The 56,797-nt window shown below is 35.9% G+C and carries 61 protein-coding genes, 20 tRNA genes, 2 rRNA genes, 1 pseudogene and 5 riboswitches (2 of these 89 running past the window's edge); of the genes and pseudogenes, 18 read left to right on the top strand and 66 right to left on the bottom strand.

From position 1 onward, the window contains the following. Positions 1-421 carry the 3' portion of a hypothetical protein gene (locus AC3EMB_RS04220; protein ID WP_000642361.1) on the top strand. The gene continues 20 nt to the left of window position 1, outside the view, so only the last 421 of its 441 coding nucleotides appear in the window; its start codon lies beyond the left edge, outside the window; it ends in the stop codon at positions 419-421. 69 nt (positions 422-490) lie between these two features. On the opposite strand, the gene AC3EMB_RS04215 is transcribed toward AC3EMB_RS04220, so the two are convergent. The 14 genes and pseudogenes from AC3EMB_RS04215 to AC3EMB_RS04150 all read right to left on the bottom strand — a co-directional run bounded on the left by AC3EMB_RS04215 (position 491) and on the right by AC3EMB_RS04150 (position 11,813). Continuing rightward, on the bottom strand, positions 491-1,255 hold the full coding sequence (locus AC3EMB_RS04215) for a sulfite exporter TauE/SafE family protein (protein ID WP_000060742.1): 765 nt from the start codon (positions 1,253-1,255) through the stop codon (positions 491-493). Between the two features lie 33 nt (positions 1,256-1,288). Beyond that, positions 1,289-1,768 carry a DsrE/DsrF/DrsH-like family protein gene (locus tag AC3EMB_RS04210; RefSeq protein WP_044783307.1) on the bottom strand — a complete coding sequence of 160 codons (480 nt, stop codon included), beginning with the start codon at positions 1,766-1,768 and terminating at the stop codon, positions 1,289-1,291. 69 nt (positions 1,769-1,837) lie between these two features. Next, positions 1,838-2,134 (bottom strand): rhodanese-like domain-containing protein, encoded by a 297-nt coding sequence (locus AC3EMB_RS04205; RefSeq protein ID WP_053565191.1) that lies wholly within the window; start codon positions 2,132-2,134, stop codon positions 1,838-1,840. A gap of 14 nt (positions 2,135-2,148) precedes the next feature. Next, positions 2,149-2,508: a rhodanese-like domain-containing protein gene (locus AC3EMB_RS04200; RefSeq protein WP_064532576.1), complete on the bottom strand. Its 360-nt coding sequence runs from the start codon at positions 2,506-2,508 to the stop codon at positions 2,149-2,151. 37 nt (positions 2,509-2,545) lie between these two features. Next, the gene (locus AC3EMB_RS04195) at positions 2,546-2,776 is read right to left on the bottom strand and encodes a sulfurtransferase TusA family protein (protein WP_053565193.1); all 231 of its coding nucleotides are present in this window, start codon (positions 2,774-2,776) and stop codon (positions 2,546-2,548) included. A gap of 22 nt (positions 2,777-2,798) precedes the next feature. Then, on the bottom strand, positions 2,799-3,935 hold the full coding sequence (locus tag AC3EMB_RS04190) for an MBL fold metallo-hydrolase (RefSeq protein WP_488517490.1): 1,137 nt from the start codon (positions 3,933-3,935) through the stop codon (positions 2,799-2,801). Positions 3,936-3,973: 38 nt separating this feature from the next. Beyond that, the gene (locus tag AC3EMB_RS04185) at positions 3,974-4,534 is read right to left on the bottom strand and encodes a sulfurtransferase TusA family protein (RefSeq protein ID WP_254489141.1); all 561 of its coding nucleotides are present in this window, start codon (positions 4,532-4,534) and stop codon (positions 3,974-3,976) included. Between the two features lie 88 nt (positions 4,535-4,622). Beyond that, a complete protein-coding gene (locus AC3EMB_RS04180; RefSeq protein ID WP_000456206.1) occupies positions 4,623-4,886 on the bottom strand; it encodes a metal-sensitive transcriptional regulator in 264 nt (87 codons plus the stop codon). Between the two features lie 184 nt (positions 4,887-5,070). Beyond that, the gene (gene cdr / locus AC3EMB_RS04175; RefSeq protein WP_488517489.1) at positions 5,071-6,735 is read right to left on the bottom strand and encodes a CoA-disulfide reductase; all 1,665 of its coding nucleotides are present in this window, start codon (positions 6,733-6,735) and stop codon (positions 5,071-5,073) included. A 364-nt stretch (positions 6,736-7,099) separates the two neighbouring features. Further along, the gene (locus AC3EMB_RS04170) at positions 7,100-8,068 is read right to left on the bottom strand and encodes a trypsin-like serine peptidase (RefSeq protein ID WP_488517488.1); all 969 of its coding nucleotides are present in this window, start codon (positions 8,066-8,068) and stop codon (positions 7,100-7,102) included. Between the two features lie 174 nt (positions 8,069-8,242). Next, positions 8,243-8,698: pseudogene (locus AC3EMB_RS04165) on the bottom strand (neutral/alkaline non-lysosomal ceramidase N-terminal domain-containing protein); the annotation flags it as partial. A 519-nt stretch (positions 8,699-9,217) separates the two neighbouring features. Then, positions 9,218-10,123 (bottom strand): DUF4435 domain-containing protein, encoded by a 906-nt coding sequence (locus AC3EMB_RS04160; protein ID WP_488517487.1) that lies wholly within the window; start codon positions 10,121-10,123, stop codon positions 9,218-9,220. After that, complete coding sequence (locus tag AC3EMB_RS04155) at positions 10,123-11,490, bottom strand: AAA family ATPase (protein WP_488517486.1); 1,368 nt, start codon at positions 11,488-11,490, stop codon at positions 10,123-10,125. Before AC3EMB_RS04155 ends, AC3EMB_RS04160 begins: the two co-directional genes overlap by 1 nt. 197 nt (positions 11,491-11,687) lie before the next feature. Beyond that, on the bottom strand, positions 11,688-11,813 hold the full coding sequence (locus AC3EMB_RS04150) for a hypothetical protein (protein ID WP_488517485.1): 126 nt from the start codon (positions 11,811-11,813) through the stop codon (positions 11,688-11,690). Between the two features lie 447 nt (positions 11,814-12,260). On the opposite strand from AC3EMB_RS04150, the gene AC3EMB_RS04145 reads away from it, so the two are divergent. Continuing rightward, positions 12,261-13,859: a restriction endonuclease gene (locus AC3EMB_RS04145; RefSeq protein ID WP_488517484.1), complete on the top strand. Its 1,599-nt coding sequence runs from the start codon at positions 12,261-12,263 to the stop codon at positions 13,857-13,859. A gap of 56 nt (positions 13,860-13,915) precedes the next feature. Here AC3EMB_RS04145 and AC3EMB_RS04140 read toward each other — a convergent pair whose 3' ends face one another. The 3 genes from AC3EMB_RS04140 to AC3EMB_RS04130 all read right to left on the bottom strand — a co-directional run bounded on the left by AC3EMB_RS04140 (position 13,916) and on the right by AC3EMB_RS04130 (position 16,666). Then, a complete protein-coding gene (locus tag AC3EMB_RS04140; RefSeq protein ID WP_488517483.1) occupies positions 13,916-14,416 on the bottom strand; it encodes a hypothetical protein in 501 nt (166 codons plus the stop codon). A 162-nt stretch (positions 14,417-14,578) separates the two neighbouring features. Continuing rightward, a complete protein-coding gene (gene spoVR, locus AC3EMB_RS04135) occupies positions 14,579-15,991 on the bottom strand; it encodes a stage V sporulation protein SpoVR (protein ID WP_001202719.1) in 1,413 nt (470 codons plus the stop codon). A 114-nt stretch (positions 15,992-16,105) separates the two neighbouring features. Further along, entirely contained in the window at positions 16,106-16,666 is a 561-nt protein-coding gene (locus AC3EMB_RS04130) for a nitroreductase family protein (protein ID WP_000214819.1), read from the bottom strand. A gap of 238 nt (positions 16,667-16,904) precedes the next feature. Between AC3EMB_RS04130 and AC3EMB_RS04125 the strand changes: the two genes are divergently transcribed. From AC3EMB_RS04125 to AC3EMB_RS04085, 9 genes are all read left to right on the top strand, one after another. Then, positions 16,905-17,501: a hypothetical protein gene (locus AC3EMB_RS04125; RefSeq protein WP_488517482.1), complete on the top strand. Its 597-nt coding sequence runs from the start codon at positions 16,905-16,907 to the stop codon at positions 17,499-17,501. 125 nt (positions 17,502-17,626) lie between these two features. Continuing rightward, positions 17,627-19,144, top strand: coding sequence for a spore germination protein (locus AC3EMB_RS04120; RefSeq protein ID WP_488517481.1), 1,518 nt, complete (start codon positions 17,627-17,629; stop codon positions 19,142-19,144). Continuing rightward, positions 19,141-20,223 carry a Ger(x)C family spore germination protein gene (locus tag AC3EMB_RS04115; RefSeq protein WP_488517480.1) on the top strand — a complete coding sequence of 361 codons (1,083 nt, stop codon included), beginning with the start codon at positions 19,141-19,143 and terminating at the stop codon, positions 20,221-20,223. The genes AC3EMB_RS04120 and AC3EMB_RS04115 overlap by 4 nt, the downstream gene beginning before the upstream one ends. Positions 20,224-20,239: 16 nt before the next feature. Further along, positions 20,240-21,349, top strand: a complete 1,110-nt coding sequence (locus tag AC3EMB_RS04110; RefSeq protein ID WP_001095035.1) for a GerAB/ArcD/ProY family transporter — start codon at positions 20,240-20,242, stop codon at positions 21,347-21,349. A gap of 45 nt (positions 21,350-21,394) precedes the next feature. Next, positions 21,395-21,907: a PCYCGC domain-containing protein gene (locus AC3EMB_RS04105; protein ID WP_488517479.1), complete on the top strand. Its 513-nt coding sequence runs from the start codon at positions 21,395-21,397 to the stop codon at positions 21,905-21,907. A gap of 120 nt (positions 21,908-22,027) precedes the next feature. Continuing rightward, positions 22,028-22,276 carry a YhdB family protein gene (locus AC3EMB_RS04100; protein WP_001195459.1) on the top strand — a complete coding sequence of 83 codons (249 nt, stop codon included), beginning with the start codon at positions 22,028-22,030 and terminating at the stop codon, positions 22,274-22,276. A gap of 165 nt (positions 22,277-22,441) precedes the next feature. Next, a complete protein-coding gene (locus AC3EMB_RS04095; RefSeq protein ID WP_000532261.1) occupies positions 22,442-22,861 on the top strand; it encodes a disulfide formation protein C in 420 nt (139 codons plus the stop codon). Positions 22,862-22,873: 12 nt separating this feature from the next. Then, the gene (locus AC3EMB_RS04090) at positions 22,874-23,329 is read left to right on the top strand and encodes a thioredoxin family protein (RefSeq protein ID WP_016082775.1); all 456 of its coding nucleotides are present in this window, start codon (positions 22,874-22,876) and stop codon (positions 23,327-23,329) included. A gap of 72 nt (positions 23,330-23,401) precedes the next feature. Beyond that, on the top strand, positions 23,402-23,617 hold the full coding sequence (locus AC3EMB_RS04085; RefSeq protein WP_001115481.1) for a DUF1540 domain-containing protein: 216 nt from the start codon (positions 23,402-23,404) through the stop codon (positions 23,615-23,617). A gap of 33 nt (positions 23,618-23,650) precedes the next feature. Here AC3EMB_RS04085 and AC3EMB_RS04080 read toward each other — a convergent pair whose 3' ends face one another. From AC3EMB_RS04080 to AC3EMB_RS04070, 3 genes are all read right to left on the bottom strand, one after another. Beyond that, the gene (locus AC3EMB_RS04080; RefSeq protein ID WP_488517478.1) at positions 23,651-23,902 is read right to left on the bottom strand and encodes a hypothetical protein; all 252 of its coding nucleotides are present in this window, start codon (positions 23,900-23,902) and stop codon (positions 23,651-23,653) included. A 103-nt stretch (positions 23,903-24,005) separates the two neighbouring features. Then, a complete protein-coding gene (locus tag AC3EMB_RS04075) occupies positions 24,006-24,767 on the bottom strand; it encodes a L,D-transpeptidase (RefSeq protein ID WP_144465729.1) in 762 nt (253 codons plus the stop codon). Positions 24,768-24,833: 66 nt separating this feature from the next. Next, the gene (locus AC3EMB_RS04070; RefSeq protein ID WP_053565202.1) at positions 24,834-25,700 is read right to left on the bottom strand and encodes an SDR family oxidoreductase; all 867 of its coding nucleotides are present in this window, start codon (positions 25,698-25,700) and stop codon (positions 24,834-24,836) included. 201 nt (positions 25,701-25,901) lie between these two features. On the opposite strand from AC3EMB_RS04070, the gene AC3EMB_RS04065 reads away from it, so the two are divergent. From AC3EMB_RS04065 to AC3EMB_RS04050, 4 genes are all read left to right on the top strand, one after another. Beyond that, complete coding sequence (locus tag AC3EMB_RS04065; RefSeq protein WP_000482715.1) at positions 25,902-27,203, top strand: NCS2 family permease; 1,302 nt, start codon at positions 25,902-25,904, stop codon at positions 27,201-27,203. Positions 27,204-27,291: 88 nt separating this feature from the next. Continuing rightward, positions 27,292-27,397: riboswitch (SAM riboswitch) on the top strand. Positions 27,398-27,485: 88 nt separating this feature from the next. Then, positions 27,486-28,598 carry a sugar ABC transporter substrate-binding protein gene (locus tag AC3EMB_RS04060; protein WP_016082779.1) on the top strand — a complete coding sequence of 371 codons (1,113 nt, stop codon included), beginning with the start codon at positions 27,486-27,488 and terminating at the stop codon, positions 28,596-28,598. After that, positions 28,595-30,082, top strand: coding sequence for a sugar ABC transporter ATP-binding protein (locus AC3EMB_RS04055; RefSeq protein WP_144465730.1), 1,488 nt, complete (start codon positions 28,595-28,597; stop codon positions 30,080-30,082). Before AC3EMB_RS04060 ends, AC3EMB_RS04055 begins: the two co-directional genes overlap by 4 nt. After that, positions 30,066-31,061, top strand: coding sequence for an ABC transporter permease (locus AC3EMB_RS04050; protein ID WP_001054980.1), 996 nt, complete (start codon positions 30,066-30,068; stop codon positions 31,059-31,061). Before AC3EMB_RS04055 ends, AC3EMB_RS04050 begins: the two co-directional genes overlap by 17 nt. 103 nt (positions 31,062-31,164) lie before the next feature. Here the strand turns inward: AC3EMB_RS04050 and AC3EMB_RS04045 are convergent, their stop codons facing one another. The 3 genes from AC3EMB_RS04045 to AC3EMB_RS04035 all read right to left on the bottom strand — a co-directional run bounded on the left by AC3EMB_RS04045 (position 31,165) and on the right by AC3EMB_RS04035 (position 32,939). Then, positions 31,165-31,368 (bottom strand): hypothetical protein, encoded by a 204-nt coding sequence (locus AC3EMB_RS04045; RefSeq protein WP_095691386.1) that lies wholly within the window; start codon positions 31,366-31,368, stop codon positions 31,165-31,167. Between the two features lie 126 nt (positions 31,369-31,494). Next, on the bottom strand, positions 31,495-32,349 hold the full coding sequence (locus tag AC3EMB_RS04040; protein ID WP_000892676.1) for a patatin-like phospholipase family protein: 855 nt from the start codon (positions 32,347-32,349) through the stop codon (positions 31,495-31,497). A gap of 128 nt (positions 32,350-32,477) precedes the next feature. Further along, positions 32,478-32,939, bottom strand: a complete 462-nt coding sequence (locus AC3EMB_RS04035; protein WP_144465731.1) for a MarR family transcriptional regulator — start codon at positions 32,937-32,939, stop codon at positions 32,478-32,480. Positions 32,940-33,079: 140 nt separating this feature from the next. Here AC3EMB_RS04035 and AC3EMB_RS04030 point away from each other — a divergent pair, with 140 nt between their 5' ends. Next, positions 33,080-34,261, top strand: a complete 1,182-nt coding sequence (locus tag AC3EMB_RS04030; RefSeq protein ID WP_144465732.1) for an MFS transporter — start codon at positions 33,080-33,082, stop codon at positions 34,259-34,261. A gap of 24 nt (positions 34,262-34,285) precedes the next feature. Here the strand turns inward: AC3EMB_RS04030 and kdpDN are convergent, their stop codons facing one another. The 19 genes from kdpDN to tenA all read right to left on the bottom strand — a co-directional run bounded on the left by kdpDN (position 34,286) and on the right by tenA (position 49,260). Continuing rightward, the gene (gene kdpDN, locus AC3EMB_RS04025; RefSeq protein ID WP_095691389.1) at positions 34,286-35,440 is read right to left on the bottom strand and encodes a KdpD-like non-kinase potassium sensor; all 1,155 of its coding nucleotides are present in this window, start codon (positions 35,438-35,440) and stop codon (positions 34,286-34,288) included. A 56-nt stretch (positions 35,441-35,496) separates the two neighbouring features. Further along, entirely contained in the window at positions 35,497-36,078 is a 582-nt protein-coding gene (gene kdpC, locus AC3EMB_RS04020; protein ID WP_000412606.1) for a K(+)-transporting ATPase subunit C, read from the bottom strand. Positions 36,079-36,094: 16 nt separating this feature from the next. Further along, positions 36,095-38,185 (bottom strand): potassium-transporting ATPase subunit KdpB, encoded by a 2,091-nt coding sequence (gene kdpB / locus AC3EMB_RS04015; RefSeq protein ID WP_488517477.1) that lies wholly within the window; start codon positions 38,183-38,185, stop codon positions 36,095-36,097. A 13-nt stretch (positions 38,186-38,198) separates the two neighbouring features. Further along, positions 38,199-39,866, bottom strand: coding sequence for a potassium-transporting ATPase subunit KdpA (kdpA, locus tag AC3EMB_RS04010; RefSeq protein ID WP_000638330.1), 1,668 nt, complete (start codon positions 39,864-39,866; stop codon positions 38,199-38,201). 19 nt (positions 39,867-39,885) lie between these two features. Next, positions 39,886-39,963 (bottom strand): K(+)-transporting ATPase subunit F, encoded by a 78-nt coding sequence (gene kdpF / locus AC3EMB_RS04005; protein WP_223153441.1) that lies wholly within the window; start codon positions 39,961-39,963, stop codon positions 39,886-39,888. Continuing rightward, positions 39,963-40,067, bottom strand: coding sequence for a SipW-dependent-type signal peptide-containing protein (locus AC3EMB_RS04000; RefSeq protein ID WP_000887894.1), 105 nt, complete (start codon positions 40,065-40,067; stop codon positions 39,963-39,965). Before AC3EMB_RS04000 ends, kdpF begins: the two co-directional genes overlap by 1 nt. Positions 40,068-40,165: 98 nt before the next feature. Next, a riboswitch (cyclic di-AMP (ydaO/yuaA leader) is annotated at positions 40,166-40,311 on the bottom strand. A 134-nt stretch (positions 40,312-40,445) separates the two neighbouring features. Beyond that, positions 40,446-40,568 (bottom strand): hypothetical protein, encoded by a 123-nt coding sequence (locus AC3EMB_RS03995; RefSeq protein ID WP_254915307.1) that lies wholly within the window; start codon positions 40,566-40,568, stop codon positions 40,446-40,448. Positions 40,569-40,571: 3 nt separating this feature from the next. Then, positions 40,572-40,805: a hypothetical protein gene (locus tag AC3EMB_RS03990; protein WP_002025339.1), complete on the bottom strand. Its 234-nt coding sequence runs from the start codon at positions 40,803-40,805 to the stop codon at positions 40,572-40,574. Between the two features lie 13 nt (positions 40,806-40,818). Then, the gene (locus tag AC3EMB_RS03985; RefSeq protein WP_000424087.1) at positions 40,819-41,205 is read right to left on the bottom strand and encodes a hypothetical protein; all 387 of its coding nucleotides are present in this window, start codon (positions 41,203-41,205) and stop codon (positions 40,819-40,821) included. 93 nt (positions 41,206-41,298) lie between these two features. After that, a riboswitch (cyclic di-AMP (ydaO/yuaA leader) is annotated at positions 41,299-41,446 on the bottom strand. Positions 41,447-41,531: 85 nt separating this feature from the next. Beyond that, positions 41,532-42,344 carry a bifunctional hydroxymethylpyrimidine kinase/phosphomethylpyrimidine kinase gene (gene thiD, locus AC3EMB_RS03980; protein WP_029441655.1) on the bottom strand — a complete coding sequence of 271 codons (813 nt, stop codon included), beginning with the start codon at positions 42,342-42,344 and terminating at the stop codon, positions 41,532-41,534. A 15-nt stretch (positions 42,345-42,359) separates the two neighbouring features. Beyond that, positions 42,360-43,379: a thiazole biosynthesis adenylyltransferase ThiF gene (locus AC3EMB_RS03975; protein WP_488517476.1), complete on the bottom strand. Its 1,020-nt coding sequence runs from the start codon at positions 43,377-43,379 to the stop codon at positions 42,360-42,362. Further along, positions 43,372-44,142, bottom strand: a complete 771-nt coding sequence (gene thiG / locus AC3EMB_RS03970) for a thiazole synthase (RefSeq protein WP_488517475.1) — start codon at positions 44,140-44,142, stop codon at positions 43,372-43,374. The genes AC3EMB_RS03975 and thiG overlap by 8 nt, the downstream gene beginning before the upstream one ends. A 2-nt stretch (positions 44,143-44,144) precedes the next feature. After that, positions 44,145-44,348: a sulfur carrier protein ThiS gene (gene thiS / locus AC3EMB_RS03965; RefSeq protein WP_001049502.1), complete on the bottom strand. Its 204-nt coding sequence runs from the start codon at positions 44,346-44,348 to the stop codon at positions 44,145-44,147. Positions 44,349-44,363: 15 nt separating this feature from the next. Then, entirely contained in the window at positions 44,364-45,473 is a 1,110-nt protein-coding gene (gene thiO / locus AC3EMB_RS03960; RefSeq protein ID WP_488517474.1) for a glycine oxidase ThiO, read from the bottom strand. Next, positions 45,466-46,086 carry a thiazole tautomerase TenI gene (tenI, locus tag AC3EMB_RS03955; protein WP_098679311.1) on the bottom strand — a complete coding sequence of 207 codons (621 nt, stop codon included), beginning with the start codon at positions 46,084-46,086 and terminating at the stop codon, positions 45,466-45,468. Before tenI ends, thiO begins: the two co-directional genes overlap by 8 nt. Before the next feature lie 10 nt (positions 46,087-46,096). After that, positions 46,097-47,098 carry an ABC transporter substrate-binding protein gene (locus AC3EMB_RS03950; RefSeq protein ID WP_000670422.1) on the bottom strand — a complete coding sequence of 334 codons (1,002 nt, stop codon included), beginning with the start codon at positions 47,096-47,098 and terminating at the stop codon, positions 46,097-46,099. Next, positions 47,095-47,847, bottom strand: coding sequence for an ABC transporter permease (locus AC3EMB_RS03945; RefSeq protein ID WP_488517771.1), 753 nt, complete (start codon positions 47,845-47,847; stop codon positions 47,095-47,097). Before AC3EMB_RS03945 ends, AC3EMB_RS03950 begins: the two co-directional genes overlap by 4 nt. Next, positions 47,847-48,596: an ABC transporter ATP-binding protein gene (locus tag AC3EMB_RS03940; RefSeq protein ID WP_001256790.1), complete on the bottom strand. Its 750-nt coding sequence runs from the start codon at positions 48,594-48,596 to the stop codon at positions 47,847-47,849. Before AC3EMB_RS03940 ends, AC3EMB_RS03945 begins: the two co-directional genes overlap by 1 nt. Next, the gene (tenA, locus tag AC3EMB_RS03935) at positions 48,565-49,260 is read right to left on the bottom strand and encodes a thiaminase II (RefSeq protein ID WP_000666826.1); all 696 of its coding nucleotides are present in this window, start codon (positions 49,258-49,260) and stop codon (positions 48,565-48,567) included. The genes AC3EMB_RS03940 and tenA overlap by 32 nt, the downstream gene beginning before the upstream one ends. Positions 49,261-49,345: 85 nt before the next feature. Next, a riboswitch (TPP riboswitch) is annotated at positions 49,346-49,449 on the bottom strand. A gap of 60 nt (positions 49,450-49,509) precedes the next feature. Further along, a riboswitch (TPP riboswitch) is annotated at positions 49,510-49,621 on the bottom strand. Between the two features lie 269 nt (positions 49,622-49,890). Between tenA and AC3EMB_RS03930 the strand changes: the two genes are divergently transcribed. Then, positions 49,891-51,045 carry an SH3 domain-containing protein gene (locus tag AC3EMB_RS03930; protein ID WP_001056045.1) on the top strand — a complete coding sequence of 385 codons (1,155 nt, stop codon included), beginning with the start codon at positions 49,891-49,893 and terminating at the stop codon, positions 51,043-51,045. Positions 51,046-51,050: 5 nt separating this feature from the next. Next, the gene (locus AC3EMB_RS03925; RefSeq protein ID WP_001137818.1) at positions 51,051-51,389 is read left to right on the top strand and encodes a hypothetical protein; all 339 of its coding nucleotides are present in this window, start codon (positions 51,051-51,053) and stop codon (positions 51,387-51,389) included. A 240-nt stretch (positions 51,390-51,629) separates the two neighbouring features. Here AC3EMB_RS03925 and AC3EMB_RS03920 read toward each other — a convergent pair whose 3' ends face one another. The 24 genes from AC3EMB_RS03920 to AC3EMB_RS03805 form a co-directional block, all read right to left on the bottom strand. Then, complete coding sequence (locus AC3EMB_RS03920) at positions 51,630-52,781, bottom strand: DUF3965 domain-containing protein (RefSeq protein WP_000648915.1); 1,152 nt, start codon at positions 52,779-52,781, stop codon at positions 51,630-51,632. Between the two features lie 321 nt (positions 52,782-53,102). Further along, a complete protein-coding gene (locus tag AC3EMB_RS03915) occupies positions 53,103-53,522 on the bottom strand; it encodes a CBS domain-containing protein (protein ID WP_000199012.1) in 420 nt (139 codons plus the stop codon). A gap of 129 nt (positions 53,523-53,651) precedes the next feature. Next, a tRNA-Glu gene (locus tag AC3EMB_RS03910) sits at positions 53,652-53,723 on the bottom strand. Between the two features lies 1 nt (position 53,724). Then, positions 53,725-53,799, bottom strand: a tRNA-Asn gene (locus AC3EMB_RS03905). 8 nt (positions 53,800-53,807) lie between these two features. After that, positions 53,808-53,884, bottom strand: a tRNA-Ile gene (locus tag AC3EMB_RS03900). 10 nt (positions 53,885-53,894) lie between these two features. Beyond that, a tRNA-Trp gene (locus tag AC3EMB_RS03895) sits at positions 53,895-53,965 on the bottom strand. Between the two features lie 6 nt (positions 53,966-53,971). After that, a tRNA-Thr gene (locus tag AC3EMB_RS03890) sits at positions 53,972-54,044 on the bottom strand. A 9-nt stretch (positions 54,045-54,053) separates the two neighbouring features. After that, a tRNA-Phe gene (locus AC3EMB_RS03885) sits at positions 54,054-54,129 on the bottom strand. Positions 54,130-54,137: 8 nt separating this feature from the next. Then, a tRNA-Asp gene (locus AC3EMB_RS03880) sits at positions 54,138-54,213 on the bottom strand. Positions 54,214-54,216: 3 nt separating this feature from the next. Next, positions 54,217-54,293 (bottom strand) — tRNA-Met (locus AC3EMB_RS03875). A 19-nt stretch (positions 54,294-54,312) separates the two neighbouring features. Continuing rightward, positions 54,313-54,405, bottom strand: a tRNA-Ser gene (locus AC3EMB_RS03870). A gap of 54 nt (positions 54,406-54,459) precedes the next feature. Then, a tRNA-Ser gene (locus AC3EMB_RS03865) sits at positions 54,460-54,552 on the bottom strand. Positions 54,553-54,572: 20 nt separating this feature from the next. Then, positions 54,573-54,645 (bottom strand) — tRNA-Ala (locus tag AC3EMB_RS03860). A gap of 15 nt (positions 54,646-54,660) precedes the next feature. Continuing rightward, positions 54,661-54,734 (bottom strand) — tRNA-Pro (locus AC3EMB_RS03855). Positions 54,735-54,744: 10 nt separating this feature from the next. Then, positions 54,745-54,818: transfer RNA gene (locus AC3EMB_RS03850), tRNA-Arg, on the bottom strand. Positions 54,819-54,821: 3 nt separating this feature from the next. Then, positions 54,822-54,910, bottom strand: a tRNA-Leu gene (locus AC3EMB_RS03845). A gap of 16 nt (positions 54,911-54,926) precedes the next feature. Then, positions 54,927-55,001: transfer RNA gene (locus tag AC3EMB_RS03840), tRNA-Gly, on the bottom strand. A 29-nt stretch (positions 55,002-55,030) separates the two neighbouring features. After that, positions 55,031-55,111, bottom strand: a tRNA-Leu gene (locus AC3EMB_RS03835). A 15-nt stretch (positions 55,112-55,126) separates the two neighbouring features. Next, positions 55,127-55,202: transfer RNA gene (locus tag AC3EMB_RS03830), tRNA-Lys, on the bottom strand. Between the two features lie 4 nt (positions 55,203-55,206). Then, a tRNA-Gln gene (locus tag AC3EMB_RS03825) sits at positions 55,207-55,281 on the bottom strand. An 11-nt stretch (positions 55,282-55,292) separates the two neighbouring features. Next, positions 55,293-55,376 (bottom strand) — tRNA-Tyr (locus AC3EMB_RS03820). Between the two features lie 8 nt (positions 55,377-55,384). Next, positions 55,385-55,460 (bottom strand) — tRNA-Val (locus AC3EMB_RS03815). A 5-nt stretch (positions 55,461-55,465) separates the two neighbouring features. After that, positions 55,466-55,581, bottom strand: a 5S ribosomal RNA gene (rrf, locus tag AC3EMB_RS03810). A gap of 101 nt (positions 55,582-55,682) precedes the next feature. Continuing rightward, positions 55,683-56,797: ribosomal RNA gene (locus AC3EMB_RS03805) — 23S ribosomal RNA — on the bottom strand; it runs 1,807 nt beyond the window's last position.

Genomic DNA, 56,797 nt, shown 5'->3' with positions numbered 1-56,797 from the left:
TAACATCTCAGATTTTAAAGACTACTTAAAATCCAACGATATATACATGGAAGAAAATATAGATGAAAATGATGGATCTGTTCATTTTTCAGTAGGATTAGAGACAGAAGCTGGCGCAAAAATTCAACTTATCGCTGCTTTCCAAAACGAACATCCTACGGTAGATATATACTGCTTCAATGTTGCTCACGTGCCTGATGCAACATCAACAAATGATATTTTACATGTTATTAATGAATTAAACACATCTTATCGCTTTGCAAAATTCACATTAAACAAGCAAAATGCAATTGATATTTCAGCATCTCTTGCATTCTCAGAACCAAACTTTAATCCAGCACTTGTCTTTGAACATACGAGAATGCTATATAAATTAGCAAATGACGAATATAAAAACTTAATGAAAGTTATTTGGGCATAAAGTAAAACTATAATCCGTTAGGTTTACGGGCAATAAATAAAAGGATGGGCTGTAAGCAGCACCATCCTTTTATTTTGATATCATATCGATCCACATTTTAACAGCAGTGCCTACAATTAAAGTGGACAATACATATTGCAGTACTTTTTGATTTAGCCTCTTCCCGACTCGTGCTCCAAGTGGCGCAGCAAATATACTGGCAACCGCAATAATTAGAGCTGGAATGATAACTACTTGCCCAGTAATCACTTTTCCTGTAGTAATCCCTATTGAGGAAATAAACGTAATAGCGATAGATGTCGCGATCGTCATGCGCAGTGGTAATTTTAAAATAACTAGCATAATGGGAACTAAAAGGAACGAACCTCCAGCTCCTATAATGCCTGAAGCTCCCCCTACAACGAACGCTAACAAGCTTGCTAACCATTTATTATACTTCACATCTCCACTATTATTTTGTTTCGGTACAAACATCATAATAGCTGCAATTGTAGCTAATGCTGCATAAACAACATTGACTGTATGTTCCTCTAATATGTTAGCACCGAAACTCCCTATGAAGCTTCCTATTAATATACTAGCTCCCATATACATAACTAACGTTTTATTCATGTCATTACTTTTCCGGTATGCCCACGCGCCTGCAAAAGTTGCAAAGAATACTTGTACCGCTGTAATACCGCTCACTTCATGTGACGTATAGCCAGTAAATCCTAGCAATACTGGAATGTATAAGATCATCGGATAATTAATAATCGCGCCACCAATCCCAACCATTCCTGATATAAATGATCCTATAAACCCAATTATAAAAAGTAATACGACTAAGCTCATCTTACATCCCCCGCCTTCTAAAAAGAAGGTGATTTAAATGAATAAGTTTACATTCCCATCCGAAGCATCTGCTAAATATGCCCCTACACCTGCAAACTCTACCCCTTCCATAATCTCTTCCTCTTTTAACCCTAATAAATCTACTGTCATTTGACAAGCTACAAGTTTAATTCCTTGTTCTTTCGCCAAATCAATTAAATCTGGCAAAGGCATTGCGTTATGTTTTTTCATAATGCCTTTAATCATCTTCGGCCCCATGCCAGCAAAATTCATTTTGGATAATCCCATCTTATCAGCACCGCGTGGCATCATTTTTCCAAATAATTTTTCTATAAATGTTTTCTTTACATTCACATGTTCATCTTTCCTTAAAGCATTTAATCCCCAGAAAGTATGAAAAATAGTTACCTCTTGATCATACGCCGCTGCGCCATTTGCAATAATATAAGCAGCCATCGCTTTATCGTAATCTCCGCTAAATAACACGATTGTCGTTTTCTTCTGTTGTTCCATATTGTTCTCCCTCCAATTACCTATAGGGGTATTTGTTTGTTTATAAAAAGGCCCAAATCACTTACTTCACTATATGACTTTACCTTCCCACGCTAACATACCACCTACCATATTGATTGCTTGAAAACCGTAGCTCTCTAGAAACTTAACTGCTCTTCCACTTCTTCCGCCAGAGCGACAAACGATAATATACTCTTTCTTTTTATCCAACTCATGCATTCGAAACTCTAATAGCCTTAGCGGAATATTACATGCTTCTGGAATTCTTCCTTCTGCTACTTCTTCTACTTCACGGACATCTACGATATTTACTGCTTCTTTACGTAACAATTTTTCTTCTAATTCTTTTGCTGTCATTTCTTTCATTTTAAAGTCCCTCCTCACAAAGCATTCATACCACCTGAAACGTTTATTACTTGCTGAAACCCTAGTTTTTTCAACATCTTTGCAGCTTGCTTACTTCTCATTCCACTTTGGCAAATAACGATTACTTCCATATTTTTATCTAACTGACCTGCTCTACTAGCTAACTCATTTAACGGGATATTCTGAAATCCTTTCATATGATTTCCTCTATATTCACCTACTGTACGAACATCGATAAGTTGTTTCCCCTTTTTTTCCACTATATTCTTTAATTCTTTTCCACTGATATTTTGCACACCTTTCACTGGTAAAAAGCGCGAAATAACAAACCATGCAGCAAGTACAATGAAAAGCGTACTTACTATTGTGTTCATATAACCACCCTCTCTGCATTTATAACAACATTTTTTCCTACGCCTTCTTAATCCAAAATTTCAGCACATCAGCTTCTTCTACATGCTTTACGATGTTATGACCACCTTTATTTGCCCACGCTGGAATATCCTTAACTGATCCTTTATCCGTTACATGTACTTCTAACACTTCTCCAGTTTGCAAAGTATCCATCGCTTTCTTCGTTCTTACAATCGGCATTGGACATGCTAAACCCTTCGCATCTAATACTTGTTTTATATTCATCATCAATTCCTCCAATTTGTTATTTTTATAATGACTCATGCACTGCACAACGATTTGGGCCAATCTCCATTTCACGCTCTTCTTCCACACTCGGATGAATTTTCCCCATATTCGTTTGACGAATTTCTTCATATGCATTTGGCTGAGGTGGTAAATTCTCTGTCACAGTTTTACGAAACTCCACTTCATCAGCAATATTTAATCCTACATTCTCTTTAAATAGATCTTGTAAGCTCGCACTCACAACGCCTCTTTCATCCATTTCACTTATTTTTGAATAATGAGCTGGTAAAACAATTAAATCTTGAGACAGTTCCTTATACAGTGTATATAACGTATTTCTTAAATCACTCACCCAATCTTCAGCCTTACCAGCAAGATCAGGACGCCCAATTGAATCTACAAATAAAATATCGCCTGATAATAAATAAGAATCATCTACAATAAATGACGTACTTCCAATCGTATGCCCTGGTGAGTATAATGCATCAATTACAATTTTAGTACCCCCCACCGTAATAACAGATCCTTCAACAAGCGGTTCGTATGAGAAAACGACTTCCTCTGCATCTTTTGGCGGTAACCAATACGTACCACCTACCTTTTCTGCTAACTTACGCCCACCAGAAATATGGTCTGCATGTAAATGTGTATCCATTACATTCGTAATCGTAACGCCATGCTCTTTCGCAAACTCTTCATATGCCTCGGCTGTCCTTACCGCATCAATAACTGCTGCTTCACCGTTAGAAACAACCATATAAGATAAACAGCCTTTTCCAAGACGATTAAATTGATATATACTTCCTCCCCCCTGTACATCCCCTACTTTTAACGGCTTCACATATTCACTCCAAGCTTTCATGCCACCAGCTAAATAATAAATATTTTGTAATCCAACCTCTGTTAATTGCTCTGCCACAAATATAGAAGACCCTTCTTTTGCACATACTACTAAAACATCTTTATCTTTAGGTAATTCACTTACAATATGATCTACACCATCTAACAAGTCAAAGTAAGGTCTATTAATAGAAGAAACTTGTTTCCCTTCAATTTTCCAATCTTCATAATCCGCCTCATTACGAACATCTAAAATGAATAACTCTCCGAATAAAACTTTCTCTGCCACATCTTTTGCTTGTAACGGTTTAACATTCATTTAATTACCCCCATAGGTATATTTTCGTTCAAAAAAATTTACTTCTCTATATTCCCTTGCCACTCTACCATACCTGGAATGACATTTTTCACACTTAAATAACCTTTCTCACTCAACATTTGGCAAGCTATATCACTGCGATTACCAGTTCGGCAAACAACATAAATTTGTTTGGTCTTATCTAATACTGCACGATCTAGTTCACCTAATGGCACCGAAATGGCGGATGGAATATGGCCAAAAGCAAATTCCGCTGCTTCGCGAACATCTAATACAATGCTCTCTTCTCCATGAGACAATATAGACTGTAATTCTGCATTCGTAATTGTATGAGGATATTTCACAACTTCATTCACTTCATGCTCGTTTGCTTTCCTAACATAATGCACCAATACATCCCCCTCTTGTTTCGTCCCGATATATTGATGTCCTACTTTACCCGCCCAACTTTTTATATCTACCGTAGATCCTTTATCTGTTGCCTTAACTTCAATCACTTGCCCTGGTGTTAACCCTTCTATTGCCTTCTTAGTTTTCACAATAGGCATCGGACAAGCCAAACCTTTACAATCTAAACTCATATCCACTTTTATACTCATAATCGATTCCTCCACAATTTATATACATATACCTGTAGGGGTATATTAAAACGTTTTTGAAAATCTGTCAACACTTACGTTTGACAGATTATCGGCTTTTTACAAGTAATTGAACAGCTTCTTTAATTAACTCTTCATTTGAACCATTACCACTTTCAAACTGTTCACGCAAACACTGCTCTAAATTCGTTCCAACAACGAGTCCAATTGTACGATCAAGTGCAGAACGAGATGCTGTTAACTGTGTAATAACTTCTCGGCAATCTTTTCCTTCTTCCATCATACGAAGCACACCACGAACTTGACCTTCAATACGTTTCAATCTATTTTTCATATCTTGATTATATTCCATTCTATAATCACCTCATTACCATTATGTCACCATTTATAACCTATGACAATATATTATACCCTATAGGGTATTTTGTAAACCCCTATTTTTAATTTTTGTCTTATATGTTCGCGAAACAAAAATTAAAACCTTAATCTATAGGTTTTCATCTTTCACTAAATCTTGAAGTAGAAGATGAAAAATATCAATATACAACACGTTCTGGCAATACTGTCCCATACAATTTAAAACCACCATCTACATTCTTTACCTTATATCCTTTTTCCATTAACATACGCGCTGCAACATACCCTCTCATACCAAGTTGGCAAGTGATATATATTTCTTTTTCCATTGGTACTTCATCCAATCGATCACGTAATTCATCTAACGGAATATTAATAGAGCCTTCAATCATTCCCTGTTTTAGTTCGTTAGGCTCTCGAACATCAATAAGGTACCCACCATTTTCAACAATGTGATCTATTTCATGCCATTGCACTGTGTCCACAAAACCATCTACTATATTACTTGCAGCATACCCCACCATGTTTACTGGATCTTTTGCAGAAGAATACGGCGGGGCATATGATAATTCTAAATCCGGTAAATCGATTACAGTTAAATTTGCCTTCATTGCCGTTGCAATAACATCGATACGCTTATCTACTCCATCACGCCCTAAAGCCTGTGCTCCGTAAATTTTTCCGCTTTCTTTATTAAAGATTAATTTTATTAGCACTGGCGTAGCATTCGGATAGTATCCCGCATGAGAATTTGCCTGTACATGTACTACCTCATAGGGTATATTTAATCGTTTTAATATTTTCTCATTTACTCCAGTCGAAGCAACTGTTAAATCAAAAACTTTAGCCACAGAAGTTCCCATCGTACCTTTATATAAAGACTCCGTATGACCATGAATAATATCTGCTAACATGCGACCTTGACGATTAGCTGGCCACGCTAAAGGAATCATCGTTTCTGTTTCTGTAACAAAATCTTTCACTTCAATCGCATCACCAATTGCATATACATATGGGTCAGATGTTTGAAATTTCTCATTTACCTTTATCGTTCCTCTAACTCCTAATGCTAATCCTGTATCTTTCGCTAAACTACTCTCTGGTTGTACACCAATTGCTAAAATAATCATATCTGTTTTTATAAGTGAGCCACTTTTTAAACGTACAACAGTCCCATTCTCTTCTAACGCATCTACACCATCTTCAAAAACAAGCTCAACATTGTGCACCTTCATATGCTCATGTACATATACTGCCATTTCATAATCGATTGGTGGCATCACTTGATTCGCCATCTCTACAAGAGTAACTTCAATCCCACGTTCTCTTAAATTCTCAACCATTTCCACTCCAATAAATCCACCACCAATAACCGTCGCATGACGTGGTTTCTTCTCATCAATATACGCTTTTATATGATCTGTATCAGGTACATTTCGTAACGTAAACAACGCCTTTGCTTCTTCAATGCCCGGAATAGGTGGAACAATTGGTTTCGCCCCTGGTGAAAGAATCAAAACATCATATTCCTCGTTATATGTTTTACCTGTAGTTACATTCTTTATAGTAATTGTTTTCTCTTCTTTATTAATCTTTACCACTTCACTCAATACACGTATATCTAAATTAAAACGCTTTGACATCCTTTCAACAGTTTGTACTAATAATTTTTGTCTTTCTGTAATGACACCGCCAATATAATATGGCAATCCACAGTTTGCAAATGAAATATATTCACCGCGCTCAACCATAATAATTTCATCTTCTTCACTTAAACGACGAAGCCTTGCAGCTACTGATGCGCCGCCAGCAACTCCGCCTACTACAACTATTTTTCTGGACATATTTTAAACCTCCATATTATTTAATTTTCTCATGTACCACAAAAACCTATACCTGTACGGGTATATGATAGAGTATAAAAAATTTAATTTCAATCAATATGTCTTTCTTTCACAAATTTGAAACAAAAAAAGAACTTAGATATTTCCAAGTTCTTTTTCATATAGCTCTGTTCTATAACTTTCTTTACTATTACATCAATACCTAAAGATGGTGTAGTATGAGGGCATACTTGTTTTAGATAACTGAACTACACCTACATTTAAATTTCCAAACTCAATAGTTTCACTTGAAGTTAAATATATTTCGCTTAAATTTCTTAAATACCAAAGTCTAAGAAAATGAATCCAAATGGATTTACTATATTTATTCAGACCATCTTTTAATATTATTAAACACATTGTCTGTTATCCGATTTCCAAAATTCATATTTTTATTCCCTCTTGTATGAATGGCTATTATTTTGATACCTGTATCAAAATAATGATATACAGGTGATCCACTTTGCCCTTCATAAGTATCAATCTTGTATGTTAGTCTGCTAGGATTAACACCTTCAATTGGACCATAATCTCTCCACATTGTGTAACGTTCATTTCCTATTTTATCAGCTGGATATCCAGGAATCACCGCAAGTAAACCTTTTGGTGATTCTACATAGGTAGTTCTATATCCAAACCAACCTGTATAATCTCCTGGAGACCCATTTAATTTAATCGTTCCATAATCATAATTTGAATTTTCGTTATCAGTCCATCCACTTACCGAGTAAAGTTTTGTTCCTTTATAAGGTAAATACGGTGCTTGTCCTCCATTACGTCCTGGAGTTACAATAACATTTGTTGCCCATCCACCAATTTCTTTATTGTAAATACAATGTCCAGCTGTCAGCACTGTATCTTTACTAATTAGTGCTCCTGTACATCCATAAATTTCTCCACTATTATACTGAGTTGCTATATGGACTACGGCACTATACGGATATGAAGTTGTATCATTAACCCGTATTCGATCATCTATTCCTACAACAGAATAGGTAAGAATGTTAGGTGAATAATTTAACTTCGTATTTTCTAAGAAGGCTCCCCAATCTTCCCTACCATGTTTACGCCCTTCAAATGAAGGCGAAACAAGATCTTCTCCCCTTCGATTATTACTATACAAAGATTGTTCTTGAAAAAGTACACGTTCTCCCTCATTTGAAACTGATGTCCACGGTACATCTTCTGCATACACCTTTTGATTCACCAAAAATACTATACAAAAAAAGATAAAAAGAACACCAAAACTATAAAGAGCCAACCTACATCTTATAGAAATAAAGCTATACACCATAACTTACCTCCTATACAAATGATAGCGAACAATTGAAGATCCCTTTATAAATTCTAGTTTTTCTTTTTTTAAAAGTCAACGTAATTAATAATGATAATCATTATTAATTACGTTGACTTAACAAAATCACACAATTAGTCACATTCTTTACTCTGCGTTCAAAATTCTGTCTCATTAAAGTTTCACCTTATTACATAAATCCATAACCTTCTTCACAATCAACTCCGCAGTATTCTCTCCCGGTGGCATTAACAAATTTGTAACTGTTCCATACACAATAGGACTTAATTCTACTTCATATTCGTCTTTTGTGGGTAAATAACCAAGATATCCGTTCATATATCCACCAAAGAAAGCTAATTCATTTTGAAGGATTTCTTTCATTTCTAGGGCAGTTTCTGAAAATGGTTCCATCGGTATGCCAGAGAAAATCCCATCATTAACTTGAAACAGTTGCACTTCTAAATCAATACTTAACCGCCGAATACCTTGCCTATATTTCTCTAAAACGATAGTAAGCCATTCGTCCGTATTCACGCCCCACTGCTTCTCAGCTAATCGAGCCATGCTTCGTATCTCATCAATTTCAGGAATATCATTCAACTTCATTTGCATCATACTCGAAACTGTCCCGTAAATACGTTCTTCAACATTATTTATGCCTGTCTCTCTATGATATCCGACAAAATCAATACCTACAGGCGGCGTAATATCAACCTTACATACCCCTATTTTGCTCATTTGGATCACTCCATTTCTCTATGTAACTCCCTTTTTTCAAGAATAGCATATTTTTCCTATTTTAAATAAAAAAGAACGGACACAGTATCCTATGTCCGTTCTTTAAATAATCGCCCTATTCTTTCATTACAAGCTCTTTATTTTAATAAGTTATTTATATAGATGCTATATCCCATTCACTCTCTCTTAATCCAAAGAGTATGTCACAACCAAAACCAAGTTTTATACTGTATCATTTCGTACCTTCTATTAGATCGCGGCATATTTTCATCAAAAAAACTTATGGATTAATTCTAGTTTTTGATGAATGTAGCAAATTCAATCACCTCATCAGATGTTACATTCATTTCACGAAGTAAATTTTGATGTCAATACGATGCATTTCCTTCTTATTACGATGGTACTTTTTCAACTAGTTGTTGCAATCCTACTTACCTGACTAGATAAATAATTCTCCAGTGCTTCCTTTAAAAAAACCAAACTCTCGATTGAACTTTCTCTCGCCCCTAAAGAATATATATCATCTAAATAATACTGCTTTTTCTTCCCGCAAAAACTAACTATATATTTAGCAAATATCGCTATAAATTGTTTTCCAGGTATTATCTCCCACAAATTATCATTATACAATTCAGCTTGTTTCAATTCAAATTGCTCAACCAGACCTAAAAACTCATCTAAAAGACCTTCTTGAATTGCCCCTTGAATTGCACTTTCTTTATATGCTTCAACTTTTGATTCTTCAAATTCCCAGGACTTATCTTTAATAAGTTGTTCGATAGAAAGTTTAGTATTCTGTACATTTAAATCCAACTTTTGAATCGCTAAAAAAAATGCATTTAGTGTCTGATACTCATTTTGAATATATTCTATTAAACTATGAAAATTTAACATTTCTCTACTTTTTTCTTCTCCACAGCTTAAACGCGAATTTAAGAAGAATATTCCACATAATTCATCAACTAAATAATTCTCAATAGAGTATCGTCTAAGATATAAAAAATTTTCATCCTGAATTATTTCTTTCTCTAACAACAAATCAAAATCTAAGTCTACAATAAAGAAACGAGGTATATCAGGGTTCTCCTTATGCATTTGGTAAAATTCCTTTACCTTATCCTTTCCACCAGACAAATATATATTTTCAAACCTAATCTTTTGATCCAATAATCTGTTCAACAAAACTTCGTACACATTTGCCCTAGCTGTATCTTCTACATAAATAATTACATCATTATAAACCGAAGAGAAAATTGATTTATTAAACGTTACCTCACTTGACCTTTCCAACTGTTCAATCGAATCATACATCATTAGGCGTGGTCGCCTCCCACAATCTTAACCTTGTCACGGTAAGAACCTACAATATCGGGAGAGTGGGTAGCAAAAATTATTTGTAATTTAGGAGCTACTTCTACAATATCTTTACTAAACCTTTCCTGCCATCGTATATGAAGAGATAGTTCTGGTTCATCCACAATAAATATCCCTTCTTTTCTATCTACTTTCAGCATTAAATATGCAAAAAATATTACAATCTGTTTTTCTCCTGAAGATAAATTTTCCAATGAAAGTCCTTTTTCTCCATGAGAAGTTTTAAACTTCAAAATTCCTTCTTTATCATCGAAAAACAATGTTTTTCCACTATCATTAAGATACTTGTTCACCATTTCAAAAAAAGTATCCATTGGTTGTTTTATTCGTGATTTATTTATATTTGTTTTCATAACAATTTCTTTCCAAGCAAACGTTCTTATTAATTGTGATGAATTAGCAATATAACTAAGTACATCTTTCATATTCTCTTGTGAAAGATCATTGTCCTTACTTTGCTCTATCCACTTTGTATATATTTCATGTACACCCTTTAATTTGGAGAAAAACTCATCTATTTCATTTTTTAACTTGTCAGAGAACATATCTAATTCTTCAAATGCCCTTTCAATCTCTTCTTTAGAATCAAACAAGCTAGAAATTTTTTTATTAGATTCGGATGAAATCAGTGGAGACGGTACAAATAAAAATGATGACTCAAACATCTGTTTTTGCATCTTTTTATTTAACGCTTCAAACCTTGTCATGATTTGCCTTTGTTTTTCTTTAACCAAAGAATTGACATACTTTAAAGAAGTATCAATATTCTTTGTAGCACTATTTCGTGAGGAACCATATATGGTGTCGCTTATATATGAACCTTTTTCACTAGTAAATTCATCAACCTTAAAAATGTCATCAATGTTTGAATCCCTAGATAAAGGTAAATAAACATTATTGAACTCTTTTTTGATAGCATCAAAAATATAATCATTATAAAAATTTATTTCTTCATCATAGAAAATTGATGATTCACGACCATACGCTCTTCTTTTAATGTCTGTCCTAAGATAATCAACATCTATATCCATTTGCTGATTATCCCATTCTAAGGAAAATTTATCAAAATCAATCTTCTCTAAGGATAATGTTTTCTCTTTTTTCTTTTTTAAATATACAAGTTTAACGCTTTCTAACTTATATTTTGCTAAAAAATCAAAATTACCTGAGATTATTGAGGATACAATGTTTAAAATTGTGGTTTTTCCACAACCATTTCTGCCAACTAAAAAAGTTATATCGTTATTAAATTCCACTCTTATATCTTTATATCCAAACAATTTATTTATCTGTAAGCATTGTATCATATATACTCTCCTTGCTAGATTTATATTATAAAAATATTATATTATGGAAATTCTTCTATTTTCAACAAATATATCTATAAGTCCTATATCAAAACAAAAAATACAGAATTACCCTCTGTATTTTAAACATACTTCCTATACACCAGCTTCCCATCATAAGAAAACACAACACTGTTTTTCTCCATATTAACCATTCTTCAATGTATCCAAACATTTTGATTTCCAGATAGTACAAGGTTAATACTTGTTTTCGAATGCTGAACTACAACTGCATTTACATTTAGTTTTATAAATTCAATTGCTTCACTTAAAATCAAATCCATTTCTTGTAAAACCCTTTGATATCCCAGAATTGCCCAACCTTTTTTCAAAATTATCATTTATACCTAAAAGTACAGCGTTTTCTCTTGCAACATCTTTAAACTATCTCCCTTCTACTCCTCAAACTCCAGCTATATTCTTGAATGAATAGAAATATTCTTTAAATAATGGTGCCCCCCTTTTTTTCCTACATATAATTTACAATTCTTATCTTTCTATTATCCCCTCGCCATGATTCATCATAATCTGCTTTTCTTCTTTCTTCTACACCCATACATCCTTTGAACAAGTTAATTTATTTTAAATTAATGAGAGCTTAATATATTATTAAATTACAAGTACCACATCTAGCATCTTTTTAACTTCCCACTCTCCATATCTTTACTCTCCCCTATTGTATAGGTAAAATATAGAAGAAGATATTCTGAACTTGTAAAGGGTGTGTATGCATGGCAAGTCGATACCATTACCAAAAAACTATTAGTAATGACTATTTAGGAAAAAACAAGCTAGTTAAAGCTGCATCTCCATGGGAATTGAATCTAAAAATACAAGAACAAGAACAAAAATGGTCTCAAGCTGAAGTGAAGCAACGTGAACGAGACAAGATTCAAGATATAAAAATGCAAGCAGAATTTGATACAATCGCTGCCCAAGATATAATCCGTGAATACGAAAACCTATTAAATGCTACCCTCGAAATTGATGATACCTTAAATTGGGAAGCCCAAAAGAAATATGACAGTTTTCCACCATTTGTATATGAACCTTTTACTACACAATCACCCATCTTAGATACTTTTAAACACACATATAAAGTTCCAGCCGAAGGAATATTAGAAAAATTCATCTCTCCCCTCAAACGTAAAAGAATTCAACTAGAAAATCAGGCAAATAACGCTTATGAACAAGCATTAGAAGAATATAATCAAACTTATGATACATACGAAAAACAGAAAGAAGATGCTCTCAAAAAACACCTTCAGCAAAAAGAAACATTTGAATTTGAACAACAACAATACAATGACAATATTACGAACTGGAAAAAGCAATTTGAATTAGGGGAACCTGAAGCAGTTGAGAAGTATGTAAATGTGGTATTAGAAAACTCTCTTTACCCTGATGGGATTGAGAAAGAGTATGATGTACAGTTTCGAAAAGATTTAAATACACTAGTTATATCATATAAACTACCTAACCCAACCTTACTTCCAAATATCACTGAGTATAAATATATTGCCACAAGAAAAGAAGTAAAATCAGTCGAAATGAAAAAGAAAGATTTCGAGGAATTTTATGAGTCTATAATATTTCAAATAACATTAAGAACAATTCACGAGATTTTTGAAGCTGTATATAACAACGATGTAAATATCGTTGTCTTTAATGGATGGATTAGTTATATAGACGAAGCAACTGGCAATGATTCTACTTCATGTATTATTTCCGTCCAAGCGTCTCGTGAAGAATTTGAACCTATAAAATTAGACAGAATAGACTATAAAAAATGTATTCAAAGTCTAAAAGGATTATTTGCAGGTAAGCTTACAACCTTATCTCCTGTTAAACCTATCATGACTCTACAAACAAATGATAAACGATTTGTGGAATCCAAAGAGGTTTTAGCTAACCTTACTTCTGCGGACAACTTAGCTACTATGCATTGGGAAGACTTTGAACATCTAGTAAGAGAATTGTTTGAAAGAATGTTTAATGAGGATGGTGCCGAAGTCAAAGTAACACAGGCTAGTCGTGATGGCGGAGTAGATGCTATTGCTTTTGATCCTGATCCAATTAAAGGTGGAAAGTTTATCATTCAAGCAAAACGATATAATATGACGGTTCCTGTATCCGCAGTACGTGATTTATATGGAACTATGCTTCACGAAGGAGCGACAAAGGGAATTTTAGTAACAACAAGTTCTTTCGGAAAAGACTCTGTCACATTTATAAAAGATAAGCCGATTACACTGATCGATGGTCAAAATCTCTTATACTTGTTTAATAAGTTTGGGTATTCGAATCTCAATATAACATTGAACAGATAAAAAAAGGGGGAAATTCCCCCTTTTTTTTATTTAAGGACTCTTACACTATCTATTTTTTAGTTACCATAAATCCATTTTTCAAATAGCCTTACAACTCCCCAGCTCATTAAAGGAACTCCTATAATATATTTATACGCTTCCCATGTACCCATTACCTGTAAGAGGCTATCACCACCTAATAAACAAATAACTACAAATAATGTAAAGGCTATGAAAAATACTACCCCAATCGCTGAAATAGTTGATGATACTACTCTAATTGGGCCGATATTTTTTGAAATAAATGTATAAAGAATAAATATCCCGTAAAATAACATAAATATTATTTCTGTACGGAATAGAGCAGAAAGTACGAATAAGATAACTGTCCACGTTCTAATTATAGTTTCAGAATCGTGGTTAGCATGAACACGACGTCTTCTACCTCTTTTATTCGTGTTCTTTATAAAACTTCTAAATTTAGGGATTTTAGTTTTTTTACCAGATCGTTGTCTCCTCCCTCCATCACCAACAAAACCACCATTATATCCATCTGTATACCAATCTTCTTCGCTCATTTTTTCCTCCACCTAAATTAACTCATTCTGATTATACACCTTATATAAAATACACTTTCCACATATTAAATTTCTACAGGATAATATTATCATGTTTTTTTGTGTTTCGATAACACTCTTCCTTTACGTAATAAAAAAGCCGCTGACTCCAGCGGCTTCCCCTCACACATACTTCCGGTGCACCATCTTCCCATCATAAGAAAACACAACGCCCTTACTCTCCACGATGGACTCCATATGCACCGTTCTTCCCCATAGCTGATGAAGATATGGCAATACTTTTTCTAAGTATTTTAAATCGAGCTCGATTCCTTCGTAACTATGTTTAATGTATAATTCTCCGTTCTTTAAGTAGTCTCCATCTTCTACTACTAAATACGGGAACCCACCATTTGTCCGCATATTTACGAGTTGATCACGCACATTTTCCCATTCTTTATCTATTACTTTATATTCTTTTCCTTGGCGCTGGAATAAGTACATATCTTCTCGCATAACAAGATCTTTATTTAAGTAGTTTCTTAGGAACGATACGTCCCATTCAATTTCGCGTACTTCAAACATTTTGTCACGGCCAGATCCTGGTTTTACGCCTCGTCGTTTCATTTCTTCTGTTGGATTGTTGTAACGTTCTTCAATATCTTCAAACATTTTAATACCGAGGTAGTATGGATTAATGCTTGTTTTTGATGGCTGTACAACACCTGCATTTAATTTCGCAAATTCAATTGCTTCATCAGAGGTTAAGTCCATTTCGCGAAGTATGCGTTGATGCCAGTAGGATGCCCAGCCTTCGTTCATGATTTTCGTTTCAAGCTGCGGCCAGAAATATAACATTTCTTCACGCATCATCGTTAATATATCACGCTGCCAATCTTCTAGTTCACGGCTATATTCTTCAATAAAGAGGAGCAAGTCTTTCTCTGGTTGCGGTGGGATCTTCTTCTTTTTGCGTATATTGGATCGTTCTCTCTTTTTGTTTCGATCATCTAAATTCCATAGATCATCGTATTGTGATACCTTTTTCTTTTCTACTTCTTCTAAATCATCAATACTCCACGCAAGTTTGGGACGCATGAGCGACGGGTCAATGTGCTCTTGAATGGCAAGTACGGCATCTAAAAATGTTTCTACTTCTTCTTTTCCGTACTTATGCTCATATGCTTTCACCCGTTCAGCTGTCGCTGACATACTTTCTACCATATCTCGCTTCGTATTTGAAAAACGAATATTATTTTTAAAGAAATCACAGTGCGCTAAAACGTGCGCTACAATTAATTTGTTTTGAATTAAAGAGTTCGTATCTAATAAAAAGGCGTAACATGGATCAGAGTTAATAACGAGTTCGTATATTTTACTAAGTCCTAAATCGTATTGTAATTTCATTCTGAAAAATTGTTTTCCAAAACTCCAATGTGAAAACCTTGTCGGCATCCCATATGCACCAAATGTATAAATAATTTCCGCTGGACATATTTCATAACGCATCGGATAAAAATCAAGCCCAAATCCAGTCGCAATTTCCGTAATTTCCGCAATCGCATATTGCAGTGCTTTATCGTCACTTGCTCTCATTATTTTCCCTCCTTACACTTTCCCTTAAGAAAGTGTATGATGAAAAACAAGCTTTCATGAGGATTGATTGCATAATAAAAAGACACCCCCGCAAAAACGAGAATGTCTCATCTATTAACCTTCAATAATCTCCATCTTCTCCGTAATCGGAGTACGAGCTTTTCCTTCTGGCGCTTTATCGAAATAGCCGATATGAAGAATTCCAACGATACGTTGTCCTCTTGTTAAACCGATTCCTTCTATAAATAATGGATTGTAGTTTAATCCGCCTGATTTCCAAACGCAACCTAATCCGCGTTCCCAAGCAAGAAGTTGGAAGTTTTGCATAAATGCACATGTTGCAGCGTAATCTTCATCACGTTGAATTTGACGCGGATCTTCATTTATATATACAACGATTTGTGCAGGCGTGCTTAAGAAACGATCTGATAAAATTTTACCGCGTTTCGCTCTTTCTTCTTCTGTGAAAGAGTTTAATACTGCATCTACTAATTTCTTGCGGCCTTCTCCGATGTATAGTTTACAATTCCATGGTTCACGGTGCTTATGATTTGGTGCCCATGTTGCATCGTTTAATAGTTCAATTAATAAATCTTTTTCTACTGCTTTGTCTGTAAATGTACGAACAGAGCGCCTTTCTTTAATCACATTAGCGATGGAAGTATATGTAGTCATATTTATCTCTCCCTTATTTTTATCTATATGTATAAGTTTATCGTCAGTATTGATATTGATTTTCAATTTCGATTATACCTTAGTTTTTTACTATTAATCAATGTTTTATGTTGGAAAACTTCTAAAAACATCATTCCATGCTGTGAATAAAAAAACTTAACTTGTTCACAAGTATTTCACATTTTATGGAAATGATATGTGTACAGTTTTCCACACTATCCATCTAGGAGGAGTTTACATGTACAAAAAAATCGCGGTAAGTATGACTATGGCAGCATTATTATGTGGGATATCCACCTTCCCTACGTCCGCTGCCACACCAAAAGAAGTAACAATGCATCACCATAAACCAATTTCAGAAGAAGAAATGCAGTCGCTAGAAAAACTCGGCTATAACAAACATGAAATTTGGAAAGCTGCTCATATTGCAAGAATTAGTAATAAAGAAATAAAAGATGTTTTAGCTTACTATAAGCAAAATAAATCTTGGGAGAAAACAGCCGAGCATTTCGGTGTAGATCCAAGTAAGCTGAAAAAACATCATATGAATAAAGAAACAAAACAAGCACTACTACAACAGTTGGCAACTATGCAAAAATCCACACCGGATCAGCTAAAGCAAAAAATGAAAGAATATAACATCAAATTGCGTCATCTTACTGTGTTAACAATCATCTCTCAAAAAAGCAATACCCCTCTTGATGATGTATTAAAAATGAAAAAAGATGGAATGGACATTAAACTAATTGCCGAAAAATTAAATGTAAAAAGAGAAGATATACGAGCGGAAATGTTGAAATTAGTGAAGTCTATTAAAGAAAAGAAAACAAATTAACACGCTAAAAAGGAAGAGGTATTCACTACTCTTCCTTTTCTTTATAAACTTTCAACTTTGAAGTATAAATTTCCGTCTTTCCCAAAAACTAACACAAGTAAATGACGTATGTTAGGGGTGAGAAAATGTTCGGTTTATCATCTAAGAAATCAAAAAAGACTAATACAAAAACACTTTGTTCTATTCCAGAATTTATACAAACCATGAAAGAATCAAGCGATTTTGTCTCTTATAACATACTTAAAGATGAAACGTTGTGCTTGTTTTATTATAAATCTGTCGTGGAAGCACTTATTATTAAACAATTCATTTTAACTCCTATAAAAAAGGAATCGGAACAAATTCAAAACATCTCTGATTTATGTAATATCATCTCTATTGAAGACATTATTACCTCCCCTTCTATTGATGATATTCGTGAAAAATTATTAGGTGGATATATTTTAATACGATTAAAAAACAATGCGAATCCTGATCAATATGCTTTAATTCGTGCCGAAAGTACTGTTTTAGGAAAACGATTATATAACGATACAGAAAATGAGTATAGTGTAATCGGGCCTAAAATCGGTTTCGTTGAAAATCTTGATACAAATATCCACTTATTGCGCCGAAATATCGTAACAGAGCAACTCATTTTTAAAGAAGTTACCGTCGGATCTATATCAAAAACGAAAGTAGCAGTTGCTTATATAGAAGGAATTACAAATGAACAATTCATCAACACCGCAATACAACGGCTAGAAGACATTGACTTTGATGTCCCATTTGATTCAACTATGATTGAGCAATTTATTAGTGATAATAGCAATTCACCTTTTCCTGTTCTATTACCTACAGAACGATTAGATCGAGCTGTATTTGCATTAATTAACGGGGAAGTTTTAATTTTAACAGATGGCTCTCCATATGCTTTATCAGGACCAACAACGTTACTGGATTTTTTCATTTCACCAGAAGATTATTATTTACCGTGGATGATTGGATCGTTCTTTCGTATTATTCGTTTTTTCGGAGCTATATTTTCTCTTTTTTCCTCCGCTATTTATACAGCGGCTTTAACATATCATTATCAAATGATTCCTGCCGATTTACTAGGTCCTATTATTTTCTCGAGAGCTAACGTACCTTTCCCTCCTATTCTAGAAGCACTCTTTTTAGAAATTACAATCGAATTACTTCGTGAAGCGGGAGCGCGTTTACCGACAAAAGTCGGACAAACGATTGGGATTGTTGGGGGGATTGTAATTGGCCAAGCATCTGTTGAAGCGGCTTTGACAAGTACAATTTTATTAATTGCAGTTGCTTTATCCGCTCTTGCATCTTTCACAACACCAACCGTAAAGATGTCTTCTACTATCCGGTTGTTACGCTTTCCTCTTATTCTTTTAGCCGGTGCATTCGGAGGATTAGGCCTTATTGTCGGATTTGTATTTATTTTAGCTCATTTAATTAAATTAAAATCACTTGGATCACCTTATTTATTACCTTTATATCCATTTCGTGGTTTAGGTACAGCAGAAGGTTTTCTTCGATTACCATTTAGTCAAACGGCACAAAGACCTTCTTTTCTTAGACCAAAATCAAAATGGCGCTATAATCCAAACAAATCGAAGCAAAAACGTGATGGTGAGAATGAATGAAAAAAGTTTTATTGCACCTTATCATTATCTTCTTCGTTTTACAAACTGGCTGTACACAAACGTATATAGTGGATGCACAGCGTATTATTCATATTGCTGGATTTGACATCACAAAAAACAAAAGATTCCAAGGAACTATCTTATTCCCTGAATACACACATGGTGTAAAATCTAAGCCAGAGACGCAATCAACATCTGCTCGTTCACTTGAAACAATCGCTTCACGATTAAATGCTAAATCTCCTCACAATGTCGTTGTAGGTCAAATGCGTGTTGTCCTATTTGGAAAAGCTCTAGGAGAACGCGGAATGGGAGAGATTATTACTAACTTACAACGTGACCCAAATATCGGACGCGATGTACAACTAGCAATTGTAGATGGATCGGCTGAAGAGCTTTTAAATTACGGAAAAAAAAATGGGTCTTTATATATTGCTGATTTACTCGAGCAAAATATAAGAAATGAGAACATTCCACAAACCGAATTAAACATTTTTTTATATAATTATTACTCTTCTGTATGTGATGCCTATGTTCCTTATATTAAAATGGACGATAATCATTCTGTCGCTGTCAAAGGACTTGCCTTTTTAAAAGGCGATAAAGTCGTCATGTATACGGATAAAAGACATTCTGTTTTAGCAAAATTACTTATTAACCCTACGAAAAATGGACGTTACGAAGCAGCGATAACAAAGGATAAACATAAAGGTATGGTTGTTATACAAAACTTAGCTGGGGAAAATAAGTATGATATAGATCAAACTGGCGACATACCAAAAGTAAAAATCCATTTAAAATTAAATGGATTAATTAAAAACTCTCCAAATTGGATTGATCTAAGAAAAAAAACAAATATCAACTATATAAAAAAACAAATTGAACGAAATGTTGAAAAAGACTGTGAAGATTTAATAAAACAATTTCAAGAAAAGAAAATTGATCCTTTAGGAATACGAGATGAAATTAGAAGCCATACGAGAAAATGGAATATAAAACAAATTCGAAATATGTATCAAAACGTAGCGGTGGATATAAATTTAGATCTTAATATTGTACAATCTGGAATCGGGGAATAGTGAGGTGAAATGAGCAATGAATACAATGAATAAAACAAAAACTGTCTCTCCATATTTTGCATTTATTTTATTGCATTCTCTCCAAATCGGAATAGGAATTCTCGGATATCAACGTGTAATTTTGAAAAATGCAGGTTATGATGCTTGGATTTCTCTTATTATTGCAGGTATTGCAACTCATATTGTACTGTTTTGTATGTTAAAAATGCTTGAAAAAGACGGAGATTTAATTAGCATTCATACAACAACCTTTGGAAAATGGATTGGCTCTATATTTTCTGTAATTTTCACTCTTTATTGCTTATTATTTTGCCTTACTGTTCTTCGTACATATATGGAAGTAATACAAGTTTGGATCTTTCCTACCATTAAGTTATGGAAACTTACGCTTATGTTTTTGTTAGTCACTTACTACATTATAAAAGGTGGCTTCCGTTCTGTGACAGGGATATGTTTTTGGGGTATTGTTCTTCCTATGTTCGTTGTATTCTTTTTAGTCTATCCGATGAAGTATGCACATTTTCGTAATATTTTACCTATTTTTACACATTCCCCTTTCGACATACTTGTGTCAGCAAAACAATCTGCATTAGAATTTCTCGGATTTGAAACAATTCTTATCTTCTATCCCTTTATTGAAAAAGGAAAATCTTTAAAAAGATGGGCTCACGCAGGGATTGTTTTTAGCACTCTAATTTATGTAGTTTTAGCTATTGTATCATTTATGTATTATAGTGAAGGACAATTGAATCACACTATTTGGCCTACTTTAACGATGTTAAAAATAATTAAAGTTCCTTTTATTCAGCGGTTCGAATATATTATTATTTTTGTTTGGTTTTTAATAATTTTGCCGAATCTTTGTTTAACTATTTGGTCATCATGTCAAACGATGAAGCGTTCCTTTCATATTTCATTTAAATTTACACTACCATTTTTTATTTTCATCGTTTTTACAGCTTCTTTATTTTTTAAAAATCGGGAAAGTATCAACGCATTAAATACTGTACTATCTCAAGCGGGATTGTATATTGTATACGCTTACATCCCACTTTTATTTCTATTCCATTCGCTAAGATGGCGCTTCAAAAATCAGTCGAAAAAATCTTCAACCGATACACCGTAATCTCTGATACAATTTGATTAATACATTTGTAAAGGGGACAAGCGAATGAAAAAGTATGTATTTTCTTTACTTGCAGTACTAAGCTTAATTCTTGCTGGATGCGGAAGTACTGGTACAAATGACCAAAAATCTTCTGAATCAAAAAAAGAAGAACATGACCACGCATCGCACACTCAGCAAGCTGACATTCAAGAGAAAACAAAAGGAGTCGACACACTTCCGACCTTCCTAGATAAGCTTGATCCACAAATGAAAGATATCTACACCGTCGCTGGACAAAATGCAGAGCTATTAGATTGGATTCCATGCTATTGTGGTTGCGGTGAAAGTGTAGGACATAAAAATAATAAAAACTGCTTTATTCGTGACATTAAAAAGAATGGTGAAGTTGTTTGGGACTCCCATGCAACGACTTGCGTCAATTGCCTAGAAATCGCAGTTGAATCTGCTTCCATGAAACAAAAAGGAAAATCAACGCTTGAAATTCGTAACTATATCGATAATAAATACAAAGAAGGCTATGGTAAACCAACACCTACGCCAATGCCAAAAGCTTAAAAAACGAGGAAACTCCTCGTTTTTTCTTTTCATTCACTTTTTTTCTTAACAAATTCTTTCAAGTGTATTTCTCCTTACTTATCACACACTATATATAACTCTCGGTAAGGAGGGTACACAGTGCAAACATATAACGACTATGATAAAGCTCTCTATTACACGTATTGCTGTAATTGGGATAAATTACTCGTTCTCATGGTTCAAACGAACGATCAATTATTTTCTAAGCGTATTGAGCATTTTTTACACGCTTATCAATACAGTAAAGAACTCCCAGAAGTTGATAAACAATTGCAGCTCCTATTTCAATATATTGACCACGCATCCCAAAAGTCGCATGTAGAAGAAGTAGAACAAATTCAAATGTAAACTATAGCGCTATTCTCTTCCGGAGAATGGCGCTTTTTTAAAATATTTATATCAATAAAAGTTTCTCCTTATAAAACTTTTATTGATAAACATATTTTTTCTTTCTTTTCCATACCACTTCATACTATAATTTAGTATGTAACTATTATAAGAGAGGTATAAAATATGGGACGAGAAAAAAAGCAAGAATATGCTTTACTTACCGCATGGGGAGCTTCTTTTATCGCTACACTAGGAAGTCTGTACTTTTCCGAAATCATGAAATTTGAGCCTTGTGTTCTTTGTTGGTATCAACGTATTTTTATGTATCCATTCGTTTTATGGCTCGGTATCGCTGTGGCAAAGAAAGACTATCGCATCGCAAATTATTCTTTACCAATCGCAACTATTGGTGCTTGTATTTCTTTATATCACTATGCAATTCAAAAAGTCGCAGCATTTTCAGCTGCTGGGGCAGCTTGTGGACGTGTACCATGTACGGGAGAATACATAAACTGGTTCGGCTTTGTGACAATCCCGTTTTTAGCACTTATCGGCTTTATTACAATCGCTGTTTGTAGCTTTATTGTCATCAAAAACAAATAAGGAGATGAAAGAATGAAAAAAATGCTTATATTTGGTGGTATTATTATCGCCTTGTTTGCGGCAATTTTCGCTGTAACACAAATGGAAGAAAAAAAAGCTTCAACTAGCCAAAAAATTGATAATGCTACTGGTAGTCAAACAGATGGTCCTGACTACTACACAAATAAAATCTCTCTTTCAGATCTTCAAAAGAATTTAAAAGAGAAAAAAGAAGAAACAGTATACTTTTATCAAACATCTTGCGTTCATTGCCAAAAATTATCTCCTGTCGTAGTGCCAATGGCTAAAGACTTGAACGTTGATATGAAAGTTATGGATATTGAAAAATTAGATGCTCCTTGGGATGAATATAAAATTCAAGGTACACCAACAATCATTCATTTTAAAGATGGCAAAGAAGTGAGCCGTATTAGTGGTGAACAGCCGAAAGACAAATTAAAAGAATGGCTTGAGCAAACGAAAAAGTAACGAGAAAAGGAAACTCCTTCTACACATGAAATGGGCGTAAAATCCCACACTAATGTATAAGGAGGGGGTTTTATGCCAGAAGTAAGATGTTCTGTTTCCAACTGTTCTTTTTGGGGACAAGGTAACTTTTGTCAAGCAAGTGCGATCATCGTTCAGCCTGATGCAGATGAAACTGGTCAAACTGAAAATGATTCATATACAGCTGCTGTTTTAACAAACGAGACGCTAGAAAGTTCTGTAGCAACGAGTGTAGAGACTTGTTGTCATACATTTAAGCCTAAATATTAAACATAAAAAGCATACGATTCATCGTATGCTTTTTTACATCCCTCTCCAAAAATCATGCATAATAAAAAAGTACAAAATAACGAGAACGGCCGTCCCGCATAGGGTAATGCGCCGATATATACTCTTCTCTCCTTCCCTCGCTTTCACAAACGCCCAAATAAATCCGAAGAATAATATTAAATCAACATATGGAACATAAAAAGAAAAGACGAGAAACGCATATAAATACACGATAAATAAACAGGTCGTTACTAAGAAAGCTTTAAACGCAAATTCACTTTTCATAATATAACCGCCCCCTATCTGTACTGTATTATATTCAGCAAAATACAATAGTTGCAGTTAAACTCCAAGTATAAATAAGCTACCGTCTATAATACGGTAGCCATTACGGAACATTGTATTTCCGTTTATATATATTACTTAAAATCGAAGAAGGAATTTGCTCGTAACGAATTTTCTCTCCTGTTTCATCTATAATATACGAATTGTTTCCTATATAATATATTCCATCTTTTCGTTTTGAGTACACCGGATATCTTTCATTTGGCAATACAGTTTTTACCTTCGTTAACTGTCCATTTGGTTCTTGCCAATATATATCCGCGCGGTCTACTAACGTAAGTATTCCAATTTGTTCTTTTTCTATTTTTCGACCATTCCAGCTCACAACGCGATAACCAAGCTTATTCGCTTCATATTCGGGGCTCGTATGAAAACGAGAAATGATTACTTTTGTTTGTAATTGTACCCGGTCATATAACCATTGTATATCCCTGTCATGCATGCGAATACAGCCATTTGATTCCCTACTTCCAATCGTCCATTCCCGGTTTGTCCCATGAATCGCATATTCATTCTTATCTAGCCCAAGCCATCTCGTACCAAGAGGGTTATTCGGTGCACCCCCAGCTATTTTTTTTCGATGGTATTCTTTATTTTTAAATTTCGTTATAATACAAAAATTACCTTCAGGCGTAGGTGTACGATCTCTTCCAGTCGTTACTGGAAATGTTTTTGTGTAATTTCCATTCTCAAAAAAAGACAACTGGTTTGTCGTAAGATTAACTAGTATTAAATGATCTGTATCAGCAAAAGCACTAACCGGTAGGAAGAAAAATAATAGTAAGACGAGACATACCCTTTTCACCTATATCCCCCCTAGCGCTCACCATAATAATTGTAATTAGCTTTACTTTGCTCTTATAAATGAAAACTATCCATTTACAATAACGCCCCCATTTACATGTATCATTTGTCCGGTAACATAAGAAGAATCACCAGACGCTAAATATACGTATGCCGGCGCTAACTCATATGGTTGACCAGGCCGTTGCATCGGGACATTGCTTCCAAACTGAGAGACTTTCTTCTCATCAAAGCTCGATGGAATAAGCGGTGTCCAAATCGGTCCCGGTGCAACACCATTTACACGAATCCCTTTTTGCACTAATGATTGAGAAAGTGATCTTGTAAACGCTACAATTGCTCCTTTCGTTGCGGAATAATCAATTAAAGTTTCATTTCCTTCGTATGCAACGATAGACGCGGTATTTATAATGACATCCCCTTGCTTTAAATGAGAAAGTGCGGCTTTCGCAACGTGAAAATAAGAAAAAATATTAATACGAAAAGTCTTTTCTAGCTGTTCTGCTGTAATATACTCTAGTCCTTGCTGCGGATATTGCTGCGCGACATTATTTACTAAAACCTGTAAACTACCTAGCTGCTGGACGGTCTCTTGAACAACATCTTTACAATGCTGTTCATCACTTAAATCACCCGGCAACAATACACACTTTACACCTTCTTTCTCAACATATTGCTTCGTCTCATTAGCATCTTCTTCCTCATCTAAATAAGCAATCGCAATATTTGCTCCCTCTTTCGCAAAAGCGATGGAAACAGCTCGTCCAATCCCACTATCTCCCCCTGTAATTAATACATTCTTTCCTTTTAACTTTTCGCTACCTTTATAATTTGAATCTTCAAACTGCGGAAGTGGATTCATTAATGATTCAATACCAGGCTGTTTATTTTGATGTTGCGCTGGCATTGTTACAAAGTTTTTTTGCTGTGGCATAGCTTCTTTCAACTCCTTTTCCTTATAATGTGCATAATAAAAACTGAAATTCACACATCAAGTTACGATTAATATTCGAATTTAAGACACAAAATATGAATTGTTGTAAACTTTTTATACAAAACTATTGCAAAATAGTTAAAAAACGAATATTATATATAACTGTTGTGAAAATTATTCGTAAACAGAAAGGATGTTTATATGTTTAACCTTTCAAAACATAAAACTTCTATTAAAACTGAAATTATGGCAGGTATTATTACCTTCTTAACAATGGCATATATCATTGTCGTAAACCCTGTTATCCTTGGGGATGCAGGTGTTCCATTTGAACAAGCATTTACAGCAACAATTATTGCTGCTGTTGTCGGAACATTATTTATGGCAATCTTTACAAACTTACCAATCGCAATCGCGCCAGGTATGGGATTAAATGCTTACTTCTCTTACTCTGTTGTAAAAGCGCATGAAGGCATGACTTTCGCAATTGCATTCTCTGCTGTATTCGTAGCAGGTATGATTTTAATTTTGTTATCATTCACATCTTTCCGTACAAAATTAATGGAAGCAATTCCTGAAAACTTAAAACATGCAATTACTGCTGGTATCGGTCTTTTCATCGCCTTTATCGGTTTACGTTTAACAGGTATCGTTACAAAAAATGATGCAAATTTAGTTGGACTTGGTGATCTTCACTCTGCTCCAGTTCTACTAGCATTGGCTGGGCTTGGAATTACTATTGTTCTTATGTCTTTAAATGTAAATGGCGCACTATTTATTGGTATGCTATTAACTGGTATTATCGCTTTCTTCACAGGGCAATTAACATTCTCAAACGGTGTTACATCAATGCCTGGATTACCAGAAGGAATTATCGTTTCAAATCCAATTACTGCTGTATCTGACGTAATTAACTACGGATTATATGGCGTTGTATTCTCATTCTTCCTTGTTACACTATTCGATACAACAGGTACATTACTTGGCGTTGCACAACAAGGTGGATTTATGAAAGACGGAAAGCTTCCAAAAGCTGGACGCGCTCTTCTATCTGACTCATTCTCAGCAACAATCGGTTCTATGTTCGGAACAACACCATCAACAGCTTACATTGAATCATCTGCTGGTGTTGCAGCTGGTGGTCGTACTGGTTTAACAACTGTTACAGTAGCTGTTCTATTCGCACTAGCAGCATTCTTCGGACCATTAGTAAGTGCTGTTTCTGGTGTATCAGCTATTACTGCACCATCATTAATTATCGTTGGTAGTCTTATGATGGGTTCAGTTCGCCACATCGATTGGGACGCATTTGATGAAGCATTCCCAGCATTTTTAGTAATCTTAAGCATGCCACTTACATCAAGTATCGCAACAGGTATCGCACTTGGATTTATTTCATACCCACTTATGAAAGTGGCAAAAGGTAAATTCCGTGCTGTTCACCCACTTGTATATGTATTTGGAATTTTGTTTGCTTATCAATTGATATTCTTACCACATTAAAATCCCTCTTTCTGAGGGATTTTTTTATAAATACTGTTTGACAACACCATTCGTTTGTGGAATAATTCAAAATAGTTAAATATTCGATGTCTTATCAAGAGCAGGTGGAGGGATGAGCCCTACGAAGCCCGGCAACCGACCCATTTATGGGCACGGTGCTAATTCTTACAACACATTGTGTTGAAAGATAAGAGTAATATGATAAGGCGTCTTTTCTATATGAAAAGGCGTTTTTTATTTTCACTCCCTCCTCTCTCTTTTTAGTTTAGGAGGGATTTTTTTATGAAAAAATTATGTTCCATCGTACTTATTTTTCTCTTATTTACATTAGCAGCATGTACAAATGAACAAGATGCTATCTCTTCACAAAAGCAACAAACTGTGAGAAAGGCGACTACAACGGTAGAAAATCAATTACAAACAGAAATTCCAAGCCAAATGAAGAAGCCATTAAAAATCGCATTAATTATGCAAATGTCCATCGGAACTTTTTCCTCTCAATATATTGAGGGTGTCAAAAAACAAGTTGAGCTATTTGGCGGCAGTGTACAAGTCTACAATTCTGATAACGATTTAGCAAAAATGGCTGCAAATTTAGATACTGCTATTAATTCAAAAGTGGATGGTATTTTAATTGATCATGGCCGTTCTGAAGCACTAAAACCTGGAGTAGAAAAAGCGTTACAAGCGAACATTCCCGTAGTTGCGTTCGATAACGATCTACGCTTGCCAGGTGTGACAATTATTGATCAAGATGACTATAGTCTTGCATGGAAATCATTAAAAACGTTAGCGGAAGATTTGAATGGACAAGGAAATATCGCAGTTGTATGGGTCGGCGGATTTGCTCCAATGGAACGTCGCAATGTTATCATTGATGCTTTTTATAAACGGTATCCAAATATAAAAGAAGTTGCAAGATTCGGTACTGCTAGTAATAACACACCGCTCGATACACAAACACAAGTAGAAGCTTTACTAAAGAAATATCCGAAAAAAGGCGATTTACAAGCTATTTTCGCTTCGTGGGATGAGTTTGCTAAAGGGGCTGTTAAAGCACTTGAACAAGCTGGTCGTACAGATATAAAAGTATATGGCATTGACTTAAGCAATGAAGATTTACAACTCATGCAAAAAGAAAACTCACCTTGGACTGCTACAGCTGCAACTGATCCAGCTGAAGTAGGTAAGGTTCAAGTACGATTTTTATACAAAAAAATTGCTGGTGAACAAACGCCAGATATTTATTCACTAGAACCTTATTTAGTAAAGAAAAATAGTTTACCAAAAGAAAATATAACAATGGATCAGTTATCAAAATATATAAACGGTTGGGGAGACTCAAAAGATGCATATTCCCCTTGGATGAAAAAATTAGAGAAGGAGAAAAAATGATGACGTTCTCTCTTCAAAACATTACACATTCTTATCATGTCGCTACACCTGTTCTAGAAGATGTTTCTATTCATATTCAAAAAGGAAAAGTACACGCTTTACTAGGCATGAACGGTGCGGGAAAAAGTACTTTACTAAAAATAGCAACTGGTGAAATTCAACCAGTTGTTGGCGATATAAAAATTGATACTCAGTCTGTTTCCTTTACTTCACCGCGCGATGCAAAAAAGCATGGCATTTCTTTCGTAACACAAGAAGTAGATCACGGACTTATTCTCGGATTATCTGTATTAGAAAATGTACTAATCGATCATTTAGCAATGCAAAATAAAGTACTATTTTCAAAGTCCAAATTAGTCGCACTTGCTAAACAACATTTGCAAACTGTACAGGTAAATTTAAATGTTTCGGAAGATGTTTCAAACTGTTCATTACATGAAAAACAATTACTTCTTATCGCAAGAGCTTTATCTAACAATACAAATTACCTTTTATTAGATGAACCTACTTCTTCTCTTGGACCAAAAGAAGTTGAAACCTTTGGGAAACTATTAAAAGATTTAACATCAAAAGGAATTGGCATCCTTTTAGTTTCTCATCGTTTATCAGAGATTCGAAATTTCGCGGATGATGTAACTGTATTACATAACGGTCAAGTTGCCCTTTCTGAAACCATTACAACGATTACAGATCAACAAATTGTGGAAGCAATGACTGGAAAACAACTTACACTTCCTATTAATACCGCACCAAAAACCGGGAGCGAGGAACTATTTAAAGTACAAGAGCTTCTATTACACGAAGGTCATTCTCCCCTTTCTCTTACAATACGAAAAGGAGAAACTGTTGTGATATACGGATTAATTGGAAGTGGAAAAACAACACTTGCTGAAACGTTATTTGGTGCTCTTCATACTTATCACGCAGAAATAGACGGTCAAAAACTAACGATTAAAACACCACGAGATGCGATTAAAGCGAAAATCGCACTTGTACCAGAAGAAAGAAGAAAACAAGGCGTATTTCTTTCGGAAGATATTATAAGTCACACAAATTTACATCAATCAGGTTGGAAACGAAAACAAACCGAATTAAATGATGCTACTACAGCAATTTCTTCTTTCGGTATTTCACCAAATGACCCAAAGGCACTTATTCATTCACTTAGCGGTGGAAACCAACAAAAAGTCTCAATTGCAAAGTGGAGTGGATTCAAACCTAATCTATTTCTTTTAGACGAGCCAACTAAAGGTGTAGACATCGCTGCGAAACAAGACATTTTTCAATTCATTCGCAACATTACAGAAAACGGAAGTTCCGTAATTTATTTCACAGGAGAACAAGATGAAGCGTTGCATATCGCTGATCGCATTCTTATACTGGCAAACGGAGAATTTGTAGGTGAATACTTACCAAGCGAACTATCTCCTGAACAGCTTTTACATTTATCTGAAGGGAGCTATTCCATTGAATCTCGTTCATAAAACGAAAACTAAGAAACTATATTTACCTACTCATCTTTTTTATCAATTTAGTACAATTGCTATTATTATAGGTGTTACAATTTTTTTCTCTATCGTCAATGATTCTTTTTTAACATATAACAATATTAGTGATATTTTACGTTCTATTTCCATCGTAACGTTACTTGCAATCGGCGTTACCTTTACATTGATTGTAGATGGATTTGATTTATCAGTCGGCTCTACCGCTAGTTTAGCAACAATTGCAGCTGCTTCTTGTCTCGTTTTATATCGACAAGAACTATTAGTTACACTCCTTGTTCCTATTCTTTGCGGATTATTAGTTGGATTATTAAATGCACTACTCGTTATCCGAATTAAACTACCCGATTTACTAGCTACATTAAGTATCATGTATATCGTTAATGGACTACACTTAACATTTTCAAAAGGATCCTCAATTTATGAAGGAATGTCCGGTGCAACAGGACATTTTATTCCATCCTTTTTATTTATCGGTCAAGGTTCCGTCTTAGGAATTCCAGTCCCTGTCATTATCATGCTTACTGTCGTTTTAATTGCACATCTATTTTTAGAAAAAACAACGTACGGTCGTTTCTTTTATATGACTGGTGGGAATCGAGAAGCTGCTAGATTAGCCGGTATTCCTACTGATCGTTACCGTGTATATGCTTATATGATTAGTGGTTTACTAGCTTCTATTGGCGGCATTATTCTATGCAGCCGCGTTGGAACAGGACAAGTTTCAGCTGGTGCTCCATTATTAATGGATGCAGTCGCAGCTGCCTATATCGGTTACGCAATGTTCGGTGCCAAGAAACCAAATATAGTCGGAACATTCCTCGGCTCGGTATTAATTGGAATTATATTAAATGGACTCACAATGATGAACGTTCCTTATTATGCACAAGATATTATTAAAGGCAGCATTTTAATTACAGCCTTAGCCTTTTCATTTATTAAAAAGAAGCGTAAATAAAAAGAGAGCATCGAATTCGATGCTCTCTTTTCCCTTTGCAACAATCACCCGAAAGCCTCCACGATTACTAAACTATGAAAAAGATAACAGCAGTTAAAAATTATTAATATTTCTCATTCACCTGTAATTCTTTACTATACTTTTGAATGAAAACTGATGAAATAACCATTACTATGCCCACACTAAAACCAATAAGTTGATCTAATAACATTTCATCATGAATAAACCAGCGAAGTAAAAATACACCCCCAAAAATAAGCATCATGATAAATCCAGTATGTCTAAGCCCTTTATATACATTTTCCATATGTATCACCTCTCCACATACTTTTATCCATATTATACCATAATCTAAAAACGTGTATAACCAACATTCGGTATTGAAACCAATAATAAAAAGACTGCAGAGAACTCCATCTCCACAGCCTAATTATTATTTTTGCAAAAACGCCTGCAAATCTGCAAATTGTCTCTTTGCATCTTCATAGCCTTGCTCGTATAAATTTTGTAGTTTTGCTGTATCTTTTTCCATACGATCTACTTGAAGCGGCACTTCTGGGCGAATAACAAATAAATTACCAGCTTGCTCTTCTTTTTCAATATAGTGAAGTGTTTCATTATACACTTCATAACGATTCAACATCGTGTTAACAAGATTCGGATATTTTTTATAAGCTTTTCCTGCAATCCATCCGAATTTTGATTTTTTCTTCGCGTAACCATGATTTCTCGTTAAAATAACGACTGATTTTTTAAATCCATCTTCCTGTGCTTTACGAACTGGAATTGGATCAGAAATCCCGCCATCTAATAACTGCTTACCACGATAATTTACTACTGGTGCAATGAAAGGCAATGAACTAGACGCTTGTAATAGATTTAGTGCATCATCATTCGTTCCTTCTTTCTCAAAATAAACAGATTGTCCTGTTTCACAATCCGTCGTTCCTACAAGGAAACGTTCTGGGCTATTAAAGTATGTTTCAAAATCAAACGGAACATGCTTTTCTGGAATTTCATGAAAAATGAAATCCATATCAAATAGCTGACGTTTTCTCCATAAGTTTTTATACGACAAATATTTCGGATGTGATGCATAATCAATATTGACCGTTTTATTTCTATTTCTTTGTCTGGAAAGATACGACGCTGCATGACAAGCACCAGCTGATACACCGATTACATATGGAAAATATAAATCTTGTTCCATAAAGTATTCTAATATCCCACCCGTATATACACCACGCATACCGCCGCCTTCTAATACTAACCCCGTATTTTCAAGCATGTTACTCTCTCCTCTATATATATTGACTCTTTAATTATTCACCATGTTAAGTATCTTTTTCTATTATATATGAGTTCTTTCAGAAATTATATTTAAAAGACTTGAGAAAAAGGAGTTTTTTCTTCCGATTATATTTCCAAATGATCGGAGACATCCTTTATAAACCTTTGAATAAAGTCTTGCTCTTCTTTCCTATATCCATCTAAAAGTAACAACCACTTTTCTTCAGCTTGCTTATGCAATTTTTCATGAGCTTTATATATTTCATTTCCGCTTTCCGTTAAGCTGAAGAAGATTTCTTTTTGATTATCTAACATTTGCATCTTCTCAACGAATTGCTTTTGAAACAACTTCGTACAAATTTTAGAGATTGCTCCCTTCGTCATGCCCATTTCTGTCGTAATTGCCGTTACATTCATCAAACCATTTTTTCCGATACATTCGATTACATGTAACTCAGATAAAGACATACTACTTACACCTGTCTCATAAAGAAACTTCTCGTTTTGTCGTTTTAAATGTTCTTCTTTTTTATGCAAAAGTGTACGAATGTCCGACAGTATTTCCATTTGCTTCGTTGTATGCTTCAATCCGTTCGCCTCCTAAGTTTCCAAAGAAACAATTTAACTATATACCATTTTAAAATTACTTTTTCATCTTTACAAGTGAGAAAATCATGTTAAAATAAATTTAGTTTCCGAGGAAACTAAAATACAAGGAGGTTAACAAGATGAAAAAATCTAAACTAACTTTCATTTTATATGTTGTCTGTATTAGTGCCTTACTCGGTTCCTTCGCTCAAAATATTTACACACCTATCTTACCGATGATTCAAAATTCTTTTCACACTTCTCTTTATCTTGTAAATGTAACAGTTTCACTTTTCACATTCGTTCTTGCAATTATGCAGCTCGTATATGGACCTTTAATTGATACAAAAGGGAGAAAATCTGTCCTTATCCCTAGTTTAGTCATTAGTACAATTGGTTCAATCGGATGTGCCTTTTCGGCAAACATTTATTTATTTCTCTTTTTTAGAGCTGTTCAAGCTATAGGAATAGCGGCTATACCTGTAGTTTCAGCAACGATTATCGGCGATTTATTTGAAGGAAAAGAACGCGGAGAAGCGATGAGCCTATACCAAATGTTACTTGCCCTCGCGCCTGCAATGGCTCCACTCATAGGTGGTTATCTTGGCAGTATAAATGGTCACTTATCTGTATTCCTCTTTTTATCTACACTTGGCATTATCTTATTAATTATAAACATTTCACTACTTCCAGAAACAAAGCCAAATGTAATTAAGCAGTCTAAAGCACAAAAGAATTACTCTCTTATCTTAAAAAATAAAACTGGATTTTCTATTACTCTTATTGGCTTCATTCAATTTTGTATTTACTTTTGCTTTCTCGTTTTTTTACCGAGCATTTTAGCAAATTCATTTCATCTAGCTGCAAGTGAAATTGGTCTTATGTTTGTACCAATGTCTCTTTCTATCATGCTAGGAAGTTTTTGCTACAAGTTTTTGCAAAAACGCCTCACAACAAAGCAAGCTTTATTTATTACGAGTTTCTTCAATATTATATGTGTCGTTTTATTCTCTTTCACATATAGCATCAATATCCCATTCATCATTATCGTTACATCTTTGTACGGTTTTAGTATGGGACTTTCTATGCCAACTCACACTACTTTATTAACAGAAGAATTCGTGCAAGAACGTGCAACAGCTATCGGTATGTACAACTTCATCCGCTATCTTGGTATGAGCACAGGGCCACTTATAGGTGGATTTCTTTTATTTAACCAAAATTACTTTTGGATTTTCTTCCTAGGCGCAATTATGTTTTTACTTGTAATCTTATATGCAATGAAAATGCTAAGTTTTCATTCTGTACAAAAAGCAAAATAGAGCCCCCAAAAAGGTCGGCTCTATTTATCCTCTTTGATCCGCAACAATATGAATATCAATATACTTTGTTTGTCTCATAATTTCATTTACAATAGAGCCTTTTCGTATTTCTTCCCACCTTGTTCTTGCCGATTGTCCAAGTAAAATTTGCGTCACCTGTAATCTTTTTGCCACTTCAATAATAACATCTGCTGGCTTTCTCCCTCTTGCTTCTTCTAATACAAAACTTGCATCAAATTGATTTGTTAGTAACTTCCACTCTTCAATCGTCTGCTTTTTTCCAGCTGAAATAGAATCTATATTTTCCCTCTCAACGTTTAATACGTACAATTCAGCGTTTAACCGATCAGCCATGCGCCATCCCCGTCTTATTAATTTCTCCGCTGTTGAACTGTATTGTACACAAACAAGAATTTTTTCTTTTACGCCAATTGGTTCTATTACTGTTTGGCTAATTTTCTCGTCCATATCATCGGCAACCTCGCGAAGTGATAATTCCCTAAGTGCCCCTAAATTATTAAGCGTAAAGAAATTTTGTAAACTTTGCTGAATTTTTTCTTCTTTATATATCTTTCCGTCTATTAGTCTCTTCCTTAATACCTCGGGCGTTGCATCAACGAGCTGAATTTCATTTGCTTTTTGTAAAATAAAATCTGGAATTCGTTCTCTTACTTTTACATTCGTAATTTGAGCTACAATATCATGAACACTTTCTAAATGTTGAATATTAAAAGCTGATAATACCGATATACCAGCCTCTAACAATTCCTGCACATCCATATAACGTTTTTTATGCTTAGAACCAGGAACATTACTATGCGCAAGTTCATCCACTACGACTACTTGCGGCGCGCGTTTTTTTATTCCTTCCACATCAAGCTCATAAAATACCTTTCCTTTATACTGTATTTCTTTCAAAGGAACTTTTTCTAAATCAGCAATTGCTTCTTCCGTCTCTTTTCTTCCATGCGTTTCAATTAAACCAATTACAATATCAATTCCATCTTTTTTCATTTCCCTTGCATCAAAGAGCATTTTATAACTTTTTCCTACGCCTGGAGCTGCTCCTACATATAGCTTTAACTTTCCGCGATTTTGCTGACGAATATATTCTAAATATTCCTCTGGCGTTCGCCTTTGAAACTTCGGTTCATAATCATCTGCATACAAAATAAACACTACCTTTCATTCGAAACAACGCTACCTCAATCCGTTAGATTGAGGTAGCACTGTTACTATTTCATTAATTCCTGTAATGCCAAATTTAGCTTTAAGACGTTCACTCGATCTTCTCCAAATAAACCAAGCGCAGCACCTTCTGTTTGATCTTTAATCAATTGATTAAGTTTTTCTTTCGGAATATTCGTTAATTTCGATATGCGATCCACCTGCACAGAAGCTGCCTTCGGACTAATGTCAGGATCAAGCCCTGAACCTGAATTTGTCACTAAATCAATCGGTACTTCTGTAACTGGAACGCTCGGATTTTGTTTCTTCCACTCTTCAATACTTTTCTCTACTCGTTTCTCTAAATCTGGATTAGATGGTGCATAGTTATTTGAACCAGATGCTTCTGCCTTATATTCAATACTAGAAACACGCCCTTGAAAATAACGTGGATCCGTGAAGTTTTGCCCGATTAATTTAGAACCAATCACTTCATTTTTATCATTATATATTAGACTTCCATCCGCATTATCCTTCATCACTGCTTGTGCAATACCAGTAACAATAAGTGGGTATACAAGTCCACACAACACTAGAAATGTAAAAGTAATACGGATAATTGGTGATAGTATACTTTGTTTCTTTTCCATCTTTTTCCCCTCTTCCTTATATGAACAAGCCGACAATTATATCAATTACTTTAATTCCAATGAACGGAACGATAACTCCGCCAAGCCCATAAATAAGTAAGTTTCGGCTAAGCAATGCATTAGAACTCATCGGTTTATATGCAATACCTTTCATCGCTAACGGAATGAGTAATGGAATAATAACAGCGTTAAATATTAATGCTGATAAAATCGCTGACAGTGGTGATGTTAATTTCATAATGTTCAATGCTTCCATTTGCGGAATCGCAAGTGTAAACATCGCTGGAATAATCGCAAAATATTTCGCTATATCATTCGCAATACTAAACGTCGTTAACGCACCTCGGGTCATTAACAATTGCTTACCAATTCCTACAACCTCAATAATTTTCGTCGGATTCGAGTCTAAATCAATCATGTTCGCTGCTTCTTTCGCAGCTGTCGTACCACTATTCATCGCTAATCCAACGTCAGCCTGTGCTAATGCCGGAGCATCATTTGTACCATCACCTGTCATCGCTACAAGTTTCCCTTTATCTTGCTCTGCTTTAATAACCGCAATTTTATCTTCTGGTTTACACTCGGCAACGAATTCATCTACTCCTGCTTCTTTTGCAATCGTTGCTGCTGTTAACGGATTATCACCTGTACACATAACCGTTTTAATCCCCATTTGGCGCAACTGTTCAAAACGCTCACGCATACCCGGTTTTACTGTATCCTTTAAATAAATTAAACCGTAAATACGATTATCTACTGCAACTACAAGTGGTGTTCCGCCCTCTTTTGAAATTAAGTCTGCTTTTTGATTTACATCTTTCGGAATTGTTCCACCTTGTGACCCAACCCATTCAATAACAGCACCGACAGCACCTTTTCTCACTTTCGTTCCGTCTTGTAAATCAACACCACTCATTCTCGTTTCTGCTTTAAACGGAACAAACTCACCTTGTTCTGCAAGTTCTCTATTATATGATATAGATTTTCCCTGCACATACTCGATAACAGATCGACCTTCTGGTGTTTCATCTAAAACAGAACTAATAGCAGCCCACTTTCCAACTTGCTCAATCGTTTCATTTCCTACAGGTAATAATGTATGAGCCATTCGGTTTCCAAAAGTAATTGTACCTGTTTTATCTAAAATAATTGTATTAATATCGCCCGCAGCTTCTACTGCTTTCCCTGACATCGCTAACACGTTAAATTTTGTCACCCGGTCCATCCCAGCAATACCAATCGCTGATAGCAAACCACCAATTGTCGTTGGAATTAAACATACTAACAATGCTACGAGTACAGCTGTATCAATTTGAAAACCTAAATAATTTGTAAAAATCGGCAACGTCACAACGACGATCAAGAAGATAAGAGTTAAGCTCATTAATACTGTATTTAAAGCAATCTCATTCGGCGTTTTTTGACGAGCAGCTCCTTCTACTAAAGAAATCATTTTGTCGATAAATGATTCACCAGGATTACTCGTAATAACAATTGTAATTTCATCACTTACCACCATCGTTCCACCTGTTACGGAACAAAAATCACCACCCGCTTCTTTTATTACAGGAGCTGATTCTCCTGTAATTGCAGATTCATCTACAGACGCTAATCCTTTGATTACTTCACCATCATTCGGAATCATTTCTCCTTGTTTTACGATAACAACATCACCTTTTCTAAGATCAGTTGCTGAAACTTGGACAATGTCTCCATTTTCTTTTACAACATTTGCAAACACATCTTTCTTCGACTGTTTTAAAGAATCGGCTTGTGCTTTACCGCGACCTTCTGCTAATGCTTCTGCAAAATTCGCAAATAAAACTGTAAATAATAGAATGAGAGAAACTGTTATATTAAACCATCCTGGTATACTACTAGAACTGCTTGGAAGAAAAGATAAAATGAACGTAATGATAAACCCAATTTCCACAACGAACATAATCGGATTCTTTATCATAACTTTCGGATTCAATTTCGCAATGGATTGCTTCATCGCATGTGTTACGATATCACGATCCATCGTTTTCGCTTGTCTAACCTCATCTTCTACAGCATGTATTTGTGACTTATTTAATTGTTTTTCTTTTACTACTACCGGTCTCATCATTTACCCTCCATTACTTCAATGTAAGAAATTCTGCAATTGGTCCGAGTACTAACATCGGGAAAAATGTTAATGCACCGACAATTACAATCGTTCCGATGAAGATGCCACCAAATAAACTATTATCTGTACGGAACGTTCCAACTGTTTCTGGCACTACCGTTTTTTCTTTCAACGAAGCTGCCACAGCTAGCATCGTAATTAAACTGAAGTAGCGTCCTAAAAACATAACTAAACCAGTCGTAATATTCCAAAACGGTGTATTATCTCCTAATCCTTCAAATCCAGATCCGTTATTCGCAGCTGACGATGTATATTCATATACAACTTGTGTTAAACCGTGGAAACCGGAATGAGAAATAGCATCCGTTCCTAAATTTGTTGAAAGAGCTAATGCCGAAAATCCTAAAATGAGCAATGGATGAAATAAAATCGTGACTGCGATTAATTTCATTTCCTTACCTTCAATCTTTTTACCTAAAAACTCTGGTGTCCGTCCAACCATTAACCCAGATATAAACACCGCGATAATTGCATACATAATAATGTTTACAAAGCCTGCTCCAACTCCGCCATACACTGTATTTAACATCATATTTACGAGGGGAACTAGACCACCAATTGGTGTTAACGTATCATGCATCGTATTAACAGCGCCTGTTTCAGCAGCTGTCGTTACTGTTGCGTATAGTGAAGAAAATACTGTTCCAAATCGTACTTCTTTCCCTTCTGTACTTCCTTGTACATGTTCGATACCCATTCCATTTAATGCCGGGTTCCCGTTTAGTTCAGATGTCGTAATCGTTATAAACCCTAGTAAAAATACCATAAATAGTGACACGAAAAGGATGCGGCCTTGTTTTTTATTTCCGACCATTCGTCCGTACGTAAATGGAAGTGCTGTTGGTAATAACATCATAAGCATCATTTGCAAAATATTACTCATTTGTCCTGGATTTTCGAAAGGATGCGTAGAGTTTGCTCCGAAAAATCCACCGCCGTTATTTCCAAGTTCCTTAATGGAAACGAATGATGCAACAGGTCCACGTAAAATACTTTGCTTTGCACCTTCAATCGTTTGTGCTGTAACCGCCCCATCTAACGTTTGTGGTACGCCAAGTGCGACAAAAACTAGTGCCGCAATAAATGCGATAGGAAGAAACACTCTCGTTAACGCTCTCGTAAAATCAACGAAAAAGTTACCAAGTTCTTTTCCAGCAAGTCCTCTTATAAAAGCCATAACGAGCGCTAATGTCGTTGCTGGTGCCGCAAACATTAAAAATGTAATTCCGATTAATTGTGATAAATAAGATAAACCATTTTCACCGCTATAATGCTGTAAGTTTGTATCAGCCATAAAACTAATTGCTGTATTAAAAGCGAGCGTAGGCTCCATCCCTTCAATATGCGCTGGATTTAGTGGCAGCACACCTTGTAATCTGAAAATGAAGTATACGACAACGATCATAAATCCATTTAATAAAACTAATGATAATGCGTACTGTTTCCACGTTTGATTGTATGCTTTTACACCCGTAATTTTAAAAATAAGTTTTTCAAAAGGCCCGAATACTTTATCTAACGTTTTGCTACCTTGAAAAGCTTTTTCTAAATAAATCCCCGTTGGCTTTGCTACTAAAATAAACAAGAGCATTGTAATAATGACTGCAACCCAAATCATAATGAATAATTCCCCCTAATTAAAACTTCTCTGGATTTAATAATGCATACACTAAATACACTGTAATTGCTGCGACAATAACCGATAAGACAATCATCATGATTGCTTTCCTTCTTTCACAACTTTATCTGACCAACTTGCAAGACTTGCCATCGATGCAACTAATAAAATAAAAATCCCGACCATTACAACATCTAACATAACTATCCCTCTCTTCTTTTGTTAAAATTTACCATTTAAATATTAAAAAAGAACACTGAGCTCTACTCAGTGTTCAAAAAATGAACAACAAAAAGTAAACCTCCTCTCTAAACGCTTACGAGGTTAGCTGTCGGATTCGGGCCTAAAGAGTAGCCCTACTTTCAAAACTGAAAGATTCACCCCAAGTGACGATGCACAAAATTGGTTCCCCCGCTCCATTTCTGGAACTCAGCGATTTTAGGTTTTTTTGGAAATTTTATGAATGATTTATGAGAGTAAATATACTCCTCTATATTTCACTTGTAAAGGGGTAAATTACTGAAAATAATAATATTTACATTCATTTAAACGCTTACATTGAAGATTATTACTGTTATTTCATCTATTTTCTTTATTTCTCTTTTCTTTTCTTAAAAATGGCCTTTTAAATATGAAATAAAAAGAGCGAATGACATGAAGTGCATAGCTTGTTGCACTCAGCATTCGCTCTTTTTTATTCAACCTTTATTCTCCTCGTAAAAATGCACGTAAATTTCTCCCACGAATATAAACTTGTGTCAATTCTGCATGTAGCTGCTCATACTCGGTAATATCCATCTCTAAATACAAAGCATCTTTTGATGGTAATATAATATATGGCCCTGGAAAAAGGGGATCAATCTGGACCAATTCTTGAACTCGCTCTACCGATACTGCCCAACGATTTGCTATATCTCCAAGTAATAGTACCTTCATCATTTCTTCCCCCGCCCTATTCAAAAAATAAAAAAGAAATATTATCACAATTTGTAAACACGACAAACTTAGCTCCAATTGTTTCATAGAGCCTCGCTGGATATCGTTTATTCCTTGTAACAACAGTAATAGGTGCTTGAAAAGAAAAACGAATGTGTTCTGTGAAGAAACTAACGATTGGAAGCTCATCCCCTAGTAAAATGACCTTCTTAATACACTCACAAATACTAGTAAAATCCTGCTCCTTACTACAACTATAAGTCCAATCAAACCCACAATTCCTAACTTCAGCCGCTACCTCTTCATTTGCTGTAAAAATAACTAACTCATGTTGAAATGCAACTAGATCTCTTAAACTATTTACCTTACTTTCTTCTCCAACACAAATAAGTGTTAGTTCCATGTACCTCATCCTCCTTAGTATAAAAGAAATCAAACATAGATTGATATTCCCCTATACTAATCAGATCGATGAATTGATGTATCCATCATGGCACCGTCCTCTCTCAAGACGCTTACGAAGTTAGCTGTCGGATTCGGGCTTTGAGAGTAGCCCTACTTTCAAATTTGAAAGATTCACCCCTAGTGACACTGCACAAATTGGTTCCTCCGCTCCATATAATTGGACTCAGCGTTTACAAAAAAATATATTCTGGCTGATATATTACTCCTGTATTTTGAAAAAGTAAACAGAAAAAAAGCCAGTTATAAAACTGGCTTTTCACTTATCTATACACGCGTTCTATTCACTTTATACGCAAAATGATTCGTTGGTCCATGACCACTACCAATATTCAACGGCTCTTCAATTGCTATACTAATAAATCGTTTTGCTTCTTGAACAGCATCTTCAATTGAGTATCCTTTCGCAAGTCCTGCTGTAACCGCTGAAGCAAATGTGCACCCACTTCCGTGCGTTTGCTTTGAAGGAATTCGCTCGCTTCTAAACTCAATAAATTCTTCTCCATCAAAGAGGAAATCAATTACTTCATTACCTTGATATTCTGCATGTCCGCCCTTCATAAGCACATATTTAGCACCTAATTCGTGCAATACTTTTGCAGCTTCCTTACTATCTTCAACATTATGAATCTCCATCCCAGTTAACACTTCTGCTTCTGGAACATTCGGTGTTATAACGGTTGCTACTGGTAATAAATATTCTTTTAATGCATGAACTGCTTCTTGCTGTAATAATGATGCACCGCCTTTTGCGATCATAACGGGATCTAGCACAATATTATTCCAGCCAAATTTTTTAATTTGTTCTGCAACAATTTGAATTATTTCACTACTAAATAACATTCCTAGTTTCACTGCATCTGGTGTTAAATCCGTACCAATTGAATTCAGCTGTTCTGTAATACCTTCTAACGGAACAGGATATACCCCTTGAACGCCAAGCGTGTTTTGAGCAGTAATTGCCGTAATAGCCGTCATTCCGTATACACCAAGCTCTTGGAATGTTTTTAAATCTGCCTGAATTCCAGCACCGCCGCCGCTATCAGATCCTGCAATTGTTAAAGCTTTATTCACTTTCATCCCACTCATCCTTTTCTATCCAAAATAGCGATGATAAATCGTTTTTGCTTCGCTTATCTCTTTCGTTCCATGTACGAGCACACGGCCATCTTTAAAGGCTACTAACCTCTTGTCTTCAACAGAAAATGATAGTAAATATGGATTTATATTTAAATCATTTACACGACCTTCCAACAACTCTTTATATTGTTCAAAATTCATTTCATCTTTATGAGGTGGTCTAATTTGAACTGTATTTCGCCCGCATAAAACTGCTGTTTTTGATGTGTTTTCTTTATTTAAATACGGATATAATGCATTCTCTCCGCATGAAGGACAATTATGCTGGCGAAGTTTTTGTACATTCATACATGAATACTCATTCTTCCACATATCAAACGATACAAGCCCATCTCGAAGTGATTCGTAATCTTCTACTAACAGTTTAAGAGCTTCTGTTACTTGATGAGAAACGACAAGAGATACAGCAGGTGATATAATACCCGCTGTATCACATGTTGCCCCGCCAAGCGGAATCGACTGTAATAAACATGATAAACATGGTGTTTTACTAGGAAAGATTGTGTAAGAAAGACCGTAACTACCTACACATGCACCGTAAATCCATGGAATAGAATATTTTTGTGATATATCATTTACAATAAAGCGCGTTTCGAAATTATCAGTCGCATCAATAATTACATCAACATTTATAACAAGTTCTTCTAGCTCTTCAGCTGTTACATCTTGAACGAGAGCTTCTATTGTTACATCACTATTAATCTCTTCTAAACGTTTTTTAGCCGCTATAGCTTTTGGGAGATTATTCTTTACGTCGCTCTCTGCATACAATTGTTGTCTTTGTAAATTACTCCAATCTACATAATCACGGTCAACAATTGTTATCTTGCCAACACCTGCTCTTACAAACATCTCTGCATTTGCACTACCTAATGCACCTGCACCGATAATAAGCACATGCTTTTCTCTTATCTTTTGCTGTCCTTCTGCTCCAATTGGAGAAAATAGTTTTTGGCGAGAATATCGATTATTCAACTACGCTCATTCCTTCTAAAGGACTACTTGCAGTTGCACAGCGCTTACGTGCAATACGACCTGCTTCAAATCCTAAACGTCCTGCTGCAATACTTAATTTCATTGCTTGTGCCATTTTAATAGGATCTTTTGCTCCTGATACAGCTGTATTTAATAACACGCCATCTGCTCCTAATTCCATTGCAAATGCCGCATCAGCTGGGCTACCAATACCGGCATCAACGATAACTGGTACTGTCGCTTGTTCAATAATGAAGCTCAAATTTAATGGATTTACAATACCAAGTCCTGATCCGATTGGAGATGCTCCTGGCATAATTGCATGCACGCCAAGCTCTTGTAATTTACGTGCTAATACAACATCATCAGATGTATACGGAAGTACGATAAATCCTTCTTTCAGTAACATTTCAGATGCCTTTAACGTTTCTACCGGATCCGGTAATAACGTTCTATCATCACCAATAACTTCTACCTTTATCATGTCACAAAGCCCAGAAGCTTTTGCTAATTTTGCAATACGAACAGCCTCTTCAGCGTTTTTTGCCCCTGCTGTATTTGGTAATAACGTATATTTTTTCACATCAAGTTTCTCTAATAAATTAGGTTGCTTTGCATCAAAGATATCCATACGACGTACTGCAAACGTTAAAATTTCAGCTTCAGAAACATCAATTGCCTTTTGCTGTACGTCAAAATCAGGGAATTTACCTGTTCCTAATAACAGTCTAGAATGAAATGAAAATGGTCCAATGTTTAACATAATCAACCGCCTCCTACGAAAGTTACAATCTCAATTTGGTCTCCATCAAAAACAGATGTATCTGTATGATCATCTTTTTGTAAAATATCTTTATTACGCTCTACTACAACAATTCTGTTATCTAGTTCTAAATGTGTAAGTAGCTCAGCTACTGTTTTTACACTCGCTGGCACTTCAATTTGGTTACCATTAATTTTTAAATTCAAACTTCCATCCCCTTTCTAAACTCTTCTAGAAAGCAATGAATCTAGCAAATAATTCTCTTGCTTTCCTTCTATTAAATCAGCCATATATTTTCCAGAAATAGGACTTAATAAAATACCGTTTCGATAATGGCCCGTGCAAGCATATAAACCTTTTATTTCTTCATGCTCTCCCATATAAGGAGCTTCATGGTTCGATTGTGGTCTTAATCCTGCCCACGTGCTTTCCCATTCTGCTTCTTTTAAAGCTGGCAATATTGTATAAGCACGCTCTAATATAGAAGTTATACTTTCTAGCTGCACAGTTTTATTGAACGTATGGTGCTTCATTGTTGCCCCAATTACGTAACGTCCACCGCGCTTTGGAGTAATGTAAAATCTTTCTTGAAAAATAGGTGCTTTTAAAAGTTGTTTTCTACTTCTTACCGCAACCACTTCTCCTTTAACTGGATATGTCCCCCAATCGTGGTGAAAATAACTGAGTAACTTCGTGCTCCATGAACCTCCTGCAATAACGACTTTCTCACATGTGACAATACCTTCACTTGTAATAACTCCAGTCACTTTATTATTTTCAATACGAATATCAAACACTTCTGTCTGTTCATATATATCAGCACCTGACATTGCCGCAGAATGTGCGAATGCTTTCGTAAGCTCTGGTGCAATAACATGACCGTCTTTCGGATAATATACTGCTCCTATAATAGATTCGGATAGATACGGCTCTTTTTCCCGCACATGGTCTCCCGTTAGAAAATAGGAATCTTCACCTGTTTTTTGCTGCCAATCCATAATGTGAAGAATTCTTTCCTTCTCATCTTCATTTTGAGCAATACGATAAATTCCTTTTTCTTCATATCCAATATCAATACCCGTCTTTTCACGTAAAACTGCTGCAAGTTGTGGAAATATAGCTCGGCTTTCTCTAGCAAGTTCAAATAGCGGATCATACGCATCCCATTCTGCCTGAACACCAAGTAGACCAGCAGCTGCTTTTGAAGCTTCCGATGCAATTCTTTGCTTCTCTACAATCGCTACTTTATGTCCTCTTTCTGCTAGAAAATGTGCAACTGAACTACCAATTACACCACCACCAATAATCGCTACATCATACTTCTCACACATGTTTTTCCGCCCACTTTCTTATTGATTCCTTATAAGATTTCACTTTGCTATACGGGTCACTACTACTTACAATTCCGGACATAACTGCTATACCGCTTACACCGTTAGTAAGGACATCCACTGCGTTTTCTGGAGTAATTCCTCCAATTGCTGTAATCGGTATAGATAAACACCTTGCAATGTCAGAAATTTCTTCAAGCCCTCTCGCTGGCACACCTTTTTTACAATCTGTCGGAAATACATGACCATAAACGAGTGAATCCGCTCCATTTTTAAATGCTACTATCGCTTCATCTAGCGAATGCACAGAATAACCGACATGCAAATACGAAAACTTTTCTTTCACTGACTTTACATCTGTGCTTCGATACCCTAGTTGAACACGAGGAATATTTAATAAAATTGCAATATCAATTCGATCATTTATGACAATTTTAGAAGCCGGAAAGCCTTCCATTAAAAGACTTTCCACACCTTCATATAACTCCTTCGTACTCTTCTCACGCTCACGAATATGCAAATAATCAATCTCACTCTCAATTTGCATCGCTACATTCACTAACTCTTCGAATGGCATATGGCCATTTGAGATTACGTGGAGCTCATTTTTCATATTCATTCGCCTACTTTAAAATATTTTCGAATAGTTCATCGGCTGGAACGGTTTCTTTCGTCATTCCTTTGTCCTTCAGCCATTTATTTTGTTTCTCCCAAGATTCTTTTGAATCTGATAAAAATGGCTCATCTTTCGTTTCCATCTTCTCTAATAAAATTTTCATACTTTCCTTTTCAACTTCTGGCACAAGTGGGAAGTTTTCTTTTTCTTGATGATTTAATAAAATATTCAATGCTTCATCTGGGTTTTTCTTCATGAAATCATAGCCTTTTTTCGTACCACGTAAGAAAGCTTGCAACGCTTCTTTATCTTTTTTCAACGTTTTATCACCTGTTACAAACACAAGTTCATGATAGTTCGGTACTCCGTAATCAGCTGGATTAAAGTAAGCTGGTTCATGGCCTTCATGACGCATAACCGGTACTTCATGATTAATGTATGCCCCTGTTACCGCATCCACTTTTTTCGTAATTAAGGCTGGTACTAAATCAAATCCAACATCAACTACTTTCACTGTATCAGGATTACCACCAGCTTCTTTTACCATCGTTTTTAAATACATCTCACTTAAAGGTGTTCCAGAATATCCTACTGTTTTTCCTTCTAAATCTTTCGGTGATTGAATACCCGCTGATTTCAGCGATACGACATGATTTAATGGTGAACGTACGACAGCCCCAATTGATTTCACTGGAATTTGCTCATTTGCTCTTGCCATAACAACATCTGGCTGATAATACAAGCCAACTGTCACCTTCCCTGCTGCTGCCAATGTTAATGGATCAGTCGGATTAGAAGGGAATTTAATATTTACCTTTACACCTTCTTCTTTAAAGTATCCTTTTTCAATTGCTGCATAAATAAAGCTATGTACCGCATTTGGATACCAATCTAACATGACTGTTATTTCTTTCTCTTTTTTACTTTTTTCTGATGCTGAATTACTTGAACATCCTGTAATCATTGCAATTAATAATGTAAACACAAAGATGCGCTTTAAAAATTTCATGAATGCTTCCTCCAACTAATGAATTTCTTTTCTAATATGGAAATAAGTACGACGAAGAAAATAGCTAATAATGATAACAATACAATGGGTGCAAATACGCCAGCTCCATCTAACTGCGTCATCATTCTCTTACTGAAATATCCAAGTCCAGCTTGTGCACCGAGCCATTCTCCAATTGCTGCTCCGATAACACTAAGCGGAACTGCAATTTTTAAAGCTGCGAAAAAATAAGGAAGAGCAGACGGCAACTTTAATTTAAGAAAAATATCTCTTTTCGTTGCTCCATATGTAACTAAGAGCTCCTCCCATTCTTTTTTTGTACTACGCAGTCCATCATACGTATTGACCGCAATCGGGAAAAACGTAATTAAAACTGTGACAACAACCTTACTCCAAATTGTGTATCCAAACCATAAAACAAATAGCGGAGCAAGCGCAGTAATCGGAATCGTTTGTGAAGCAACTAATAATGGATAAAATGCTCTTTCCATCCATGTACTCGCATTCATTAACATCGCTAGCCCTACACCTAATACGATAGAAATAACAACACCTATTAAAACGACGTATAACGTTGCAGGTAAATGAACCGTAAATAATATGTCTTTTAGTTTCCATATCTTCATTACAATCGCAGACGGTGACGGTAAAATGTACATCTCATCTACAATTCTTGCTCCTATTTCCCACACAGCTAGTAAAATACTAGAAAGTGTAATAGCAGGAACTAATTCTTTCAATCGGTTCATCACACAAGTACCTGCCTTTGTAACATACTAAGAAGCTCATCTTTCAGCGCTAATACTTCCGGTTTATATAAATCTTTTCGTGTTCTGTTATGATCAAGTGGTACAATCCGCTCAGTCAAAGTCGTTATCGGCTGCTGTTCCACTACTAAAACTCGGTTCGAAAGAAATAACGCTTCTTCAACATCATGAGTAATGAATAAAATTGTTTTTTCCCACTCTTGCCATTGTTCAAACAGCCATTCTTGCAAAGAGGCCTTCGTTAAAGCATCTAACGCGCTAAACGGTTCATCTAATAACAATATCTCCCCGCCCGTTAACAAAGTTCGGATAAAAGATACGCGTTGCCTCATACCACCAGATAAATCTTTCGGATGTTTTGTCTCATATCCTTGTAAACCAAATTTATATAACAGTTCCTTTGCCTTTACTTGTGCTTCTTTCTTCTGTACACCTTGGCACTCTAGCGGCAGAGCAGCATTCTCAATAATTGTTCTCCACGGCAAAAGCATATCTTTTTGCGGCATATATCCTACAGGATGGTGCTTTGTTTCTGTCAGTTCTATCTTTCCAGTACTTACCTTCTCTAGGCCTGTAATAAGGCGAAATAAAGTACTTTTCCCACATCCACTCGGTCCGATAATACTGACAAACTCTTTCTCATGTATAGAAGCATTTAATTCATGGATGATTGGTTTCTCATCGTAATGAAAAGAAACATTATGAAACTGTAGTATGTTCTTGCTCCTCAAATCCCCACATCTCCTTACGATAGGACATATCCCAGAATAAATATTCAAATCGACTGGAATATAAGAAAATCTCCTCTAATCTATCTAGTTCTTTCTCAGACTTTCCAACTGCCATTTCATTTAATAAATCTATTAACCAAATACAAAGATTACCGTATTCTTCCGAACTATATCCTTGAATCCACTCACCAAAAAACTCATGATCTCTTGCTCCAGGAATATCATTTAAACGCTTTCCAATTTCCCAGTAGCTCCACATACATGGAAGAAGCGCTGCTATTAATTCTGCAAGTGTGCCATTTTGAGATACAGACATCATGTAATTTGTATAAGCTAAATTTTTAGCAGACGGTTTTGCAGACTCTATCTCCTCTATAGAAATTCCAAGTCTTTTTGCATATTGTTTATGGATTGTCATTTCGCCATTTAATATTCCATCAATTTGTTCAGCGAACTTTCCCATTACTTGTGGATTCGTTGCTTTTACAACACCAATCGCATATAATTTTGCATAATCTAGTAGATATAAATAATCTTGAATAATATAATACTGAAATTTATCTTTTTCTAACGTGCCATCTCCCATACCCACTACAAACGGATGATTATGACTCATCTCCCAAACCGGTTGCACAGTTTCTAATAATCTATCGCAAAATTTCATTTCTCTATCCCCTTTCAATATATGTATCTAAATAAAAAACCACTTCTATATATAAGAAGTGGTTACAGCAAATAAAATTATACATTTATTCGATGTTCCACTTCCCTTCGCTAGTATTACCTAGATCAGGTGTTATAAGGGTTAAGGATTATTCCTCTCTCAGCAAATCAAGCACCCCTAGTGGTTTCAATATGAAATTTTCAAATAAAAAAGCCCCGTTTCTATACGCAAAGAAACGGGGACTCATTGTTAGTGTCCGAATTGCTTCCCTACGCTAGCATAATCTAGATCAGGTAATAAAAAGGATCAAAGGCTTACGGCCTACTCTCAGCTGGCAACACCAGCTCTCCTAGCAAACTATAAAATTATCACTGTCAGTATAACACCCTAATAAGACATCATCAACTATTTTAATTTTCTTAATTATCAACAAAAAATTAAAGTTATACAATATATACATTCTATTTTAGAACATAAAACTCCAATTAATTGTTTAAAAAGGAATCATTATCCTCAAAAAATTTATTTTTATATTGATTTCATATTACATTTATGTGAATACACCCACTATATTATATCTTTATACTATAATAAAATTACAACTATACAACTAGAGGAGGTCTCTATTCCATGAATATGAAAGCTACTGCTTTAACAGCAACTACTGTAGCGATTGCTTCTTTACTTCCTTCTATGGGTGAAACAAATGTACAAAAAGCAAACGCTGAACAATTATCTAATGTTAAAACTGGGTATGTCAAAGTCGATCAAGTAGCATTACATACAGAAGATAACGTAAAGAGCACATCAATTGATACAATTCGCTTTAATACAAAAGTGAACATCCTTGAAACAACTAATGGTTGGTATAAAGTATCTGTTCATAATAAAGTAGGTTATGTACAAAAAGATGCTATTTTACTAAAAAACAAACTTCAATCTAATGATCAATACATCGTCAATGCTAATGCATTAAACGTTCGCTCTGAACCTAATTTAGAATCTTCCATTTTAGATGTATTACCAAATGGCAAGTTTATTACCGTTCAAGAAGATCAAGGCGAATGGTATAAAATATCACATAATGGCCAAACGGGTTACGTACAAAAAGCATTCATCTCTAATGGTTCACAACCCTTAGTAAAAGGAATCACCGTTCAAAATAATACAAAATATACTGTTGCAACACCTAATCTGAATGTACGTAGCAACACTAGTACAAGTAGCGCTCTACTCGGTTCATTACAAAACGGTACACAAGTACAAGTAGTAGAAACTGTAGGAACTTGGTATAAAATTCGTTTTGGCACAGGATACGGATATGTAGCAAAACACTATGTAGTACAAAATCAACCACAGGCTAAAACAGATCAGCCTTCATCTATTCCAGCTGCTTTCAAATTCCCTGCTCAAGGAAGAATTAGCTCAACCTTTGATATACGATGGGAACAAATGCATTATGGTATAGATATTGCTGCTCCAGGGAACGTCTCTATCCAAGCTGCTGCTGCAGGTAAAGTTGTGAAATCTTATTATTCAGCTAGCTATGGCAATGTTGTGTTCATTGCGCATCAAATCAATGGGAAATTATATACAACTGTTTATGCTCATATGAAGGATCGCACTGTACAAACTGGTGATCAAGTACAAGCTGGACAATTAGTAGGTCATATGGGCAACACAGGTCATTCATACGGGCAACATCTTCATTTTGAATTACATAATGGAGAATGGAATTTTGAAAAAACAAATGCAGTAAATCCACTGCCATATTTAGTTAGGTAAATTGTATGCCACGCAATATACCTCTTATAATTGAATACGCAGCCTTTTTAGGTTTAATCTGTTGTTTAATCATTTACAATACAAACATTGTATTTTTATCTATTATTATTGCTTTTGTTGCATTAGAAATTATGATGGAATCATTTCAAGTGCAACTAAAACAAAAAATTGCCCATATTTATAACGCTATATTTCTTTTGAGTGCTCTCATAACAAATATAATTAGTAATGGCTTTTATTTATCTACTGTATTTCCAGTATTCTTTATGGCTGTTTTATTATTTGTAGCTAGATATATTAATGTCCCTTATAACCAAAAACAAAAACAAGAACAAGAAGCTTAGAAAGAGGAGACACTGTGTACCAATCTTTCAAAGATGCTCCAATAAAATACATATTGCATTTGTATAAGAAAGCCAATACTTTTTTTGGTATACAAGGAAGTTATACTGCACAACTTCTCCTATATGGAATGTTGTTTCTTGTTTTAATCACTTTCTCCTTGTTTTACTAACAAAAAAGGATCTCACATAAACTGGAGATCCTTTTTAATTTATATTAATTTTTCATATCGAAAATATTGTTTATCCACAAGCATATTTTTCATAAATAAAGCTCAGATTATATTTTTTCTCTAAGCTCATTCGTTGTTCGTCATCGCACCAATAGAAAAGAATATCATGAATCGTTGCGTAACGCTTATTTTTAAGAAATAGCCTAAAGAATGATGGTAAACAATCATGTAATTGTATAAATATATAATTGCGTAGTGTTTCTTCTTTATATTCAATGCCCTTACAAATATACAGTAATTCTTCACAATAATATGCATGCTGTGGAACTTGTATCATCTCGAAAAATGGCACATAAGATAGTAGCTTTCCAATAAAATGACCGTATCGATCCATTACTCCTATCGTCATATGCTCCATCATTTCTTTCATTACATATAAATAATCATCTACATGTGTTGTCTTTAATGGGTCTAAGCGATCGGAAATTTGAGATAATACAGCTCTTTGACATGCTAAAACTGCCTGACTAGGTCCATAATATGATAGGAAATCTGTACACTTACGATATTTCCGTAATAAATCATGTGTATATAAATCATATACGAAAGTATTACAATACATTGCTAAACTCATCATATCACTATTTAATTGCTCTTTTGATAATGATTTCGCTCTCTTACACATATAAAAGAATGTAAATTCCAATACTTCTTTATGAGATAATAAATGTTTACAATCGGTTATACATTTCTCATTAAATTTAACTCTATCCCAAATTTCAATATCCCTATCTGTCAATTCACCTATACGATATTTAATAATTAAATAGTTTAAAGCAACTGATTGCGTCAAAAGATCCCATGTTTCATATTCCAATGAAGTATGAACAAACTCAGCTAATCCTTGTGCTATCATAAAAGCATTTGCCTCTTCATACCAACCAATCTCTTGGCATAAGCGAAGAATACGCACTAAAGTTGGAATTTCATCTTTATGAAACTGCGGTAAATTCTTTACTTTATTCATGCCATATACGATAAATGCCGCTAAATTTTCTTCTTTATAAAATTCTTTCTCTTTCCATACTAATATAGTTCGTTCTTTCCCCTCACCTTTTGGGTGACAAGGTACAAGCAAAGAAAATAATTCAGCAAAATTATTTGGTTCTATATATGTATCTGTAACCAAATTCCAATTTGGATCGCCCTGTACAGCCTTCATATAATTCCCCTTCCCTTTTCATCTATGTAGGAAATATTAATTTATTATCGTACCACTAAAAATTAATATTGTTATATTCAAAATCCCTCATAATACTTATATCTATCAGTATATCATCTTTTCTCTTATTAAAAATGAAGAATAACAAATTTAAAAAAACTGTGGAAATTATTAACCATATCCTTATTATATAATGTCTCAGATACATCACGCTAACATATTAGTTTAATCCATATATACTAGAATAATGCATCTGAACTTTATATATAATTTAGCTCTTTATGAGTGACCATTAAAATCTCGGTTAATTAAAGTTTCAATTTACTCTGTACGCTCTGAGATTTCGCTCAAGGCAAATCCAGCTTGATCATCTGCCGATTCCCTTATAGCTAAATCTCCTAGTGCTAACATGCCAATAAGCTGACCACTATCAACTACTGGTAACCGTCTAATTTGATACTGTGCCATTAGCTCTGTAGCTTTTTCAATAGAATCATTTGGAGAAACTGAGATAATATTTGTTGTCATTACATTTGTAATTTTATTAGATCCAGGATGTTTTTCAGCAATCCCTCGAACAACTAAATCTCGATCAGTAACAAGCCCAACAACCTGCTCATTTTCAACAACAGGAATTAACCCAACCGATTCTTCCTTCATTTTTACAGCTGCCTCATATACATTGTCTAGCGGTGTACAATGTACAATATGGGTACTCATTAAGTCTCTAACTCGTGTCATTATTTATTTCCTCCTTTTTATACATACCATAGCTTTTCCAAAATTCCTTTATTTATTTCTGGAAAGTAAAATGATAAAAAGGATCAACAAAATAAAAAAGAGCCAGCATAATGCTGACTCTTTTTTGTATGACCCGTACGGGATTCGAACCCGTGTTACCGCCGTGAAAGGGCGGTGTCTTAACCACTTGACCAACGGGCCATGGCTCCGCAGGTAGGACTCGAACCTACGACCGATCGGTTAACAGCCGATAGCTCTACCACTGAGCTACTGCGGAATAATATATGGTGGGCCTAAATGGACTCGAACCATCGACCTCACGCTTATCAGGCGTGCGCTCTAACCAGCTGAGCTATAGGCCCATATACTTTACAGGGGCAGTAGGAATCGAACCCACACTGGAGGTTTTGGAGACCTCAGTTCTACCTTTAAACTATGCCCCTAAATGATGCCGGCTAGAGGACTTGAACCCCCAACCTACTGATTACAAGTCAGTTGCTCTACCAATTGAGCTAAGCCGGCATAAAAAAATGGTGGCTCGGGACGGAATCGAACCGCCGACACGAGGATTTTCAGTCCTCTGCTCTACCGACTGAGCTACCGAGCCAACATAAATGGCGGTCCCGACCGGGGTCGAACCGGCGATCTCCTGCGTGACAGGCAGGCATGTTAACCACTACACCACGGGACCATTTGGTTGCGGGGACAGGATTTGAACCTGCGACCTTCGGGTTATGAGCCCGACGAGCTACCGTGCTGCTCCACCCCGCGACAATATTAAATTAAAAAATGGAGGAGGTAGAGGGATTCGAACCCCCGCGCGACTCTCGCCGCCTGTCGGTTTTCAAGACCGATCCCTTCAGCCGAACTTGGGTATACCTCCATGAAGGAAAAAAATAAATATTTTATTATTATATGTCTAAACCATTTTTAAAAATGGAGGAGGTAGAGGGATTCGAACCCCCGCGCGATTCTCACCGCCTGTCGGTTTTCAAGACCGATCCCTTCAGCCGAACTTGGGTATACCTCCGAGACATATATTAAATAAAGTGGAGCCTAGCGGGATCGAACCGCTGACCTCCTGCGTGCAAGGCAGGCGCTCTCCCAGCTGAGCTAAGGCCCCATGTTTTTTTGAATATCGGGAAGACAGGATTTGAACCTGCGACCCCCTGGTCCCAAACCAGGTGCTCTACCAAGCTGAGCCACTTCCCGTTAATAAAAGCGCGCCCGAGAGGAGTCGAACCCCTAACCTCTTGATCCGTAGTCAAACGCTCTATCCAATTGAGCTACGGGCGCATATGGTGCCGAGGGCGGGGGTCGAACCCGCACGGTGGTCACCCACCGCAGGATTTTAAGTCCTGTGCGTCTGCCTGTTCCGCCACCCCGGCATGTCATATTGAAAATTGGAGCGGAAGACGGGATTCGAACCCGCGACCCCAACCTTGGCAAGGTTGTATTCTACCACTGAACTACTTCCGCAAGACATGTATGAGTTATTTTATTAAAAGTGCGGGTGAAGGGAGTCGAACCCCCACGCCAAAGGCGCTAGATCCTAAGTCTAGTGCGTCTGCCAATTCCGCCACACCCGCATATTTTATTAAAAATGGTGAGCCATGAAGGATTCGAACCTTCGACCCTCTGATTAAAAGTCAGATGCTCTACCAACTGAGCTAATGGCTCTTAATGGCTGGGCTAGCTGGATTCGAACCAGCGCATGACGGAGTCAAAGTCCGTTGCCTTACCGCTTGGCTATAGCCCATTAATTAAGAATGGTGGAGGGGGGCAGATTCGAACTGCCGAACCCGAAGGAGCGGATTTACAGTCCGCCGCGTTTAGCCACTTCGCTACCCCTCCGACATATATGGTGGAGGATGACGGGATCGAACCGCCGACCCCCTGCTTGTAAGGCAGGTGCTCTCCCAGCTGAGCTAATCCTCCATTTTGCCTGGCAACGTCCTACTCTCACAGGGACAAGGTCCCAACTACCATCGGCGCTAGAGAGCTTAACTTCCGTGTTCGGTATGGGAACGGGTGTGACCTCTCTGCCATCATTACCAGACTGTATTCATTTAAGACAAGAATCATTTTAACTCATTTGCTTTTAAAAGTCAACAAGTTTTTTATATTCTTTCAAAACTAGATAACATTGCTTCATATTATATGGTTAAGTCCTCGATCTATTAGTATTCGTCAGCTCCACATGTCACCATGCTTCCACCTCGAACCTATCAACCTGATCATCTTTCAGGGATCTTACTAGCTTACGCTATGGGAAATCTCATCTTGAGGGGGGCTTCATGCTTAGATGCTTTCAGCACTTATCCCTTCCGCACATAGCTACCCAGCTATGCCCTTGGCAGAACAACTGGTACACCAGCGGTGCGTCCATCCCGGTCCTCTCGTACTAAGGACAGCTCCTCTCAAATTTCCTACGCCCACGACGGATAGGGACCGAACTGTCTCACGACGTTCTGAACCCAGCTCGCGTACCGCTTTAATGGGCGAACAGCCCAACCCTTGGGACCGACTACAGCCCCAGGATGCGATGAGCCGACATCGAGGTGCCAAACCTCCCCGTCGATGTGGACTCTTGGGGGAGATAAGCCTGTTATCCCCGGGGTAGCTTTTATCCGTTGAGCGATGGCCCTTCCATGCGGAACCACCGGATCACTAAGCCCGACTTTCGTCCCTGCTCGACTTGTAGGTCTCGCAGTCAAGCTCCCTTATGCCTTTGCACTCTACGAATGATTTCCAACCATTCTGAGGGAACCTTTGGGCGCCTCCGTTACACTTTAGGAGGCGACCGCCCCAGTCAAACTGCCCACCTGACACTGTCTCCCGGGTCGATAAGACCCGTAGGTTAGAATTTCAATACAGTCAGGGCGGTATCCCACCAGCGCCTCCACCGAAGCTAGCGCTCCGGTTTCAATGGCTCCCGCCTATCCTGTACAAACTGTACCAAAATTCAATATCAGGCTACAGTAAAGCTCCACGGGGTCTTTCCGTCCTGTCGCGGGTAACCTGCATCTTCACAGGTACTATAATTTCACCGAGTCTCTGGTTGAGACAGTGCCCAAATCGTTACACCTTTCGTGCGGGTCGGAACTTACCCGACAAGGAATTTCGCTACCTTAGGACCGTTATAGTTACGGCCGCCGTTTACTGGGGCTTCAGTTCAGAGCTTCGCTTACGCTAACCCCTCTCCTTAACCTTCCAGCACCGGGCAGGTGTCACCCCCTATACTTCGCCTTACGGCTTCGCAGAGAGCTGTGTTT

Source organism: Bacillus sp. LQ16 (genome assembly GCF_057784645.1).
Note: the sequence above shows the minus strand (reverse complement) of the source record. Positions and strands in the feature narration are given on the sequence as shown.

Bases quoted from the DNA above. Each gene is read 5' to 3' on its own strand.
- AC3EMB_RS04215 (WP_000060742.1), bottom strand. From the start codon at position 1,255: ATGAGCTTAGTCGTATTACTTTTTATAATTGGGTTTATAGGATCATTT.
- AC3EMB_RS04045 (WP_095691386.1), bottom strand. From the start codon at position 31,368: ATGGAAAATGTATATAAAGGGCTTAGACATACTGGATTTATCATGATG.
- thiG (WP_488517475.1), bottom strand. From the start codon at position 44,142: ATGTTAAACATTGGACCATTTTCATTTCATTCTAGACTGTTATTAGGA.
- AC3EMB_RS04080 (WP_488517478.1), bottom strand. From the start codon at position 23,902: ATGAAAAGTGAATTTGCGTTTAAAGCTTTCTTAGTAACGACCTGTTTA.
- AC3EMB_RS04190 (WP_488517490.1), bottom strand. From the start codon at position 3,935: ATGAATGTTAAACCGTTACAAGCAAAAGATGTGGCAGAGAAAGTTTTA.
- AC3EMB_RS04055 (WP_144465730.1), top strand. From the start codon at position 28,595: ATGATGACGTTCTCTCTTCAAAACATTACACATTCTTATCATGTCGCT.
- AC3EMB_RS04170 (WP_488517488.1), bottom strand. From the start codon at position 8,068: ATGGTGTATAGCTTTATTTCTATAAGATGTAGGTTGGCTCTTTATAGT.
- AC3EMB_RS04130 (WP_000214819.1), bottom strand. From the start codon at position 16,666: ATGACTACATATACTTCCATCGCTAATGTGATTAAAGAAAGGCGCTCT.
- tenA (WP_000666826.1), bottom strand. From the start codon at position 49,260: ATGAAATTTTGCGATAGATTATTAGAAACTGTGCAACCGGTTTGGGAG.
- AC3EMB_RS04200 (WP_064532576.1), bottom strand. From the start codon at position 2,508: ATGAACACAATAGTAAGTACGCTTTTCATTGTACTTGCTGCATGGTTT.
- AC3EMB_RS03950 (WP_000670422.1), bottom strand. From the start codon at position 47,098: ATGAAATTTTTAAAGCGCATCTTTGTGTTTACATTATTAATTGCAATG.
- AC3EMB_RS04040 (WP_000892676.1), bottom strand. From the start codon at position 32,349: ATGCTTGAAAATACGGGGTTAGTATTAGAAGGCGGCGGTATGCGTGGT.
- tenI (WP_098679311.1), bottom strand. From the start codon at position 46,086: ATGAAAAATGAGCTCCACGTAATCTCAAATGGCCATATGCCATTCGAA.
- thiO (WP_488517474.1), bottom strand. From the start codon at position 45,473: ATGTGTGAGAAGTATGATGTAGCGATTATTGGTGGTGGTGTAATTGGT.
- AC3EMB_RS04095 (WP_000532261.1), top strand. From the start codon at position 22,442: ATGGGACGAGAAAAAAAGCAAGAATATGCTTTACTTACCGCATGGGGA.
- AC3EMB_RS04065 (WP_000482715.1), top strand. From the start codon at position 25,902: ATGTTTAACCTTTCAAAACATAAAACTTCTATTAAAACTGAAATTATG.
- kdpA (WP_000638330.1), bottom strand. From the start codon at position 39,866: ATGATTTGGGTTGCAGTCATTATTACAATGCTCTTGTTTATTTTAGTA.
- AC3EMB_RS04140 (WP_488517483.1), bottom strand. From the start codon at position 14,416: ATGAGCGAAGAAGATTGGTATACAGATGGATATAATGGTGGTTTTGTT.
- AC3EMB_RS04085 (WP_001115481.1), top strand. From the start codon at position 23,402: ATGCCAGAAGTAAGATGTTCTGTTTCCAACTGTTCTTTTTGGGGACAA.
- AC3EMB_RS03990 (WP_002025339.1), bottom strand. From the start codon at position 40,805: ATGATGAAGGTACTATTACTTGGAGATATAGCAAATCGTTGGGCAGTA.
- AC3EMB_RS03985 (WP_000424087.1), bottom strand. From the start codon at position 41,205: ATGGAACTAACACTTATTTGTGTTGGAGAAGAAAGTAAGGTAAATAGT.
- AC3EMB_RS04000 (WP_000887894.1), bottom strand. From the start codon at position 40,067: ATGTTAGATGTTGTAATGGTCGGGATTTTTATTTTATTAGTTGCATCG.
- AC3EMB_RS04205 (WP_053565191.1), bottom strand. From the start codon at position 2,134: ATGAAAGAAATGACAGCAAAAGAATTAGAAGAAAAATTGTTACGTAAA.
- kdpF (WP_223153441.1), bottom strand. From the start codon at position 39,963: ATGATTGTCTTATCGGTTATTGTCGCAGCAATTACAGTGTATTTAGTG.
- cdr (WP_488517489.1), bottom strand. From the start codon at position 6,735: ATGTCCAGAAAAATAGTTGTAGTAGGCGGAGTTGCTGGCGGCGCATCA.
- AC3EMB_RS04160 (WP_488517487.1), bottom strand. From the start codon at position 10,123: ATGATGTATGATTCGATTGAACAGTTGGAAAGGTCAAGTGAGGTAACG.
- kdpC (WP_000412606.1), bottom strand. From the start codon at position 36,078: ATGGAAAAGAAACAAAGTATACTATCACCAATTATCCGTATTACTTTT.
- AC3EMB_RS04105 (WP_488517479.1), top strand. From the start codon at position 21,395: ATGAAAAAGTATGTATTTTCTTTACTTGCAGTACTAAGCTTAATTCTT.
- AC3EMB_RS04145 (WP_488517484.1), top strand. From the start codon at position 12,261: ATGGCAAGTCGATACCATTACCAAAAAACTATTAGTAATGACTATTTA.
- AC3EMB_RS04120 (WP_488517481.1), top strand. From the start codon at position 17,627: ATGTTCGGTTTATCATCTAAGAAATCAAAAAAGACTAATACAAAAACA.
- AC3EMB_RS03930 (WP_001056045.1), top strand. From the start codon at position 49,891: ATGAATATGAAAGCTACTGCTTTAACAGCAACTACTGTAGCGATTGCT.
- AC3EMB_RS04210 (WP_044783307.1), bottom strand. From the start codon at position 1,768: ATGGAACAACAGAAGAAAACGACAATCGTGTTATTTAGCGGAGATTAC.
- AC3EMB_RS04115 (WP_488517480.1), top strand. From the start codon at position 19,141: ATGAAAAAAGTTTTATTGCACCTTATCATTATCTTCTTCGTTTTACAA.
- spoVR (WP_001202719.1), bottom strand. From the start codon at position 15,991: ATGAGAGCAAGTGACGATAAAGCACTGCAATATGCGATTGCGGAAATT.
- AC3EMB_RS03945 (WP_488517771.1), bottom strand. From the start codon at position 47,847: ATGAACCGATTGAAAGAATTAGTTCCTGCTATTACACTTTCTAGTATT.
- kdpB (WP_488517477.1), bottom strand. From the start codon at position 38,185: ATGAGACCGGTAGTAGTAAAAGAAAAACAATTAAATAAGTCACAAATA.
- AC3EMB_RS04030 (WP_144465732.1), top strand. From the start codon at position 33,080: ATGAAAAAATCTAAACTAACTTTCATTTTATATGTTGTCTGTATTAGT.
- AC3EMB_RS04195 (WP_053565193.1), bottom strand. From the start codon at position 2,776: ATGATGAATATAAAACAAGTATTAGATGCGAAGGGTTTAGCATGTCCA.
- AC3EMB_RS04185 (WP_254489141.1), bottom strand. From the start codon at position 4,534: ATGAGTATAAAAGTGGATATGAGTTTAGATTGTAAAGGTTTGGCTTGT.
- AC3EMB_RS03915 (WP_000199012.1), bottom strand. From the start codon at position 53,522: ATGACACGAGTTAGAGACTTAATGAGTACCCATATTGTACATTGTACA.
- thiD (WP_029441655.1), bottom strand. From the start codon at position 42,344: ATGAAAGTGAATAAAGCTTTAACAATTGCAGGATCTGATAGCGGCGGC.
- AC3EMB_RS04090 (WP_016082775.1), top strand. From the start codon at position 22,874: ATGAAAAAAATGCTTATATTTGGTGGTATTATTATCGCCTTGTTTGCG.
- AC3EMB_RS04070 (WP_053565202.1), bottom strand. From the start codon at position 25,700: ATGCCACAGCAAAAAAACTTTGTAACAATGCCAGCGCAACATCAAAAT.
- AC3EMB_RS04150 (WP_488517485.1), bottom strand. From the start codon at position 11,813: ATGGATTTGATTTTAAGTGAAGCAATTGAATTTATAAAACTAAATGTA.
- AC3EMB_RS04155 (WP_488517486.1), bottom strand. From the start codon at position 11,490: ATGATACAATGCTTACAGATAAATAAATTGTTTGGATATAAAGATATA.
- AC3EMB_RS03925 (WP_001137818.1), top strand. From the start codon at position 51,051: ATGCCACGCAATATACCTCTTATAATTGAATACGCAGCCTTTTTAGGT.
- AC3EMB_RS04060 (WP_016082779.1), top strand. From the start codon at position 27,486: ATGAAAAAATTATGTTCCATCGTACTTATTTTTCTCTTATTTACATTA.
- AC3EMB_RS04110 (WP_001095035.1), top strand. From the start codon at position 20,240: ATGAATACAATGAATAAAACAAAAACTGTCTCTCCATATTTTGCATTT.
- AC3EMB_RS04125 (WP_488517482.1), top strand. From the start codon at position 16,905: ATGTACAAAAAAATCGCGGTAAGTATGACTATGGCAGCATTATTATGT.
- AC3EMB_RS04180 (WP_000456206.1), bottom strand. From the start codon at position 4,886: ATGGAATATAATCAAGATATGAAAAATAGATTGAAACGTATTGAAGGT.
- AC3EMB_RS03920 (WP_000648915.1), bottom strand. From the start codon at position 52,781: ATGAAGGCTGTACAGGGCGATCCAAATTGGAATTTGGTTACAGATACA.